The organism is Micromonospora sp. SH-82, from assembly GCF_051132485.1.
In the GTDB taxonomy this organism is placed as follows: Bacteria; Actinomycetota; Actinomycetes; order Mycobacteriales; family Micromonosporaceae; genus Micromonospora.
This window is the reverse complement of sequence record NZ_CP148049.1, coordinates 57,672-115,342: the sequence shown is the minus strand read 5'-3', so window position 1 is coordinate 115,342 and position 57,671 is coordinate 57,672. Positions and strand designations below refer to the sequence as shown.

The following is a 57,671-nucleotide window of genomic DNA, read 5'->3' as shown; positions in this document are numbered from 1 at the left end:
CGGGCCGACCCGGGATCGAGGGTGAGCGTCCGCACGCCGACGGCGTACGCCCTCCCGGGTGCCCGGATCGGCGCAGGGCCGTCCCCCGGTGTGACGGTGGCCGCGCCACAGCCGCTCACCAGTGCCGACAGCAGTACCACGGCGATCAGCCGCTTGGCCCCCATGGCTTCACGGTAGGGCCGGGAGACCCCGTGCGTTCCCACCTTCCGGTCCGGCTCCGATCATCCGCCCGGCCGGAATCGCCCACCGGTACGGACACCGCCCGACCTCACCCGTCGGCGACGACCGCCCGAGCCTGGAGGGCGATCTCCAACTCCTCGTCGGTGCCGACGACGCAGACCGCCACCTCGGCACCGGGCGGGCTGATCAGCCGGTCCCCGGTCCCGGCGTTGCGCTCCGGGTCGACCACGATGCCGAGGCGGCCCAACCCGGCCAGGGCGGCGGCGCGGACCGGCGCGGCGTGCTCGCCCACCCCGGCGGTGAAGGTGACCGCGTCGACCCTCCCCAGCAGGGCGTAGTACGCCCCCACGTAGCCGGTGATCCGCCGGCAGTACACGTCGAAGGCGCCGGTGGCGGCCGGGTCGCCCGCCGCGCGGCGGGCCAGGATCTCCCGCATGTCGTTCGCCCCGGCCAGCCCCGACAGCCCGCTACGGTGGTTGAGCAGGTCGTCGATCTCGTCGACCCCCATCCCGGCCTCGCGGCGCAGGTGGAACACGATCGCCGGATCGAGGTCACCGCTGCGGGTCCCCATCACCAGCCCCTCCAGCGGGGACATCCCCATCGAGGTGGCGACGCTGCGTCCCCCGGCGACAGCGCAGGCGCTCGCCCCGTTGCCCAGGTGCAGGGTGATCGTGTTCAGCTCCGCGTACGGGCGGTCGAGCAGTTCGGCGGTGCGCCGGGAGACGTACGCGTGCGAGGTGCCGTGGAAGCCGTACCGGCGGATGCCGTACCGCTCGGCGACCTCCCGGTCGATGGCGTACGTCGCGGCGGCGTCGGGCAGGGTGTGGTGGAACGCGGTGTCGAAGACCGCCACCTGTGCGACGTCGGGCAGCACCCGGCGGGCCTCGGCGATCCCGGCCAGGTTGGCCGGGTTGTGCAGCGGGGCGAGCGGCACCAGTTCCGCGATCCCGGCCAGCACCTCGTCGTCGACGAGGACGGGTTCGCTGAACCGCCGCCCGCCGTGCACCACCCGGTGTCCCACGGCGGTCAGACCGGTCAGGTCCAGCCCGGCGAGGATCTCCCGGACGGCTGTGGCGTGGTCGGCGGGCCCGCCACCGGTCTCGCCGACCCGTTCGACGGTGCCCCGGTCGACGACGGTGACCCCGTCGTACAGGCGGTACTTGACCGACGACGATCCGCAGTTGAGTACGAGCACCCGGCTCACGACGACGCCTCCCCGTTGGCGGCCTGGATGGCGGTGATCGCCACGGTGTTGACGATGTCGGGCACCGTCGCGCCCCGGGACAGGTCGTTGACCGGGCGGTTGAGGCCCTGCATGACGGGTCCGACGGCGACCGCCCGGGCGGAGCGCTGCACCGCCTTGTAGGTGTTGTTGCCGGTGTTGAGGTCCGGGAAGACGAAGACCGTGGCCCGGCCGGCGACAGTGCTGTCGGGCAGTTTCGTCCTCGCCACCTGCGGGTCGATCGCGGCGTCGTACTGGATCGGCCCCTCGACCAGCAGCTCCGGTCGGCGTTCGCGGACCAGGGCGGTGGCCTCCGCGACCTTCTCCACGTCGGCACCGGCCCCCGAGCTTCCGGTGGAGTACGACAGCATCGCCACCCGGGGTTCGATGCCGAACCGGGCGGCGGTGTCGGCGGAGGAGATGGCGATGTCGGCGAGCTGGGCGGCGTCCGGGTCGGGGTTGACCGCGCAGTCGCCGTAGACCAGGACCCGGTCGGCGAGGAGCATGAAGAAGACGCTGGAGGCGACGGACAACCCCGGCACCGTACGGATGATCTCGAACGCCGGGCGGATGGTGGCGGCTGTGGTGTGGGTGGCCCCGGAGACCATCCCGTCGGCGTACCCGGACTGCACCATCATCGTGCCGAAGTAGTTCGGTCGGGCGACCACGTCGAGGGCCAGGTCCACGGTGACCCCCCGGTGGGCCCGCAGCTGCGCGTACGCCTCGGCGAACTCGTCCCGTCGGGGGTCGGTCACCGGGTCGACGACGGCCGCCGCCCCGATGTCGACGCCCAGTTCCCTGGTCCGCCGGGCCACGTCGTCGGGGCGGCCGAGCAGGGTCAGGTCGGCCACGCCCCGGCGCAGCAGGATCTCGGCCGCCCGCAGGATCCGCTCGTCGGTCCCCTCCGGCAGGACCAGGTGGCGACGGCGGGCGCGGGCCCGGTCGATCAGGTCGTACTCGAACATCAGCGGGGTGACCCGGGCGGACCGGGTGACGGCGAGTCGCCGGGCCAGTTCGTCGGTGTCGACGTTGGCCTCGAACGCGCCGAGCGCCGCCTCCACCTTGCGGGGGTTGGCGGTGGTGGGGCGTCCCTCGATCCGGCTGGACGCGGCCACCGTGTCGTAGCTGTCGCTGGTCACCCCGAGCACCGCGAGACCGGTGTTCAGCCCCTGGAACAGCCGCATCGCCCGGGGGTCGGGCTGTTCGCCGAGGGTGAGCACCAGCCCGGCCACCGAGACCTGACCCGCCACGTGGGCCGCGCTCGCCGCCACCAGCAGGTCGTCCCGGTCGCCGGGGGTGATGACCAGGCAGCCGTCGGTGAGGTGTTGCAGGAGGGTCGGTACGTGGGCGGCCCCGACGACGTAGTCGAGGACGTCCCGGCCGAGGGCGGCGTCGTCCCCGGCGAGCAGGGTGGCGTCGAGCGCGGCGGCGACCTCGGCCACCGTCGGCGCGGACACGGCCGGGACCTCGGGGATCGCGTACGCGGGCACCGGCAGGTCGGGCATGGTCATCGGCTCGGGCACCCGGTTCGCCACGACCGCCAGGACCGTCGCGCCGAGGTCGACCAGGTCGTGGTACGCCCCTCGGGCCGCCGCCGCGATCGCCTCGGGGGACTGGCCGTACCCGTCGACGACGGGGACCACCACGCTGCCGAACTCGGTGGCGAGGCGGGCGTTGAAGGCCAGTTCGCGGGGAGCGCTGCCGTCACCGGCGTCGGCGAAGTCGCTACCCACCACCACGACGGCCGGCGACTGCCGCTCGACCGATCGGTAGCGCGCGACGATCCGGGAGATCAATTCTTCCCGCCGACCGTCCGCTACCAGGGCTGTCGCCTCGGCATAGGTGGTCCCGGTCGGGTCGGTGGCGGTAACGTCCACCCGGTAACGCTCGCTGAGCAGGGTCAGGATGGGGTCCGGGCGGGTGTCGGAGACCAGCGGTCTGAACACGCCGATCCGCTCGACCTGGCGGGAGAGCAGCTCGGCGAGACCGAGGGCGATAGTCGACTTGCCTCCGCCGGAACCGACGCTGGTGAGGTAGACGCTGCGGGCCACCCGGCCAAACCTACTAGGTCCTTTTGGTTGCTGCGTGACAACCAACTCTGGGTGGGTTACGACCGTTTTCCCATGTCAGACGGGACACAGTGGGGCAACGTGAATGTTGCTCACGTTTACACTCGCCCAGGTGGAGGGACCAACAGAGATCATTCCTGTCGCACCGGAGCCGCCCCCCGTCTTCGTCGATCCCAGTGGACGTCGACGTCGGTGGCTGCGCCGGACCGCCTACTTCCTGGGCCTGGCGGGGGTGGCCTACACCGCGATGGTCGGCGTCAGCTTCGCCGGTGGACCCGTCCGCCCCGAGACGATCATCCCGTTCGTCGAGCCCGCCGAGGAGGAGTGGAAGCCGCCGCCCGCCCCATCGGCCAGCCCCACCCCCTCGCCCTCCCCGTCACCCACCCGGGTCACGCCACCCCTGCAACCGGTCGCCCCCTCCTCCACCACCCCACCGGCCGCGCCCTCCACCAGCGCCACGTCGGCCGCCCCCTCCCCGACCCCCTCCCGCACCGTGCCGCCGACCAGCGGGCGACCGAGCGGTACGCCGTCGCGTACCCCTCCCCGCACCGGGTCCCCGTCGGCGACCCCGTCGCCGGCCTCCCCGACGGCCTCGCCGTCGCCCTCGCCGCCGCCGACCACACCGAGTGAGGCACCCGCCCCCTGATGAACCATCCCCACCCGCCCGGTCGCCCGGGACAGCAGCCCTCCATCCCGACCGACCGCGTACGCCAGCACGCCCGGCCCAGCGCGGCGGCCCGCGCCCGGCGGTACGTCCCCCGTCCCAGCTGGACGGTCTACGCGATGGTCTTCGTCCTCCTCGGCGGCATCCTCTTCGTCCAGGCGTACGCCAACGGATCGTTCATCCCCGACTACCGGGCGGAGAACACCTTCGGCAGCGGCCAGGACGAGGTCCCCGACGTGATCCTGGACGGGGGGCCGATCATCAACACCACCGCCGACCGCCCCCAGTCGTACCGGCTGCCGGCCCGGACGGTCGTGCTCACCTTCGACGACGGCCCCGACGAGCGGTGGACCCCCGAGGTGATGCGGGTGCTGGACAAGCACCAGGTGCCCGGGACCTTCTTCGTCCTCGGCAACCAGGTGGTCCGCAACCCCGGCATGGTCCGGGACCTGGCCGAGAACGGGCACGAACTCGGTGTGCACACCTTCACCCACCCCCACCTCACCCAGATCCCCGAGTGGCAGCGGCGGATGGAGTACACCCAGACCCAGCTCGCCATCGCCGGGGCCACCGGGGTCCGGACCAACCTGCTGCGCTTCCCCTACTCCTCCCGGCCCGACGCCGTGGTCAACCAGGACTGGCCGCTGCTGCAACAGGCCGGGGAGCTGGGGTACCTGACCGTCGTCAACGACCTGGACAGCCGGGACTGGGAGCGGCAGGGCCCCGAGGGCATGATCGAGCGGACCATCCCCCCGGGCTTCGCCGGGGCGGTCACCCTCTGGCACGACTCCGGGGGTGACCGGTCCCAGACCGTCGAGGCACTGGACCGGTACATCCCGCTGATGAAGGAACGGGGATACACCTTCACCACGGTCAGCGAGGGGCTGAACCGGGCACTGGCCGAGGCCGGGGTGAACGGTCCCACCGCCGGCCCGGTCGAGGCGACCGCCGGGGAGCGGTGGCGCGGCCAGATGCTGATCATGGCGGTGCGGGCCGCCGACTGGACCTTCGTCGTGTTCGGTGTGCTCTTCATCCTCGTCGGGGTGCTCACCATCGGCCGTACCGTCCTGCTGTTCGTCCTGGCGCTGCGGCACGCCCGCAGACGCCGTCGCAGCGACTTCGCCTGGGGGCCGCCGGTCACCGAGCCGGTGTCGGTGATCGTGCCCGCGTACAACGAGAAGGAGGGGATCGCGGCAGCGGTCCGCTCCCTGGCCCTCGGTGACCATCCGGGCGGCATCGAGGTGGTGGTGGTCGACGACGGGTCCAACGACGGCACCGCCGACATCGCCGCCGGACTCGGCCTGCCCAACGTCCGGGTGGTCCGCAAACCCAACGGCGGCAAACCGAGCGCGCTCAACACCGGGGTGGCACTGGCCCGGCACGACCTGATCGTCATGGTCGACGGGGACACCGTCTTCGAACCCGACGCGGTCCGCCGCCTGGTCCAGCCCTTCGGCGACCCCCAGGTGGGTGCGGTCGCCGGCAACGTCAAGGTCGGCAACCGGCGCAGCATGATCGCCAAGTGGCAGCACATCGAGTACGTCATCGGCTTCAACCTCGACCGCCGCCTCTACGAGACGCTGCGCTGCATGCCCACCATCCCGGGAGCGATCGGGGCCTTCCGCCGGGAGGCCCTGGAGTACGCCGGGGGGATGACGGACGAGACGCTGGCCGAGGACACCGACGTCACGATGGCCCTCGGCCGGGCCGGCTGGAAGGTGGTGTACGAGGAGGGCGCCCGCGCCTGGACCGAGGCCCCGACCAGCCTCGGACAGTTGTGGAAGCAGCGTTACCGGTGGAGCTACGGCACCATGCAGGCCATGTGGAAGCACCGGCGTTCGGTGCTCGACAAGGGCTCCTCCGGCCGGTTCAGCCGCCGCTGCCTGACCTTCCTGACGGTGTTCGGGGTCATGCTCCCGCTGGCCGCCCCGGTCATCGACCTGCTCGCCATCTACGGCCTGGTCTTCCTGGACCGGACCGCGACGGCACTGGCCTGGCTGGCCATGCTCGGGTTGCAGTTCCTCACCGCGATCGTGGCGTTCCGCCTCGACAAGGAGAAGCTCGGCGTCCTGTGGGTCCTGCCGTTGCAGCAGTTCGTCTACCGTCAGTTGATGTACCTGGTGCTGCTCCAGTCGGTGGTCACCGCGCTCACCGGCGGGCGGCTGGGCTGGCAGAAGCTCAAGCGCACCGGCCTACAGGGGAGCGGGATGTCCGGCGGCACCCCCGGCCCGCAACCCCAGGCACCCCGCTCGGCCATCCCGGCCGGCGGGTTCCCGGTCGGCCGGACCCCGCGCTGACCCGCCCCGTCCGGCTAGTCGGAGGCGCGCTCGGCGAGCCCGAGCGCGTACTCCGGCCACCACGCGCCGATCTCCGGCTCACCGGGGCGGCACGCACCGTCGGACTCACCCGGGTACTTGATCCAGAGCAGGGCGTCGACCCGGTCCAGTCCGGTGTCGGTGGTGGGCTCCGCGCCGAGCGCCCGCCCCGGCGGGTTGCACCAACTCGGTGCGTCTCGGACCGTCTTGCGCGGGTGCGGCCCCTTGCCGTTGCGGCTGGTGTCGATCACGAACGGGACGGATCCGCCCAACGCGTCGGAGATCCGGTGGCCGTAGGTCACGTTCTCCGGCGTACCGACGAAGTTGGCGACGTTGAGGGCGAACCCGTCGGCCTCGGCGATGCCGGCGCCGCGCAGGGCCGAGGCCAACTGGGCACCGTCCCTGACCCAGGCCGGGTGCCCGGCGTCCAGGTAGACGCGGGCGCTGCCGGTGCTCTTGAGCACCTCGACGGCGTCGCGCAGCAGGGCCAGCCGACCGTCGACGTCGTCGACGCACCTGTCGACGGCGTCCGGGATCGCCCCCGGCTCCAGGATCACCGTGACCGGCCGTCCCTTCACCCCACCGGCGAGTCTGCGGATCCAGTCCTGGTACGCCCCGGCCGACTCGGCACCCCCGTAGCCCTGCCGACCACAGTCGCGCTGCGGCAGGTTGTGGGTGACGAGCACCGGCGTCTGCCCGGCGCGACTCGCCCCGGCCAGGAAGCGCGACACCTCGTCGGTGACCGCGTCGGAGTTCCCGACCAGCCACCGGGCGGTCGGCCGGGTGCTGATCTTCCGCAACGCGGCCGCGTCGTCGCCGCGCCCGTCCCGCTCCCACTCGGTGACCTGCCAGGCCGCCGCGCCGCGCGGGTCGACGTAGTAGATCGGGGGCAGGGGGACCGTCGAGCGGGCGGTGACGGGGGTGTTCCCGGTGGTCTGCCCGGCCGCGTCGGCACCGCATCCGGCGAGGAGTACGGTCAGTGCGGTCCCGACCAACAGGGCGTTGCGGGCGGGCGGGGTGGAGCGGGAGGAGCGGCGGGGCAGAGGCACGGCGACACGCTACCTGCTGAACCTGCCCAGGTGAACGCCTCGTGCCGGAGGAATCCGCCCTGGTGGCCGCCGTCCGAGACGCCCAGGCGCCGCCGCCGGGCGGCACGACGCTGCCGACGGTCGTTCCCGACCGTAAGCCGTAGACTCCGTGGAGTCCGGGCCCCATCGGTGCCGGCAGGCCACGGTTGTCGTGGCTCCCACGGGCGTTCCGGGTGACGGCGGGCTTCGCAGTGGCGACGAGATGTGGTTCGGCGGGGAGGTGACGTGGTCGCGGGCGGCGATGTGGGTGAGGCCGGGCGGTTGGCGGCGCTCGGCGCGACGCGGCTGGACTCGTCGCCCGACTCGGCCTTCGACCGTTTCGCAGGTCTGGTGGCGCGGGTCCTCGCGGCACCGGTGGCGTTGGTGTCCCTGGTCGGCGTGGACAGGCAGTTCTTCCCCGGTGCGGTGGGGCTCGCCGAGCCGTGGCAGGAGCGTCGCCAGACGCCGCTGACGCATTCGTTCTGTCAACGGGTGGTCACCTCCGGCGAGCCGCTGGTCGTCACGGACGCCCGCGCCGACGAGCGGGTGTGCGACAACCCGGCGATCGAGGACCTGCGGGTGGTGGCGTACGCGGGGATGCCGTTGACCGACGAGGCCGGGCAGGTCCTGGGCTCGCTCTGTGTCATCGACGACAGTCCTCGGGAGTGGACCGCCGACGAGCTGTCGATGCTGGCGGACCTGGCCATGGTCTGCTCGGCCAGTCTGCAACTGCGGATCGCCGCGACCGTCGCCCAGAAGGCGCTGCTGGGCCAGCACCAGGCGCAGGCCGCCGCCCAGGAGTTGGCGGGTCGACTCGACCTGGCGCTGCGACGCAGCCAGCTGCTCCTCGCGGCGAGCCACGAGTTCACCGGCACGGTCACCATGACCGACGTCATCGCGGCGGCCCACCGGCTGATGTGCGGGGAGTTCCAGGCAGTCCACGTGAGCCTCGCCCTGCTGGAGCCCGGGGGCTGGATCCAGGTGTACGGCGTCGACGACGACCTGTCCGGGCCGGTGCTCGACAGGTTCCACGTCGACGACAAGACCCCCTCCGCCGACGTGCTCCGCACCGGCCGGCCGTTGTTCCTCCAGAACCCGGCGGAGCAGGTGGCGGCGTACCCGTACCTCGACGCGGTGGTGGAGGCCACCGGGTGGCAGGCGGTGGGGTTCGTTCCGCTGCGCGGACCGGGCAAGACGCTCGGAACCTTGAACATCGCGTGGGCCCAGCCCTATCCGGTCCCCGCCGAGGAACAGCCGGTCGTCGTGGGGGTCGCCGGCTACGTGGCCCAGGCGGTGCAGCGCGCCCGGCACCTCACCGATCGGGTCCAAGCCGCCGCGACCCTGCAACAGGCGATGCTCACGCCGTTGGCCACCGTCGAGCACCTGCACGTCACCGCCCGGTACCGACCCGCCCACAGCCTGGACCAGGTCGGTGGTGACTGGTACGACGCGGTGGCCACCGGAGACCGGTCGTTGAGCCTGGTCATCGGGGACGTCACCGGCCACGACCTGCACGCCGCCGCGCAGATGGGACAGCTGCGGTCGATGCTGCGCGGCTACCTGGTCGACCGGCACGAGCCCCCCTCGGCGCTGCTGCGCCGCCTCGACGCGGCCAACATGGCGCTGGACGTACGCAGCATCGCCACCGCCGTCGTCGCGCACGTCACCCGCACCCAGGGCGACGTCGTCGAGATGAGCTGGTCCAACGCCGGGCACCCGCCCCCGCTCGTCATCCAGCCCGACGGGGCCGTCGCGACCCTCCACGGCCGGGACGTCCTGCTCGGTGCCACCCTCCGCGCCCACCGGACCACCCGGCAGACCACCCTGCGACCCGGCGCCACGCTCCTGCTGCACACCGACGGACTCCTCGAACGTCGCGATCTGTGCCACGATGCAGTGAACGCCCAGCTGCACGCCGTGCTGTCCGCCCACGCCACCGCCCCCGTCGACGAACTGGTCGACACCGTGCTGGCCACGGTCCCCGCCCCCGACCACGAGGACGACATCGCTCTGCTGGCCCTCCGGGTGCCGGAGTGACGACGAACGGCACCACACCGATCAGGCGATCCCGCTGTCCCGGTGACACCGACACCGAGGGACTGCCATGACCGACGGCGACGACACGCTCTCCGACCAGACGGCCCTGCTCTCGTTGGCCTTCGACACCAGCACCGTCACCACGCTCCGACACGAGGTCACCCGGCTGGCGCTGGCCGCCGGACTCCACGACGACCGTCTCGACGACTTCGTCATCGCCGTCAACGAACTCGTCATCAACGCCGTCGCGCACGGCGGCGGGCGCGGCCACCTGCACCTCGACCGCGTCGGTGCGAACCTGATCTGCCGGGTCACCGACCAGGGCGGCCCCGCCCACCTCACCCCACCCGACCAGGTGCCCACGCCGACGGCGGTCGGCGGGCGGGGACTGTGGCTCGCCGACCACCTCGCCGACTCCGCCACCTTCGCCAGTCACCCCGGCGGGCTCACCGCCACCATCACCATGGCCACCGCCGGCCCCTGGCCGGCGGACCGTCCCTGATCCCTACTCGTCGTCGTCCTCGTCGGAGCGGGCGAGCCAGGTGGCGAAGCGTTCGATCGGGGTCTCGAACTCGGGGTTGAGGTCGACGAAGTCACGCAGCCGCTCGCCGATCCACTCCAGGGTGACCTCCTCGCCGCCCCGACGCTGGACCAGCTCCTCGATGCCACGGTCGGTGAAGTACATGGGATCTCTCCTCGAACAGGCCGCTGGGGCGGGCCACCGTCTCCGGCGACCCGCCCCAGCGTCGGTCAACGGCCGTCAGGGCCGGGGAAGGGCGGCGTCGAGCAGGGTGGCCTGCTCGACCTCGTGCATCTTCGCCGAACCGACCGCCGGGGCGGCGGCGGCAGGGCGGGAGATGCGGCGCAGCCGTACCTCGCTGAGGTGCTCCAGGAGGTTGAGCGCCACGAACGACCAGGCACCCTGGTTGGCCGGCTCCTCCTGGACCCAGGCGAAGTCCTCGGCGTTCGGGTACGCGCCCAGGGCGGCCCGGATCTCCTCGACCGGCAGCGGGTAGAGCTGCTCGATCCGGACGATCGCGGTGTCGGTGACGCCCCGCTCCTGACGGGCCTGGAACAGGTCGTAGTAGACCTTGCCCGAGCAGAGCAGCACCCGCTTGACCTGCTCGGCCGGGGGAGCGGCGGTGTCGGCCAGCACCGGGGCGAAGGTGCCGGTGGTGAAGTCCTGCACCGACGAGACGCAGAGCCGGTGCCGCAGCAACGACTTCGGCGTGAACACCACCAGCGGCTTGCGCTTCGGCGACAGGGCCTGGCGACGCAGCAGGTGGAAGTAGTTCGCCGGGGTGCTCGGAACGGCCACCCGCATGTTGTCCTCGGCGCACATCTGGAGGAACCGCTCCGGGCGGCCGGAGGTGTGGTCCGGCCCCTGGCCCTCGTGGCCGTGCGGCAGCAGGAGGGTGACGGCGGAGCGCTGGCCCCACTTCACCTCCCCGGAGGAGATGAACTCGTCGATGACCGACTGGGCGCCGTTGACGAAGTCGCCGAACTGCGCCTCCCAGCAGACCAGGGCGTTGATGTTCTCCACCGAGTAGCCGTACTCGAAGCCCATCGCCGCGTACTCGCTGAGCAGCGAGTCGTGCACGAAGAACCGGGACCGTTCCCCGTCGGCGGTCAGCGACTTCAACGGCAGGTAGTCGTCGCCGGTCTCGGCGTCCACCACCGACGCGTGCCGCTGGACGAAGGTGCCCCGGCGGGAGTCCTGCCCGGCGAGCCGGACGGTGACCCCGTCGTTGAGCAGCGCGCCGAAGGCGATGATCTCGCCGTAGCCCCAGTCGATGTTGCCGTCGAGGGACATCTTGGCCCGCCGGTCGAGCAGCTGCTGGATCCGCTTGTGCGGGGTGAAGCCCTCCGGCAGGTTGACGTGCGCCTCGCCGATGGCCTTGACCACCTCGCTGCTGGTGGCGGTCTCCACCTCCGGCTCCGGCTGTACCTCGGGGCGCTGACGGGCCGGCTGCTTGGGCACCGAGGCGGCGTCACGGGTGGCCTTGAAGACCCGCTCCAGCTGGGACTGGTAGTCCCGCAGCAGCTCCTCGGCGTCCTCCACGGTGATGTCGCCCCGACCGATCAGCTCCTCGGTGTAGAGCTTGCGGACGGACCGCTTCGAGTCGATGATCTTGTACATCTGCGGGTTGGACATCGAGGGGTCGTCACCCTCGTTGTGCCCGCGCCGCCGGTAGCAGACCAGGTCGATCACGACGTCCTTGTTGAACGCCTGGCGGTACTGGAAGGCGAGCCGGGCGACCCGGACCACTGCCTCGGGGTCGTCGCCGTTGACGTGGAAGATCGGCGCCTGGATCATCCGGGCCACGTCGGTGCTGTAGAGGCTGGACCGGCTGTACTCCGGGGCGGTGGTGAAGCCGACCTGGTTGTTGACCACCACGTGGACGGTGCCGCCGGTGCGGTAGCCGCGCAGCTGGGACAGGTTGAGGGTCTCGGCGACCACTCCCTGCCCGGCGAAGGCGGCGTCACCGTGCACCGCCAGCGGCAGCACGGTGTAGCCCTCCAGCTTGAGGTCGATCCGGTCCTGCTTGGCCCGGACGATGCCCTCCAGCACCGGGTCCACGGCCTCCAGGTGCGACGGGTTCGCCACCACCGAGACCTTGACCGAGTTGTCGCCGTCCGGAGTGGTGAACTTGCCGTTCTGCCCGAGGTGGTACTTCACGTCACCGGAACCCTGCGTGGAACGCGGGTCCAGGTGCCCCTCGAACTCGGAGAAGATCTTCTCGTACGGCTTGCCGACGATGTTGGCCAGCACGTTGAGCCGACCCCGGTGGGCCATGCCGATGACGACCTCGTCCAGCCCGCCCTCGGCGGAGGCCTCCAGGACCTCACCGAGCAGCGGGATCAGGGACTCGCCGCCCTCCAGCGAGAACCGCTTCTGGCCGACGTACTTGGTCTGGAGGAAGGTCTCGAAGGCCTCGGCGGCGTTGAGCCGGTTGAGCACGTGCTTCTGCTCGTCGGCCGGGGGCTTCTCGTACCCGTGCTCGATCCGCTCCTGGATCCAGCGGCGCTCCTCCGGGTCCTGGATGTGCATGTACTCCACGCCGACCCGGCGGCAGTACGAGTCGCGAAGGACCCCGAGGATCGACCGGAGCTTCATCCGCTTCTTGCCGGCGAAGCCGTTGACCGGGAAGCTGCGGTCCAGGTCCCACAGGGTCAGCCCGTGCTGGAGGACGTCCAGATCCGGGTGCTTGCGGATCTTGAACTCCAGCGGGTCGGTGTCGGCCATCAGGTGGCCGCGCACCCGGTACGCGTGGATCAGCTCGTGCACCCGGGCGGTCTTGTTGATCTGACCCTCGGAGTTGACGGCCACGTCCCGCATCCACCGCACCGGCTCGTACGGGATGCGCAGCGAGGTGAAGATCTGGTCGTAGAACCCGTGCTCGCCCAGGATCAGCTCGTGCATCACCTTGAGGAACTCGCCGGACTGCGCACCCTGGACGATCCGGTGGTCGTACGTGCTGGTCAGCGTGATGATCTTGCTGACCGCCAGCTCCGCCAGGGTCTCCTCGCTCATGCCCTGGTACGGCGCCGGGTACTCCATCGCACCGACGCCGATGATGGCGCTCTGCCCCTGCATCAGGCGGGGGATCGAGTGGACGGTGCCGATGCCGCCCGGGTTGGTCAGCGAGATCGTGGTGCCGGAGTAGTCGTCCATGGTCAGCTCGTTCTTGCGAGCCCGCCGGACCACGTCCTCGTACGCCTGCCAGAACTGGCGGAAGTCCATCTGCTCGCAGCCCTTGATGGACGGCACCACGAGGGTACGGCTGCCGTCCGGACGGGCCAGGTCGATGGCGATGCCCAGGTTGACGTGGGCCGGGCGGACCATCGTCGGCTTGCCGTCGGTCTGCGCGAAGGAGTTGTTCATCTCCGGGTGCTCGACGAGCGCCCGGATCATCGCGTACCCGATCAGGTGGGTGAAGCTGACCTTGCCACCCCGCCCCCGGGCGAGGTGGTTGTTGATCACGATCCGGTTGTCGACCAGGAGCTTGGCCGGGACGGCCCGGACGCTCGTCGCGGTCGGCACGCTCAGCGAGGCGTCCATGTTCTGGACGATCTTGGCAGCCACCCCGCGCAACGGGACGGTCTGCGGCTCCCGGGTCGTCGGCTTCGCCGGTGCGGCCGTGCCGTTCTGGGACTTCGCGACGTCAGCCTTCGGAGCGGCCTTCACCGGTGCGCTCTTCGCGGGTGCGGCCTTGGCCGGGGCGCTCTTCGCCGGGGCGGCCTTCTCGGCGGTGCCGGCGGCCGGGGTCGCCCCCGACGCGGCAGCGGTCGGCTCGGCCTTCTTCGCCGGGGCAGCGGGCTGCTGCCGGCTCTCGGACTGCGGTTGGCCCTCCGACTTCGGCGCTGCCGCCGACTTCTTCTGGCCGTCGGCACCCGGCCGATAGTCGGCGAAGAAGTCGTGCCAGGCCGGGTCGACGCTGTTGGGATCGGTGAGGTAGCGCTGGTACATCTCCTCGACGATCCACTCGTTCGGGCCGAAACCCGCCAGTGGGTTCTCCTGCGACGTTTGCTGGGTCGACACGGCCGGTAATCGCCTCTTTCACGCGGGTTTGTGTGTCACGCGGTGTCCTGTGCACCCGATTCGACGGGCACGGGACGTGTCCCAGGCTACGCCGTACAGGACCGCCCGGCATTTCCGCCTCCGAGCCGTGGCCGGTTTCACAGAAGATGCCAGAAGTTCACCAAACCCTGCGTGTTCGGTCGTTTGCTGATAAGCGACGTCGGCCGGGCCCGTGGGGGCCTGGCCGACGTCGGCGTCCTGCGTGGACCCGTTACGAGATGTCCCGCTTACGGGTGATCAGGATGCCGGCCGCTCCGGTGACCAGGGCGTAGCCGACCAGCACCAACGCACCCACCCACCAGGCGGGCAGCATCGGCGACTCGATGCTGTTGACCATCACGCTGGAGGCGACGGACGGCATGACGACCTGCCACTTCATCACCGCGTCGCTCTCCAGCCAGGTGGAGAGCAGGAAGAAGAACAGCCCCGCGACCTGGGTGCCGATCAGGTAGACCACCGCCGAGGTGACCACCGCGCCGATCTGGTTGGTGATCAGCGTCCCGACCCCGATGCCCAGGACCGTCCAGATGGCGTACGCGAGCAGGTTGAACAGGATCGCCCGCTGTACCTCCCACTGCCCGAGCTGGGTGCCGAAGTCGTTGATGCTCAGGAAGGCGGCCCCGGCGACCAGGACGATGATCGTGGTCACCAGCCAGAACCCGAACCCGATCAGGCTCGCGGCGGCCAGCTTGCTGAAGATCACACTGGTCCGCTTGGGCGTGGACAGGAACGTGGTGGTGGCGGTCTGGTGGAAGAACTCGTTGGTGACCATCAGCACACCGATCAGCATCACGAAGAGCAGACCGAAGTACTGACCCGAGGTGTAGATGTTGGCGGCCTGGCCGACCACGTCCTGCTGGGCCGCCGCCTCCTCCGGAGGCAACCCCGCCAGTTCGGTGCCGTCACCGGTGAGGGTGAGGTGCGCCAGCCAGGAGTTGACCACCAGGGCCAGCGCGGTCGCCACCAGGGCGCCCAACGCCAGCCACAACCAGGCGGCGGTCGTACGGATCTTGAGCAGCTCGGATCGGACGAGGTTCATCGGATGCCCGCCTTTCCGGCCGTCAGCTCCAGGAAGACCCGCTCCAGGTCGGGGCGTTCCGGGGTCATTTCGTGTAGTTCCGCCTGCACGGCGAGGGCGGCCTGGCCGACCGCCGGGGGCTCCAGGCCGGAGACCAGGAGGACACCCTGCTCGTCGACGTCGACGGTGGCCCCCTGCTCACGCAGGGTCTTGCCCAACTGCTCGGCCTGCGGGGTACGCACCCGGATCCGGGCACCCTGGGTCATCGCACCGAGGACCTGCTGGACCGGTCCCTGCCGGACCAGCTGGCCGGCGGCGATGATCACCACGTCGTCGGCGAGCAGCTGCATCTCGGAGAGCAGGTGACTGGAGACCAGGACGGTCCGTCCCTCGGTGGCGAGGGCCTTCAGGAACCCGCGCATCCACCGGATGCCCTCCGGGTCGAGGCCGTTGGCCGGCTCGTCGAGCACCAGGACCCGGGGGTCACCGAGCATCGCCGCGGCGATCCCCAGCCGCTGCTTCATGCCCAGGGAGTAACCCTTGAACTTGCGCTTCGCCGCCGGGGTCAGACCCACCAGCTCCAACACCTCGTCGGCCCGGTGCTTCGGCAGACCGGCGGCGGCGGCGATCACCCGAAGGTGGTTGACGCCGGTCCGCCCCTTGTGCGCGCTCGACGCCTCCAGCACCGCACCGACGTGGCGCAGGGGGTGGGTCAGGTCCGAGTACCGCTGACCGCCGATGGTCGCCGAACCGGAGGTCGGGGTGACCAGGTTCAACAGCATCCGCAGGGTCGTGGTCTTGCCGGCGCCGTTCGGGCCGAGGAAGCCGGTCACCCGCCCCGGTTCCACGGTGAACGACAGGTCGTTGACCGCCCTGACGTTCTTGTACTGCTTCGTCAGGCCGGACACCACGATCTGACCGCTACCGGTGGTGGGGCTTCGCTGCCCGTCAGGCATCTCTCTCCTCTCCTGCGGGACGCAACGGCTCGGTGCCGGTTCCGCCCGGGGTGGAACACAGGAATCTTTCAGCTCAGTGTGACCGCAGATCTCAACGTCGTACCAAGCCTGCCCTGATCGGGAGGGGAATCAATCAGACGCGGTCGGGAGATCCGACTCCACCTTCGGCAGGACGGCGCCGGGGGCGGTCCTCCCCAGGAAGGAGGACCACGAGAGGAAGATCACCCGGCGGGCAGGGCGATCCAGGTGGCCCGGGCGTGACCGAGAAGGGTGCCGTCCGGGGCGTACAGGGCCGAGCTGACCTGCGCCTTACGCCCGGAGGCCGCCTCGACCAGGCCGGTCACCACGCACTCGTCGCCGGGTGCGGGGAGCCCGGTCAGCACCGTGGCGATCCGGCCGAGCACGTACGGCCGACCGGGACCGATCACCGCCCAGCCGCCCGGACAGTCCAGCGCCGCCCAGACCGTGGCGTCGGTGACCCCCGTCGGCACGTGCCACGGCGCGGCGGTCCGCCCGTCCGGCAGCCGCCCCGGGAAGATCCGCAACCCCTCCGGGTGGGCCGGGCCGCAGACGTAACAGCCCGGAAAGGGGTGGTCCACCAGTCCCGGGTACGCCGAGGCGGCGGCCCGCGCCCGTACGCCGTCGACCGGACCGGCCGCCGCAGCGAACGCGGCCACCGGACGGACCTCGGCGACGACCAGCCCCTCCGGATCGTGGATCTCCGTCGCTCCGGCGGCCTCCGCCACGGCGGTCAACGGGGTCTCCAACGGTGGCGGTCTGCGCAGGGTCACCTCGACCGGCCCCTCCCCGGCCACCCGGGCGAAGACCCCGGCGCTCCATCCCCCGTTGCCCGAATCCGGGGGACCGACGTACCGCCGCTCTATGATCATCGTCACCTCCGCAGTCGCCCGGCCGGTCGCCGGTCCGCCCTGGCAGCCTGCCACGTCGGTGGTCCCGGCCCCGCCCACCGACGTTCACCGGGTCGACACCGGTCCCCGGGTCCGCCGTCCACCCGGGTTCCCTACACAGGTGTCATGACTGTTCTGCACTTTTCACGCCCCGCTCGGTACCGGCCCGGCACCGACGCCGCCACGGTGTCGGTCCCCCACCGGATCGGCCGGGGCGTCGCCGTACTGGTGCTGCTGGTGGCCGGGGTCGGGCTGGCCGCCGTCGTGCCGCTGCTGACCGCCCCCGCCGCCCGGGGTGCGGTACGGCGGTGGTCCCGGGGACTGCTCCGGGCCCTCGGGGTACGACTGACAGTGACCGGCCGGCTGCCCCGACGGCGGGCCCTGCTCGTCGCCAACCACGTCTCCTGGCTGGACGTGCTGGCGTTGCAGGCCACCGCCCCGGCCCGGCTGGTGGCCGAGCGGGAGGTCCGGAGTCGGTCGCTGCTCGGGCTGCTCGCCCGGGCCGCCCGGAGCGTGACGGTGGACCGCTCCCGCCCCCGGAACCTGCCGACCACCGTGGGTGAGGTGACCGCCGCGCTGCGGGCCGGTGACCCGGTGGGTGTCTTCCCGGAGGGCACCACCTGGTGCAGCCGGGGCGGTGGGGCCGACCGGGGCGCCTCCCGACCGGTCGACGGGTTCCGGCCGGCGATGTTCCAGGCGGCGATCGACACCGGTGCCCCGGTGGTGCCGCTGCACATCGGCTACCACCTGGCCGGCGGCGGCTCCGACGTGGCGGCCCTCCTCGGCGACCACACCCTGTGGCGGTCGGCGCGACGGGTGCTCGCGGCCCGGGGCCTGGTGGTCGCGGTGACTGTCACCGCACCCCTGCACCCGGCCGCCGACGCGGACCGGCGGGCGCTGGCCCGGATCGCCGAGACGGCCGTGCGGTCGGCTCCGTCGACCCACCCGGTGCCGGTCCGGAGCCACCGGGTCGGGTCTCAGGGTGTTTTCAGGAACCCCTCAGCATCGCCGCAGGCACGTCCCGCATGATGACGGCATGGCCGCAACCCAGACCGAGGCGCGACTTCTCGTCGTGGAGGACGACCCGAACATCCTCGAACTGCTCTCCGCGAGCCTGCGCTTCGCTGGCTTCGACGTCGCCACCGCGACAAGCGGCAGCGCCGCGCTGACAGCGGCGCAGGACCACCGGCCCGACCTGGTGGTGCTCGACGTCATGCTCCCGGACCTGGACGGCTTCGAGGTCATCCGGATGATGCGCGAGGGCGGCACCCGGACCCCTGTGGTGTTCCTGACCGCCCGGGACGCGACCGACGACAAGATCCGGGGGCTCACCCTCGGCGGCGACGACTACGTCACCAAACCGTTCAGCCTGGAGGAGTTGACCGCCCGGATCCGGGCGGTGCTGCGCCGGACCACCAGCGGCGAGCACGCCCCCTCCCGGCTCACCTTCGCCGACCTGGAGTTGGACGAGGAGACCCACGAGGTGCACCGGGCCGGCCAGCGGGTGCAGCTCTCCCCGACCGAGTTCAAGCTGCTGCGGTACCTGATGCTCAACGCCAACCGGGTGCTGTCCAAGGCGCAGATCCTCGACCACGTGTGGAACTACGACTTCCGGGGCGACGACAACATCGTCGAGTCGTACATCTCGTATCTGCGGCGCAAGGTGGACACCACCCAGCCCCGCCTGATCCACACGCTCCGGGGGGTCGGGTACGTGCTGCGCAAGCCGGCAGCGTGAACCCCTACCAGCAGAGCATGGTGCGGCTGCGGGGGGTCCCGCTCCGCGTCAAGCTGATCGCGGCGGTACTCCTCCTGGTGGCCGCCGCCCTGTTGGTGATCAGTTCGCTGACCACGTTCTTCCTCCGCACGTACCTCGTCGACCAGGTCGACGCCGAGCTGCACTCCTCGGCCCGCAACGTCGAGATCGCGGTCGCCGCCCAGCAGGTCAGCCGGTTCAAGTTCCCCACCGACTACCTCGTGGTGGTCACCGATCCGGCCACCGGCCTGACGGACAGTTGGGGCTACGACGACCAACGGTTCTCCGAGGCGGACCTGCCGCCCTGGCCGGGTGACACCGCCGGGTTCGAGCGACTGGCCGGAGAGCCGTTCACGGTCAAGGCGCAGGGCAGCGAGGTGTCCTGGCGGATGCTCTACACCGAGCTGCCCAACGGGCAGTGGGTGGCCATCGGCCAACACCTCACCGACGCCGACCGGGCCGTCACCCGGCTGATCTGGATCGACCTCCTGGTCGGCGGGGCGGTCCTGGTCATGCTCGCCTCGATCGGGGCGGCGATCGTCCGGACCAGCCTCAAACCCCTGATGGAGATCGAACAGACCGCCGCTGCCATCGCCGGGGGTGACCTCAGCCGCCGGGTGCCCGACCCGGAGGAGGGGCAGGTGTACGCCACCAGCGAGCTGGGGCGGCTCTCCCGGGCGCTGAACGTGATGCTCGCCCAGATCGAGGCGGCCTTCACCGCCCGGGCCGCCTCGGAGATCGCCGCCCGGTCGGCAGAGGTCGGTGCCCGGGACGCGGCCCTGGCCGCCCAGGCCTCGGAGGGCCGGGCCCGCCGGTCCGAGGAGCGGATGCGGCAGTTCGTCGCGGACGCCTCCCACGAGCTGCGTACCCCGCTGACCACGATCCGGGGCTTCGCCGAGCTGTACCGGCAGGGCGCGGCCCGCACCCCCGACGAGACCGCCGGCCTGTTGCGCCGGATCGAGGACGAGGCGGCCCGGATGGGGCTGCTCGTGGAGGACCTCCTGCTGTTGGCCCGGCTGGACCGGGAACGCCCGCTCTCCCTGGCCCCGGTGGAGCTTCCGGTCCTGGCCGGTGACGCGGTGCAGGCCGCCCGCGCGGTCGCCCCGGACCGACGGATCGACCTGGAGATCGCCCCCGGATCCGGGCCGCTGGTGGTCCTCGGTGACGACGCCCGGCTCCGCCAGGTGATCGGCAACCTGATGACCAACGCCCTCACCCACACCCCGACCGAGGCCCTGGTCACCCTGCGGCTGCGGGCCGAGCCGGGGGACCAGGCGGTCATCGAGGTGGCCGACACCGGCCCGGGGCTCTCCCCGGAGCAGTCCGACCGGGTCTTCGAGCGCTTCTACCGGGCCGACGCGGCCCGGACCCGACGGGCCGGTGGGGTCACCGGCACCGGTCTGGGGCTGGCCATCGTGGCTGCTCTGGTCGCCGTCCACCAGGGAACCGTCGAGGCGGGGGAGACTCCTGGAGGCGGCGCCACGTTCCGGGTCCGGCTGCCGCTGGCCCCGACCGGGGCCGACGAGGTGGACTGACTTTCAGGAAACATCCAGGACGATTCCAGGCGGATCGCAGTGCGGCGGGGAAAGGTGTAGTCATGACCGAGTACGAGTCCGACCCGCAGCGGCGGCCGGCAACCGACGCCGAGCCGTCGCACCACGATGCCGAGCTGCCCCGGGTCGCACCCGGGCACTCCGACCCGGCCCCCGCCGGGTCCGCCCCCGGCGCTCCGGCCGCCGGTGCCCCGTCTCCGTCCTACGGTCCCTCCGGTGACGCCGGAGCGGACACCACTCCCATCCGCACCGAGCCCGGCGACGGCCGGCCCGGCCCGTACACCGGTTCGGGCCACGCCGGCCCGTACGCGGGTCAGTCCGGCCCGTACGCGGGGTCGGGGCAGTCCGGTTCGGGCCAGTCCGGGCCGTACGCCGGTTCGGGCCAGTCCGGACCGTACACCGGGCCGGGTCAGTCCGGCCCGTACGCGGGGTCGGGACCCGTCGGCGGGGGCAGGCCGTCCGCCGACGACGCGTACCGGCCGGGTGGTCAGCAGACGTCGACTCCGCCGTACCCGACCTCCGGGGCGTACCCGGGGAGTCCGTGGCAGCCCGCCGGCCAGCACCCCCAGCCGGGCCACCCCGGCTACGGCCCGATGGGTCAGCCCGTCCCGCCCTGGGCCCAGAACCACGGCCCCGCGCAGCGGCCCAACCGGGCGGCCCGGTACGTCGTCGCCGGGATCGTGGTGATGGGTCTGATGTTCGGCTCCGGCGTGACCGGTGGCGCGCTCGCGCTCGGCCTCAGCGACGGCTCGGGCGGCAGCCGTACCTTCTCCGCCGCTCCCGTGATCAACAGTGCCGACCTGCCCAAGATCGCCGCTGCGGTCCAGGACAGCGTGGTCTCCATCGCCACCGACAGCGGTGAGGGTTCCGGGGTGATCCTGACCGGCGACGGGTACGTCCTGACCAACAACCACGTGGTCGCCTCCGCCCGGACCGTGACTGTCACCTTCGCCGACGGCAAGACGGCCCAGGCCAACGTGGTCGGCACCGACCCGAAGACGGACCTGGCGGTGGTCAAGGCCGACGGGGTCAGCGATCTCAAGGCGGCGACCTTCGGCGACAGCGACGCGATGCAGGTCGGCGACCAGGTGCTCGCCCTGGGCAGCCCGCTGGGTCTGCAGGGTTCGGTGACCTCCGGCATCGTCAGTGCCCGGGACCGCACCATCCGGGCCGGCAGCCAGCAGGACCCGCAGCAGGGCGCGTCCTCGATCGCCGGGTTGCTCCAGACCGACGCGCCGATCAACCCGGGCAACTCGGGCGGGGCACTGGTCAACACCAAGGGCGAGGTGATCGGCATCAACACCGCGATCGCCACCGCCGGACAGAGCACCGGCAACATCGGCGTCGGCTTCGCCATCCCCAGCAACAAGGCCAAGGACGTCGCGGAGAAGCTCCAGCGCGGCGAGAAGATCAGCCACCCCAGCCTCGGGGTGAGCGTGGCCGGGGCACAGAACGGTGGCGCGCTGGTCTCCTCGGTGCTGCCCGGCAGCGCCGCCGAGCAGGCCGGCCTGCGACAGGGTGACGTGATCACCCGCTTCGGTGACACGACGGTCAACGACTCCAGCGACCTGGTCGGCGCGGTCCAGGCGCGCAAGGTCGGTGACCGGGTCGAGGTGCGGTACCAGCGCGACGGCGCCGAGAACACGGTGACCGTCACGCTCACCGAGTCGTAGCCCGACGCGGACCGTCCCCTGACCGGGCGGCGGGTGACAGGCCGAGGGGGTCGGCCGTCACCCGCCGCCTTCTCGTCGGCACCCTGTGTCCCGCCGCCTTCTCGTCGGCACCCGGTCACCCGCCGTGCCGGTGGCGTTTACCGCCGCCGACCCCGGGAAAGCGGCCGGTCACGCGTTCAGGGGACCAACGGGGAGGACTCGTGACCGCACACCACCGTCAGTCCGGTGCGTCGCCGGGGCGACCGCTGCGGATCGCGATGGTGGTGCCGCCGTGGTTGTCGGTGCCACCGCCCGGGTACGGCGGCCTGGAGCAGGTGGTCGCCGCGCTGGTGAACACCCTGACCGGGCACGGGCACGCGGTGACCCTCTTCGGGGCGGGGGTGGAGCACGGCACCCCGGCGGCGTTCGTCTCCACCGAGGCGGAGCTCCAGTTCGACCGGCTCGGTGAGTCACTGCCCGAGCTGGCCCACCTGGCCCGGGTCAACCAGCTCGTCGACCCGGCCGACTTCGACGTGGTGCACGACCACACCACCATCGGGCCGCTGGTCGCCGGCCGCCGGTCGGTGCCCACGGTGGCCACGGTGCACGGCAACCCGGTCGGCGAGTACGGCACGGTGCTCAGCGACACCGACCACGGAGTCGGACTCGTCGCGATCTCGCACGCCCAACGCCGCTCCAACCCCGCACTCCCGTGGGTCGGTACGGTGCACAACGCCCTCGACATCGCTGAGATACCACGCAAGTCCCAGCCGAGTACCGGGGCGGTGCTGTGGCTGGCCCGGTTCAGCCCGGACAAGGGACCGGAGCTGGCGATCCGGGCCGCGCGGGCGGCCGGTCTGCCGCTGGTCCTCGCCGGCAAGTGCAACGAGCCGGTGGAGCGGCGGTACTACGAGCAGGTGATCGAGCCGATGCTCGACTCGGACGTGACGGTGGTGTTCAACGCCGACCGGGCGACGGCGCTGCGGCTGCTGGTCGAGGCGCGTTGCCTGATCATGCCGATCCAGTGGGCGGAGCCGTTCGGCATGGTCATGGTGGAGGCGATGGCCACCGGTACGCCGGTGGTGGCCCTCGACCGTGGTGCCGTGGCGGAGCTGATCCGGCCCGGGCTGACCGGGGTGGTCTGCGCCGACCCGGTCGAGTTGCCCACGGCGTTGCAGGAGGTGACCCGGATGGACCCGGCGGCCTGCGTGGCGCACGTGGCGGAGAACTTCTCCACCGAACGGATGGCGCTCGGCTACGAGGCCGTGTACCGGGAGTTCATCGGGGCTGGTGCGGTCTCGACCCGGGAGCCGTTTCCGCTGGCCCGTCCCTGACCGGGGCCGGGGCCGGTCAGCGGGGTGCGGTGGCCAGGTCGGCGAAGGCGGCGTCGAGTTGGCTGGCGTACCGCGAGGTGATGCTGCCCTCCCGCCGTCGTTCGGCGACCTTCCCCCGGGCCTCGGCTATCGACCCGGCCAACGACTCCTGGTCGCCGGCGCTCAGGTTCCGCAACAGGTTGCGCAGGTCGGTGCCGACGTCACCGCGAATCTGTCCGGCTGCCACGCCCTCGTCGATGAGCTGGTCGACCCGGGCCGCCGGGTCGACCGGCTGGGGCGCGGGGGACCGGCCCGGTGGCGACGAGGTGGGCTGGCGGGTGACCGGGGGCGGGGACGGGGGCGGTGACGCGGTCGGCGTCGGCGCCTCCGTCGGGCCGGGTTCGGAGGTGTCGGTAGGGCGGGGCGACGGTGCGGCTGTCGGATCCGACGTCGGCGAGGGGCCGACGTCCGGCGGCGGCTGGGGCACCGGTTGGGTGGTCGGCAGCGCCGTGGTCGGCGTCGGGTCCGGGTCGGAGTCCGAGGTGAGCATCGGGACGAGCAGCGCCGCCCCGACGACCAGGACCGCCCCCACCGCGAGCACGACGGACCGGCGGCGCGGCGACCGTCGCTCGGAGGCGACGTCCGGGTCCGCCCCGTCGGGGGTCTCGGACGACCGGTCGTCGTCCCGGGTGCCGGCCGTCGCGGCGGATCCGGCGACCGGTCCGGCGGGACCGGGACCAGGCGCGAAGGGCGGCGGCGGTGCGGGGGCGGATCCCGCTGCCGAAGGGAAGGCCGACAGGGGCGCGGACCCGGGGGCCGGGGCGAAGGGCGGCGGCGCGGGAGCCGAACCCCCGCCGGTCGCCGGGGGCGGACCGGCCGGGCGCGCCACCACGATCGAGGGCAGGGTCATGGTCGGTGCCAGCATCGTGGCGGCCTGCGGGTCGGAGGGCAGGAGCTGGTCGCGCAGGGTGGCCGCCACCTGTGCGGCGGTCGGCCGCCGCTGGGGGTCGCGGTCGAGGCAGCGCAGGCAGATCCGGGTCACCTCGACCGGCAGCCCCGGCACGTCGAGGGTCTGCGGGGGCGCGGTGTGCGCCAGGGCCGTGCTCAACTCCTCCCAGGTGTCCGCCGGGTACGGCACCTGGCCGGTGAGCGTCTCGTACAGCAGGACACCCAGGGAGTAGATGTCGGTGGCGGGTTGGGCCTGGGCCCCGTCGAGACGCTCCGGTGCCACGTACGCGGGGGTGCCGAAGGTCCCGCCGTCCTCGTCCTCGTCCGGGGCGCCGATCCGGGTGGCGATGCCGAAGTCCAGCACCTTCGCCCCGACCCGGGTCATCATCACGTTCGCCGGGGTGATGTCCCGGTGCACGATGTGCAGCCGGTGGGCGGCGGCCAACGCGTCGGCGATCTGCGCCCCGATCTCCACCGCCTCCGGCCAGGGCAGGGGACCCTCGATCAGCCGGTCCTCCAGCTCCTCCCCGGTCAGCAGCTCCATCACCACGAACGAGGTGATGGAGCCGTCCGGGGCCAGTGTCTCCCCGTAGTCGTGGACCGAGGTGACGTGCGGGTGGACCAGCCGGGCGGCGGCCCGGGCCTCGGCCCGGACCATGTCCCGGAACCGGGCGTCGGCGGCGAGGGAGGGCGCGAGCACCTTCAGCGCGACGACCCGGTCGAGGACCTCGTCCCGGGCGCGCCAGATCACCGACATGCCGCCGGACCCGATCTGGTCGACGAGTCGGTACCTGCGGGCCAGCAACCTGCCGGCTTGCAGCGTTGCCATCAGTGATCGCACCTGCCTGGGGGTGGGGGCGGTATCAGGTTGCGCGAATGCGTCTGGACTGTCAACGGGCGGATCGTCCCATGATCACCACCGACGGGTCGAACCGGCTGTCCGTCCCGGTCGCGACGGTGGTCGTGGCCGACGTCCGGTTCGCGGCGTCGGCGGCGACGGTGGGCGGGACGACGCCTTTCCCCGCCGTGCCAGGATGAACGTCATGGGTCAAGGTCCGGTGGCGTTCGTGCTCGGCGGCGGGGGAGTGCTCGGCGCGGTCGAGGTCGGCATGCTGCGTGCGCTGTTCCGCGCCGGGATCCGACCCGACCTGGTGGTCGGCACCTCCATCGGCGCGGTCAACGGCGCCCTGGTCGCCGCCGATCCGACCGAGGCGGTCACCGACCGGCTCGTCCGGCTCTGGGCCTCGCCAGAGGCGAGCGAGGTGTACGGCGACTCGGTGGCCCGGCAACTACGACGGTTCGCCGCGCGTACCCACCTGCACTCGCCCCGCCCCCTGCGCCGACTCCTGGAGTCCGAACTCGGCGAACAGGTCACCTTCGCCGACCTCCGGGTGCCGTTCATGTGCTGCGCGGCCAACATCGAACGCGCAGCCGAACACTGGTTCGACAGTGGACCGTTGGTGCCCGCCGTGCTCGCCAGCGCCTCGGTGCCGGGGCTCCTGCCGCCGACCGAGATCGACGGACAGCACTACGTCGACGGGGGGATCGTCAACTCCATCCCCATCGGCGCGGCTGTCACCGCCGGGGCCGAGAAGATCTTCGTACTCCAGGTGGGGCGGATCGAACGGGCGCTGACGCCGCCCCGACGGCCCTGGGAGGTGGCCCAGGTGGCGTTCGAGATCGCCCGTCGGCACCGGTTCGCCAGGGACCTGGCGGCCCTGCCCGACGGGGTCCAGGTGCACGTCCTGCCCACCGGTGGGCTGGAGCCCCGGGACGACACCCCGTGGGCGTACCGGGACATGGCGGCGGTCGGGCGTCGGATCAGCCGCGCGTACACCGCCTCCCGGCGCTACCTGGCGGACCTGGAGCGTTGATGCCGTTGCCTCCACGGTGGGTCCGCCGGTCGGTGTTGGCCCCGGGTGTGGTCCTGTTGGCCTTCCTGCTGGTGACCACCCTGCCGGCCTGGGCGTTCCTCGCCGCGGCGGCCTCCCCGCTGGTGCCCGGTCGGCTCCGCCCGCTGCGGCTGCTCTGGATGGGCACCGTCTACCTGATCTGGGACGCCGCCGCGCTGCTGGCGCTCTTCGTGCTCTGGGTCGGCTCCGGGTTCGGGTGGCGTACCCGGTCACCGGCCTTCCAACGGGCGCACTACGTCCTCGCCGGTGCGTTCCTGCGGATGCTGTTCTGGCAGGTCCGGTGGACGCTGCGGCTGAGGATCGACGTCGTGGGCACCGACCCGGACACCGCCCTGCCCGGTCGGCCCGAGCTGGTGCTGTGCCGCCACGCCGGACCGGGCGACTCGTTCATCCTGATCCACGCCCTGGTCAACTGGTTCTCCCGGGAGCCCCGGATCGTCCTCAAGGCGGCCCTGCAGTGGGACCCGGCGATCGACGTGCTGCTCAACCGGCTGCCGACCCGGTTCATCGCACCCACCCCCGACACCGGTGGATCGGTGATCGAGCAGATCGGGAACCTCGCTGTCGGGCTCGACGACGACGACGCCTTCGTGATCTTCCCCGAGGGCGGGAACTTCACCCCCCGCCGTCGGCTCAAGGCGATCGCCCGGCTGCGCTCCCGGGGCCTGGAACGGATGGCGCTACGGGCCGAGCGGATGCAGCACGTCCTCGCCCCGCAGCCGGGCGGCCTGCTCGCCGCGCTGGACGCCGCCCCCGACGCCGGGGTGATCTTCGTGGCCCACACCGGGCTCGACCAGATGCTCACGGTGGCCGACGTCTGGCGGGAACTGCCGATGGACAAGCGGATCGTGATGCGCTTCTGGTCGGTGCCACCGGAGGAGATCCCGACCGGCCGCCAGGAGCGCATCGACTGGTTGTACGACTGGTGGAAGCAGATCGACGACTGGATCGCGGCCAACCGCGACGACGCCGCGTAGGGTCGTCCCGTGGAGCAGATCTGCGTGGTGACGACGGTGGTGGACGTGCGGTCGGTGGCCGACGTACTGGCCGCAGCGGCGGTCGCCGGTCGACTGGCGGCCTGTGCCCAGGTCGGCGGTCAGATCGACAGCACCTACTGGTGGCAGTCCGCAGTGGAGACCACCACCGAGTGGTCGGTGCAGTTCAAGACCGCCCCTGACCGGGTGGAGGCGCTGCTCACCCAGATCCGGGCGAACCATCCGTACGAGGTGCCCGAGATCCTGGTCACCACCGTGCAGAGCGGCAACCCGGCGTACACGGCCTGGGTGGTCGAGCACACCCGCCCCTGAGTACGGGCACTCTTCCCAGGCCGGGGGCCGGGCCGTGAGGATGACCCGGTGGAGCCCAGCACCTACCCCTGTCCCGCCTGCGGCGCGCCGGCCGACCTGCGCGTCGGCTGCTCCGGCTGTCGGCGGCCCCCGTACCCGCCCGCCGCCGAGGTGATCCGGCTGGACCGGGAGATCGTGACGCTCGGCCGCGAGGTGGAGCGGGTGCACCGGACGTACCAGGATCTCGCCGGTCGACTCGCCGCCACCCGGGACAGTAGGGCGAGGTGGGCGGCCCGGGTCCGGGCCGAGGTCCCCGCCCCCGCCGGACCGCACCCGGTGCCCGCACCGCACCACCCGGTACCTGCACCGCGTCATCCGGTGCCGGGGTCGGCCGTACCACCCCTGCCGACCGGCCGGCCCGTCCCCGCCGTCACGGCCGGTCCACCGGGGGCGGTGGCGCACCCCGTACCGGCGGGTCAGCCCGTCCGACCGGGTGTCCCGCCGACCGGTTGGCGGCCGCCCGCCGTGGCACCACCGACCCGACCGGCCGGGGAGGAGACCTCCGACCGGGCGGTACGGGCCCTGCTGTTCGCCCTCGGCGGTCTGCTGCTGGGCACCGCCGCTGTGGTCTTCACCGCCGTGGCCTGGGCCACCGTCGGGGTCGCCGGACGGGCCCTGATCCTCGCCGCGGTCACCGTCGTCGTGCTGGCGCTGCCGCTGGTGGCGGCCCGGCGGGGCCTGCGGGGTACGGCCGAGACCCTGGCCGCCGTGGGTCTGCTGCTGGTGCTCCTCGACGGGTACGCGATCTGGATGGTGGACCTGTTCGGCGTCTCGGCGTGGCCCGGGACGCGCTACGCCGCCCTCGTCGGCGGGGCCTGCGCGGCGCTCGCCGCCGGGTACGGGCGACTCAGCCGACTCACCGGACCGTGGCTCTGGGCGTGGCTGACAGTGCAGCCCGTACTGCCGCTGCTGGCCGTCGAGGCGGACCTCTCGGCCACCGGCTGGACCCTGGTCCTCATCGGGGTCGCCCTGATCAACCTGGCCGTCCTCGGGGTCCTGCACCACCGTCGGGCGACCGCCCCGGCGGGCGGTGTCCGGCTGGTCGGACAGATCTGCGCCTGGATCGGGCACGCGATGGCGGTACTCGTCGCGGCCGGGTTCGCCCTGGTCCCCTTCGCCAAGGGGGAGGCCTTCGGGGTGCCGGTCCTGGCCGGCCTTCCGCTGCTGCTGGCGGTGACCGTGCTCTTCGGTACGGCCCGGACCCTCGGCAGCCGGGGGCTCGCCGTGACCGCCGCCGCGATGGCGGTCCCGGTGTCCGTCGCCGCGATCGTCCGGGCCTTCGGGCAGCAGTGGCCGACGCTGACGCTGCTGGCCGTCGGGGTCCTCGCGGTCGCCACCGCCGGGGTGGTCCGACTCCTGCCGCAACGGTGGCGGACCGGGCCCTGGATCGGGGCGCTCGTGGTGGCCGTCGGTACCGCCCTGCCGGCCGTCGTCCTCACCATGGTCTTCGCCTCCATGACGGTGAGCCGCTCCCTGCCGGCCTGGCGGGGAGCCGACCCCGGTCCCCTGCTGACCTGGGGGTGGCAGCTCCCGGTGCTGGTCCTGCTCGCCGCTGCGGCGGTGACCCTGGTCGTCCCCCGTACCGGCTGGTGGGTGAGCGTGGTCCCGGCGGTGACCCTGGGGATCCTCGCCGCGCCGGCGGCCTGGCGGGCGTCCTGGCCCGCAGTGGTGGCGCTCGGCCTCCTCGGCGCGGTCGCCCTGCTCGTCGCCGCCGTGGTCCGACCCGGTACGCGGCACCGGATGGTCCTCCCCCCGGCGGTGGGCGGGACCATCCTGATCGGACACGCGCTGCTCGTCTCGTTCGCCCGGCCACTGGGCATGATCGTGGCGTTGACCGTGACCGCGTCGGCAGCCCTGGTGGTGGCGGTCCTCGGTCGCCGGGGGTCCACCGTCCAGCGGATCGTCGGCGGGGTGGGCCTGGGCGTGGCACTTGCCACCGCTGCGCTGACCGCGCCGCTGCTCGCCCTCGTCGCCGGGGCGCCCTCCTGGTGGCAGGCCCGCGCCCTGCTCGCCGCCGCGGCGCTGACGGTCCTGCTTCCGTACGCCGTCCGCCGCTGGTGGCCGGAGTCCACCCGGTACGCCGAAGCCGGGTACGCGGTGGTGGTCGGGTCGGCCGGTCTCGCGGCGGTCATGACGACGAGCGACGAACCGGTGCCGCTCTACGCCGCGCTCGGTGTCCTGCTGGTGCTGGTGGCCGCCCCGGACCGGCGACCCGGGGTCGCGCTCTGGATCCCGGGTGGGCTGCTCCTGACGGTGGGGGTCCTCGCCGCCCTGCCCGCGACCCTGGTCGCGTTGCTCGCTCCGTACCGGCCGATCCCCGGGATCTGGTCCGGGGTCCCGACGCAGACGGTCTCCGGGTCGCCGGGGACGGGGGCCGCCTTGCTGGTGTTGGCGCTCGCCGCCGCCCTGGTCACCCGGGGTGCCCGGACCCGGGCGGCGACCGCCGCTCCGTTCCTGGTGGCAGCCGTCCCGGTGCTGCTGGTCGCGGTCGGCGCGCCCTGGCCGGTGGTGCCGGCGGTTCTGCTGCTCGTCGGTACGGCGGCGCTGCTGGTGTCGACAGTCGGTAGGCCGTACCCGGTGGTGGTGGGTGTCGCGTTGCCGACCGGGGTGGTGACCCTGGGGGCCGGGGTGGCAGGGCTGCTCGCCACCCGACTCGGGACCCTCGGTGCGACCGGGACGCTCCTGCTGGCGGCCCTGGCGATCGGGGTGGCCGCCCGGCACCCGGCGGTCCGGCTGACCGGCTGGCCGGTGGCGGTCGCCTCGGCGCTCGGGTTCGCCCTGACCGCCTCGTCGGCCGGCGGGTTGCTCCCCCGGACGGCAGCCTTCGCAGTGCTCGCCGTGGCGGTGTCGACCCTTGTCGCCGCCGCGGTGCTGGTCCGACGGCAGCCGACGTCGAGCCGGGTGTTGGAGATCCTCGCCCAGGTCGTCGCCGGGGTCGCCGTGTTGTTCGCCTTCGGGGCGATCCGGCACGCCGCAGTGGTCTGCGTCCTGTGGGGCACCGCTGTCGCGGTACGTCTGCTGCTGGGCGAGTCCACCGGACGCCGACGGGTGCTGGCAGGTATCGCCTGGACCTCCCAGGTGGTCGGCGCCTGGCTGATGCTGCTCGCCGGTGAGGTGGCGCTGCTGGAGGCGTACACGGTTCCGGCGGCGGTGCTGGCGTTGGTCGCCGGGGCGACGGTCCTGCGGAGACGCCCCGAGTTGACCAGTTGGCTGGCTCTCGGGCCGGGGCTCGCCGCGCTGCTGCTGCCCAGCCTGGTGTCGGTGCTGGCGGCGGCGGACCCGCAGCCCTGGCGGCGGCTGCTGGTCGGGGTGGTCGCCCTCACCGCAGTCCTGGTCGGGGCCGCCCGGCGGTGGCAGGCCCCGGTGGTGCTGGGGACGGTGGGGCTCACCCTGTCGGCCCTGCACGAGACGCTGCGTGGCTGGGATCTGCTGCCCCGCTGGATCTACCTCGGGCTGGGCGGGATCGTGCTGATCTCGGTCGCGGCCACCTACGAGCGGCGGCGCCGGGACCTGGCCCGCCTCCGCTCGGCGGTCGGCCGGATGACCTGAGGAGGGAACGGGGGGTGCCGGGGTGCCGGTGGTGTCCCTGGGACACCACCGGCACCCCGGCACGAGGGTCAGGTGGTGGTGGCGCCGAACGACTCCAGCAGGGCCGGCGGGGCCTCCTGGGTCTCGGCGGCCGGCGGCTTCTGCACGTCGACCTCGGTGCCGAAGTCCGAGTAGGTGGTGGTCATCTTGCCCAGCGACTGGTCCAGGACGCTGGTGTCGACCACCAACTCGACGAGTCGGCCCTGGTCGTCGGTCTTGGCGGTGAAGGGCACCGCCTTGCCCTTCTCGCCCATCTGCTCGACGGCCTTGTCACCGGGCTTGGCCTTGGTGTAGTCGATGGTGCCGGAGAAGGAGCGGTCGCCGTCCTTCTCGATGTCGACCACGCCGTTGACGAGCTGTCGGGCACCGCCCGGGTCGCCGTCGGGCATCAGGTTCATCTGGCCGCTCGCGCCGAGCTTGCTGATGTCGAGCCGGAGCCACTTGTCGGACATGCCGGGTACGCCGGTGTACTTCAGGTAGCCGTCGTTGTCGATCGTGATCATGCGGAACGAGCCCTGCCCGCCCAGGTCCATGGTCATGTCGAGCTTCTTGGCAGTGGGGTCCATCACCCCGCCGCCACTGAGGACCGAGGACTTGATCTCGACCCGGACGCTGTCCTCGTTGAGCTTCATGGCCGCCGCGCTCAGCTCCGCACGAGGGTCGGCCGGTGCGGCGCTGGACTCCGCCGCCGCGCCGTCACCGTTGCCGGCCGGGGTGTCCGACGTCCCGTCGGTGCCGCAACCGGTCAGGGCGAGACCGAATGCGGCGACGAGCGCGGCCCCCGTGGTCGCCAGCCGTCGAGTCTTCATGCTGGAGGTACTCCATCTTCTCGGGTTGGCCGGGGTCGCCGAGGCGGCCCGGCCGGGTCTCGCACAGGCTAGCGACGGGGTGGGACATCCGCCGGGTGGCGAGGGTCCCGTACGGCCCGCATGTGGTCTTGCTCCGATCCGCCCGGCATGGTCACCACGACCGCGACCTGCACCGGTAGGGTCACCCCATGGCAGACGCGCTGACCGCCGAGGCGGTGCGGAACGAGCTGGAACGGCTGACCGGCTGGACAGGAACTCCGGCCGGGATCACCCGAACCGTCGAGCTGAGGAACTTCCCGGCCGCCATCGCGGTGGTGGACCGGGTCGCCGTCGTGGCCGAGGAGCTCGACCACCACCCGGACATCGACATCCGGTGGCGGACCGTGACCTTCCGCTGCGTGACCCACACCGTCGATCGAGTCACTCCCCGCGACCTGGAGTTGGCCCGACGGATCGACGAGATCGTCGGAGGTGCCCGGTGAGATTCGAGATCAGCAAGGTGCTGGACGCGATCGAGGGGCGGGTGTGCGTCGACCCCTCGCTGGCCCGGGCCGTCCTCGACCTGGCAGAGGTGATCAGGTACCAGGACCTCGACGGCGGCCGACCGGCCAACCTGCTCCGGCTCGGCATGATCATCGACGCGCTCTCCCGGCAGTTGGAGGAGGACAGCGTCCCGGTCTACGCGGTGGTGCACCGGGCCGTCCTCTCCGACGCCGACCTCACCTCCAACGAGCGGATGGTGGTCCGCCGGTGGGCCGACGACGGGCTGGTCGAGGTGCTCGACAACCCCGGCGACCGGATGCTGGAGGTGGCCGACCTCCTCGGCCTCCCGGTGCTCACCCGCAACCGCCTCGACGGGCTGCGCGGACGGTTCCCCTGGGTCACCGAGGAGCCCGGCCGCGTCCTGGCCCCGGTTCCCGGCCAGGGTGGCCCGGCCTTCGTCGCCCACGTCGGCAACGCCACCGTCCCGGTGGAGGGACGCCCCTCCCCGGTCGGTGAGCAGCTGCTCGCCCGGCAGTGGCGGTGCCCCGAGCCGGGGTGCGCCCTCTTCGGCGGTGGCGGGGGCGGCGGGGCCTTCGCCGACCTGGCCCGGGTCGACCGGCCTGCGGGCGGCCAGCCGCCACCGGCGCTGCGTAACGGCGTACCGACCTGCCCCCGGCACGGCACCCGACTCAACGACGGCGGGCCCCGTCCGCGTACCCAGGTCCTCGCGGTGAGCGTCGGGGGGCTGATCCGTCGGCGGTTCGTGCTCACCGCCGACGAGCCCGTGCTGATCGGAAGGTCCCCGGACCAGCCCGGTGGGATCACCCTCGGTCAGTGGCTCAACGACGAGGCCCGCCGCTGGATCAGCCGCAGCCACCTCCAGTTCGAGCTGCGGGCCGGCGAGGTGGTGGTGACCGACGTGAGCACGAACGGCTCCGGCGTCCGCCCGGGCGGGTCGATGAAGGAGTCCGACCGGCAGCAGCTCCAGCCCGGACAGTCCCGGATCCTCGACGGTGGGGACATGGTCGAGCTCTACCCCGGGGTCCAGGTGGGGCGACCGGGTGAGCTGGCCAGCGGCGCGCCCATCACCCCCGCCTCGGTGATGGCCGAAGCGCCCACCATGGCGATGCGGCTGCCCAACGCCTGACCGTCGTCGGCAGCCGGCGTACCCGTCCGGGGCGCGCCGGCTGCCCTGACCTCGTCGTGTCGCCTGGTTCGCCCGGCCTCGTCGTGTCGCCTGGTTCGCCCGGCCTCGTCCCGCTCGGGTCGGGGCGGGGACGGCGTGCCGGTCAGGCGGGGGAGAGGACGGCGGCGAGCTGGGCCACCGCCTGGTCGATCTCCGCCTCGGTGACCACCAGTGGCGGAGCCAGCCGGATCGTCGCACCGTGGGTGTCCTTGGCGAGGACCCCCCGCTCGGCGAGCCGCTCGCACGCCTGTCGGCCGGTCATCAGCCCGGGGTCGAGGTCCAGCCCCGCCCAGAGTCCCCGGCCCCGGACCGCCACCAGGCCCCTGCCGACGAGGTCGCCCAGGCCCGCGTGCAGTCGGGCACCCAGCTCCGCCGAGCGGCGCTGGAACTCACCGGTGGCGAGCAGCCGCACCACCTCGGTGGCGACCGCGCAGGCCAGCGGGTTCCCGCCGAAGGTGGACCCGTGCTGGCCGGGCTGGAGCACCCCGAGGACGTCGGTGTCCGCCACGACCGCGGAGACCGGGACGATCCCCCCGCCGAGCGCCTTGCCCAGCAGGTACATGTCCGGGACGACCCCCTCGTGGTCGCAGGCGAAGGTCTCACCGGTCCGGCCCAACCCGGACTGGATCTCGTCGGCCAGCAGGAGCACGTCGCGTTCGGTGCAGACCTGCCGTACGCCGGGGAGGTACCCGACCGGGGGCACCACCACCCCCTGCTCGCCCTGGATCGGCTCGATCAGGACCGCCACCGTGTTCTCGTTCACGGCGGCTGTCAACGCGTCCAGATCCCCGTACGGGACGACTGTGAAGCCCGGGGTGTACGGCCCGAAGTCGTCCCGGGCGTCGGAGTCGGTGGAGAAGCTGACGATGGTGGTGGTCCGGCCGTGGAAGTTGCCGGCGGCGACCACGATCTCGGCCTGCCCGGCGGGCACCCCCTTGACCCGGTAACCCCACTTGCGGGCCACCTTGACGGCGGTCTCCACCGCCTCGGCACCGGTGTTCATCGGCAGGACGAGATCCTTGCCGCACAGCTCGGCCAGCTCCCGGCAGAAGTCGGCGAACCGGTCGTGGACGAACGCCCGACTGGTCAGGGTCAGCCTGTCGAGTTGGGCGTGTGCGGCGGCGATCAGCCGGGGATGGCGGTGGCCGAAGTTGAGCGCCGAGTACCCGGCCAGGAAGTCCAGGTAGCGGCGGCCGTCCACGTCGGTCAGCCAGGCGCCCTCGGCCTCGGAGATCACCACCGGCAGCGGGTGGTAGTTGTGCGCGGTCCAGCGTTGCGCGTCCCGGACCGCGTCCGGCGTCCGCAGCGTGTCGTCGAGGATCACCTGTCTGCCCTTCCCTGGCGGAGTCGCAACGTGCAGCACTTCGGGCCGCCGCCGGCCTTACGCAGCTCGGACAGGTCGACACCGATGGTCAGGTAGCCCCGGTCGCGCAGCTGTCCGGCCAGCCCGGTGGCCTGCTCGGGCAGGACCACGTGTCGACCGTCGCTCACCGCGTTGAGACCCAGGACCTCGGCGTCGGCGGTCGTGGCGTGGACGGCGTCCGGGAAGAGCCGACGCAGTACGGCGCGGCTGCCGGGGGAGAAGGCCTCCGGCAGGTACGCCACGGTCTGCTCGTCGAGGACGGTCAGCGCGGTGTCCAGGTGGTAGAAGCGGGGGTCGACCAGGTGCAGGGTCACCACCGGATATCCGAAGGTCTCCTGTAGTCGGGCGTGTGCGGCGTGCGCGGTCCGGAACCCGGTACCGGCGAGCAGGTGGTCGCCGACCAGCAGGACGTCCCCCTCGCCCTCGTTGACGTGCTTCGGGTCGGACACCTCGAAGCCGGCCCGTTCGAGCCAGGACCGGTACGCCGGGGCCTCGTCGGCGCGCTGCGGGTCCCGGAACTGCACGGCCATGGCGTGACCGTCGATCACCGTCGCCCCGTTGGCGGCGAAGACCATGTCGGGCAGGCCGGGCAGCGGCTCGATCAACTCCACCTGGTGTCCCAGGTCGAGGTAGGTCCGGCGCAGCAGTTCCCACTGCCGGACGGCCAGGGCGGTGTCGACCGGGGCGGTCGGGTCCATCCACGGGTTGATCGCGTAGTCCACGGCGAAGTACGTCGGCCGACACATCAGGAAACGTTGGCGGAGCCCGTCCATCGTCATGCGTCCTGCTCCCAGCGGGTCGAGCGCGCCCCGGCCTTCGGTGGCCATCGGAGCTGGCGCCTTTCCACGCTATGACGCACCCGACGACGGGATCCACCGCTGAGAGTTGCGTACGGCGGCCGAACGTTGCGTCTGACCCGGACGCGGCGACGAATCGTTGCAACCGCCGACTTCGGGACCCCGGACACGACTCGGGGGCGGCGTGGACGCCGCCCCCGAAGGAGTTTGCCCTGCTGGTGAACCACCGGCTGGCTGGGCCTGCCGCCGGTGAACCACCGGCACGGAGGTATGTGCCCGTCAGAACCGGTTCAGAAACTGTGAGTCAAGCCACTCCCGCACCTGTTGCACCCAGTCGCCGTCGGTGTTGGGCCAGACGTACAGGCCGGTCATCGCCAGCACCCCGACCACCACCGCGCCGAGCCCGAAGGCGATGCCCAGCAGCGCGTCCGGCTTGCCGACCACGTGGCGGCGGCGGGTCGCGATCAGCCCGAGCACGGAGAGGACCGCGCCGACCGCCCCGACCGCGATGCCGTACCCGGCGAGGGTTCCGGTGAGGACGACGAGCGCCCCTGCCACCCCGAACACCAGACCGGTGGTGGCGAGGAGGCTGGCCCGGGGCTTCGGTCCGGCGGTGACCGGCGGCCGGTCGGTGACCGGGGTGGCGTCGGTGAGGGTGGGGTCGTCGTCGGCGACGGGAGGTGGGGCGGACGACCGGTCACCGCCGGCGACGCCCGGCGGTGGCGGTGGCAGTGGGCGGCGGGCGGCGGCCCGGTCGCTCCCCGCGTCGGCGGTCCGGGTCGGACCGGGGACACCGGCGGGCGGGGTGTCGGCAGCCGGGGGCGTGGTGGTGCGGGGTGGCGGGACGGGGTCGGCGACGGCAGTCGTCGTGCCGCCCCCGGTGGGTGCGCCCTCGTCGGCCGGCTCCGCTGTGTCCCGGCGCGACAACGAAGGGAATCTCATCTGTCCACCTCCTGACGGATGCGGGCGGGGCTCGGAACTCCGCAGACCCTGCCACGCGATGACGGCATAGACGTACCCAACGGCCGTCACGGCGACACCCGCAGGTCACCGCCGGTGTTCAGCGGCTTCCGAGGGGGTGGGCACCCGGTGGGTCAGCGGCCGACCAGGAGGCGGAGCCGGGCGAGGGTGCTCAGCGCCGAGGTGACCACTGCCAGCCGCCGGGGCCGAGAGACCACCACCGGGCGGGTCCGTACGCAGTCCATCAGGATCTCCACCGCCCGGTCGACCGGGAGCATCAGCGGCCGGACCGGCCCCTTTGCCATCTTGGTGTCGACGAACCCGAACCGCACCGTGGTCACGTGCACGCCGCGGGGGCGCAGCGCCGCCGCCATCCCCAGCAGGTACGACGACAGCCCCGCCTTCGAGGCGGCGTACCCGGGGGCGTCGGCGGAGACCAGCCGGTCGGCGAGGCTCGACAGTCCGACGAGGTGCCCGGCCCCGGCCGCCACCATCAGGGGCGCCACCACCTCGACGGTCCGGACCGCCCCGGTCAGGTTCACCTCGAAGGTGCGGTGCTCGGCGGCCAGGTCGTCCAGGTCGAGCGGGTCCCCGACCCCGGCGAAGTAGACACAGAGGTCGACCCCGCCCAGGTCGTCGATCGCCCGGCCGAGCACCTGCGGGTAGTCCGGTGCCGTCACGTCCACCACGTGGTGGCGGTACGCGGGTCCGGGCGGCTCGACCCCCCGGCGGGACAGGCCCGCCACCTGCCAACCGTCGGCGAGGAGTCGGCCGGTGAAGGCCAGTCCGATCCCGTCACTGGTGCCGACGAGGACCGCTCGACGTACCGGCTCGACCATGGGTGCCCGCTCCTGCCAACCGCGTCGCCCGAGGGTGCCGCCGTCTCGCCGCAGCACCGGAGGGCGTCATTGAACCAGACCCGGCCCGCCCGGAGGCACCGGCGGGACGGTCCCGGTGGATCGTTCCTGGTCGAAGCGGGCGCGGGCGGCCAGGACCTCGCCGAGGTGGTGGCGACTCCATCGGCAGAAGCCGGCGACGGTGTCGTACAGCTCCCGCCCGGCGGGGGTGAGCCGGTACTCGGTGTGGGGGGCGACGGTGGGGTGCCGGGTCCGGTCCACCACCCCGTCACGTTCCAGCCGGCGCAGGGTCACTGTGAGCAGGCGGTGGCTGATCCCGGTCACCAGCCGGTGCAGCTCACCGAAGCGGCGGGTGTCCGGACCGATCGCCTCGATCACCTGCAGCGCCCACTTGGTGCCGACGGTCCCGAACACCTCCCGGGCCACATCGTGCACCCGGGCCACGTCCGCCGGGCTCGGCCGGTCATCGTCCACGCCACCCACCCACTTACCGAGAAGTGCGTACTTACGCCGGTCACCGCAGTGTCCTAGTTTCCAGGTCGAGAAGATCGACACGAGGAGCGGACATGACGATTCTGAAGACGTACGCCCGACTGTGGGTGGACGACCTGGACGCCTCGCTGCCGTTGCTGCGCAGCCTCGTCGGCACCGAACCGGATCTGCGGTTCGGGTTCGACGCCGTGGAGTTGGCAGCGATCGGCGACTTCCTGGTGATCGCCGGACCACCCGCCGAACGGGCCCGGTACGCCAACGCGTCGGCCACCGTCGTCGTCGACGACCTGGACCGGGTCGTCGCCGAGGTCACCGCCCGGGGTGGCGAGATCACCACGCCGGAGGCGGCCAGCCCGACCGGCCGTTTCCTCTACGCCCGGCATCCCGGCGGGGCGGAGGTGGAGTACGTCCAGTGGACCCCGGAACTCGTCGACCGGATCGTCCGCCGGAGCTGAACCCGGATCGTCCGCCGGAGCTGAACCCGGCCCGTCCGGCGACGCTGGAACCGGCCCGCCGGGCGGAGCCGAACCCGGCCGCCGGGGGGTGGCTATGCTTGGGCGTCGTGCCAGAGGGACATACCATCCACCGCCTGGCGGCCCGGCACGCCGAGTTGTTCGCCGGGGACAAGGTGCACGCCGCCAGTCCGCAGGGTCGGTTCGCCGAAGGGGCCGAACGCCTGAGCGGGACCGTCCTCGACCACACCGAGGCGTACGGCAAGCACCTGCTGCACCACTACGACGGTGAGTCGACCCTCCACGTCCACCTCGGCCTCTACGGCAAGGTGACCGACGGGGACGGGGAGCCCCCCGCGCCGGTGGGGCAGATCCGGCTCCGGCTGACCAGCGACCGGCACTGGCTCGACCTGCGGGGCCCGACCGCCTGCGAACTGCTCGGTCCCCCCGACGTGCGGGCGCTGCGGGAACGGCTCGGCCCGGACCCGCTGCGCCCCGACGCCGACCCGGCCCGGGCGTACGCCCGGATCTCCCGCCGCTCGACGGCGCTGGCGGCGCTCCTGCTCGACCAGTCGGTGGTGGCCGGCACCGGGCTGATCTTCGTCACCGAGGCGTTGTTCCGGGCCGGACTGCCGCCCACCCTGCCCGGCCGGGAGCTGACCCCGGCCCGGTGGCGGGAGCTCTGGGCCGACCTGACCGAGCTGATGAGCGTCGCCGTCGACCGGGGTCGGATCGACACCGTCCGCCCCGACGACCTGCCCGAGGCGACCGGCCGCGCCCCGAGGGTCGACCGGCACGGCGGCGAGGTGTACGTCTACCGCCGTCCCGGCCTGCCCTGCCACGTCTGCGGCACCGGGATCAGCCGGGGCACCCTCGCCGGTCGCAACCTCTACTGGTGCCCCACCTGCCAACGCTGACCCCGGCCCGTCGGGTCACCGCAGGCGGCGGATGTCGCCGTGGGCGCGGTAGAAGCCACCCCGGCCGGCCTCCCGGACCTCGGTGACCAGGTAGCGGGCTCCCGGCTCGCGGATGCCCTTGGGGAACTGCACCGACCAGTCCCGGTGGAACCCGTCGGAGAGGACGTGCACCCGCAGCCGACCGTTCTCGTCGGTGCACTCCACGACCACCCCACCACGGGCGTCGCTGGTCACCTCCAGGGCGGTCGGGGCCGCCGGCACCGGAGCCCGGGACGGGGCCTTGACGTCCACCGGGGTCGGGACGGTACCGGCCTCGGCGGCCCGGATCGCCGACTCCCCGGCGTCGATGCAGGCGAGCTGGCCACTGGTGGTGACGACGTACAGCCGCTCCTGCTCGTACTGCATCGAGTAGGCCGACCCGCAGCCGGTGCCGAGCTTCCACAACCGGGTGCCGTCGGCGTCGAAGCAGTAGATCGAGGACTGGTTGTCCCCGGCGAAGACGTACCGGCCGTCGGCGGCGGTGGCACAGGAGAAGACCGGGGCGTCACACCGGAAGACCTGCTCCTGCCGGCCGTCCTTGCCCAACCGCACCACCTGGCGGGTGGCGGTGCCGGCGAACACCGCCCCGCGCTCCTGCCAGCCGAACAGGACCGGACCGGTGGGGGTGTGCCAGATCTCCTGCCCGGTCCGCCAGTCGTAGCCGGTGACCCCGGACGAGTGTCCGTGGTAGAGCGCGGCCGGGTCGCAGCGCACCATCCACGCCGAGTCGCCCCGCCCCCGGCGTCGCCACAGGAACTCGTCCTCGTGGTCGACGGCGGCGATGCCACCGTCGGCGTCGGAGACCCCGAGCACCCCGTCGTGGATGTCCAGCCAGTAGATGTCGATGTCGGGGGCGATCGTGTACGCCACCCGGGGCGTCTTCCCGGACAGGTCGTAGACGTTGCCGTCGTCGCACCCGGCGTAGAGCCAGTCGTCGTCGGCGACGATGCACTTCACTCCGTCGGGGAGCTGCACCTGACCGACGACCCGGGCGGCGTGGTCCAGGGTGGTGATCACCCCTCGTTCGTTGCCGACCATGCACCGGTCCCCGTCGACGAAGATGCCGAACGCGGGGGCGCCGGAGGCGTACCGCCACAGGACCGGGGCGGTACGGGCGGTCGAGCGGGTGCTGACGATCTGCCGACGGGAGACGGCCCGCTTCTGGCGGACCCCGACCACCGCCGGGGCGTACCCCTTGCGGACCTTCTCCCCGAGCTTCTTCGCCGCCGCCGCGCGGGCCTTGGCGTTGTCCGGGTAGGCGGTGCTCTTCACCTGTCCCTGGTCACCGATGCGGCCGTACCGGACGGTGAGGGTGGTGCCGTCGACGACCACCTCGTAGAACTTGTGCGCCCCGCCGCCGGTCTCGGACAGTTCGAGGTACGTCGTCTCCTGGGCCATCGCCGGAACCTTCCACCGAGGGGTTGATCAGTCGAGACGACCCTAGCCACCCCCACCGACATCCCCGGCGGGGTGCACCGACGACGGGCGCACCACCGGCCAGAGCGCCCCCGGCGTCAGCGGAGCAGGGCGTCGACGGTCTTGCGGGCGGCGATGAGGACCGGGTCCCAGACCGGGGCGTACGGCGGGGCGTAGCCGAGGTCCAGGGAGGTCATGTCCTCGACCGTCATCCCGTTCCACAGCGCCACGGCCAGGGCGTCGATCCGTTTCGCCGCTTCCGACCGGCCGACGATCTGCGCGCCGAGCAGCCGCCCGGTGGGCCGCTCGGCGATCAGCTTCACAGTCATCGGGCGTGCCCCCGGGAAGTACCCGGCCCGACTCGTCGACTCGGTCAGCACCGAGACGAACTCGAAACCGGCCTCCCGGGCCTCCCGTTCCCGCAGGCCGGTCCGGGCCACCTCCAGCTCGCAGACCTTCGTCACGGCGGTGCCGATGACGCCGGGGAAGGTGGCGTACCCGCCGCCGATGTTGATCCCGGCGACCCGTCCCTGCTTGTTGGCGTGGGTGCCGAGGGGGATGTGCACCGCCGCCCCGCTGACCCGGTGCAGGCTCTCCACACAGTCGCCGGCCGCCCAGACCCCGGGGACCCCGACCACCCGCATCCGGCGGTCCACCCGCAGCGCCCCACTGGGACCCAACGGCATCCCGGCGGCCTCGGCGAGCCCGGTGTTGGGGCGTACGCCCAGGCCGAGGACGACCACGTCGGCGGGGATCGGGCCGTCGGCGGTGACCACCGCGGCGACCCGGCCGTCGCGCTCCGTCAGCCCGGTCACCTCGACCCCGGTGCGGATCTCGATACCTGTCGCTCGCATCGCGTCGGCGACCAGGGCGGCCATGTCCTCGTCCACCGTGCTCATCGGCTGGGCCGCCTGCTCGACCAGGGTCACCGCGAGCCCCCGCTGGATCAGGGCCTCGGCCATCTCCACGCCGATGTACCCCCCGCCGACCACCACCGCCGAACGGGGGGCGGGGTCGGCGTCCAGCCAGGCCCGCAGCGCCGCGCCGTCGTCGAGGGTCTGCACCCCGAACACGCCCTGGACCTCGTCGCGGGCCCACTCCGGGAGGCGGGGGGAGGCGCCGACGGCGTACATCAGGGTGTCGAAGCCCTCGCGGAGTTCCCGCCCGGCGGTGAGGTCCCGGACGACCACCTCACGGCGGTCCAGATCGATGGCGGTGACCTCGTGTCGCAGCCGGACGTCGATGTCGAACTCGTCCCGGAAGACCTCGGGTTCGCGGGCGACGAGCTGATCGCGCTCCTCGACCAGCCCGCTGATCCAGTACGGGATGCCGCAGGCCGAGTACGACGTGAACCGCCCCCGCTCGAAGGCGACGATCTCCAGGTCGTCGCGGTCCCGTCGACGCCGGGCCTGGGAGGCCGCTGCCATTCCGGCGGCGTCCCCGCCGATCACGATCATCCGCTCCGCCACCGGCTCAGTCTGACACGCCCGCCCCGCCCCGGCCGGGTGCCGGCCGGGGTGAGGCGTGAGGTCAGGCCCCCCGGGTCTGCCGGGCGACGTCGTCCACCACGTCGGTGAGTCGGCCGGACCGGGCGTACACCGCCCGCTGTCGGGCCGCTGGGCTGCCGTGCCGCCGCAGCGCGCCGAGCAGTTCGGTGACCTCGGCCAGGTCGCCGTGCCGCTCCAGCGCCGGACCCAACCTGTCGACCAGTTCGTCGAGCAGCTCCCACATGGGGCGGACCTCGCCGGTGGTGAGGTCGACGCCGTCGCCCTCCAGGCCGTCGTGCGCGGCCCGCCAGTGCGCGGCGACCAGCATGTGGTGGTCGGTCGCGATGGCCGGGCGACCGTCGGCGATGTCGGTCATCGCGGTGGCGACCATTCCCCGGACCAGGGCCGCCACCAGGACGGCGTCGTCGACCGAGGGGCACACGTCACCGAGGCGGATCTCCACGGTGGGGTACTTCGCGGAGAGCCTGGCGTACCAGTAGAGCATCCCCTCGTCGAGCATCACCCCACTGGAGATCAGCTGCCGGATCATCCGCTCGTAGTGTTCGTGGGAGAGCAGGTACGGGGTGGGGGCCACCGACGGCCAGCGTTCCCACTCGATCGACCGCCAGCTGGCGTACCCGGTGTCCTCACCGGCGCTGAACGGGGAGTTGGCGGTGACCGCCTGCAACACCGGCAGCCAGGGGCGGACGTGGTTGAGCACCTGGACACCGGTCTCCGAGTCCGGCACCCCGACGTGCACGTGCATGCCGTTGTTGCCGGGGCCCGGCACCAGGAGCCGGAACCGCTCGATCATCTTGTCGAACCGGGGCTTGTCGACCACCGGGGGGATCGGGCCGTCGACCGGCCCGGTCCCGATGGCCAGGAGGCGTACGCCGGCCCGGTCGGCGGCCTCGGCCAGCGCGGACCGCAGCACCCCGAGGGAGTGCCGGATGGAGGACAGCTCCAACCCGGGCGGGCTGCCGATCTCGATCTGACTGGTCTGGAACTCCCGTTCCACCTGCCCGTGCAGCTCCGCCGGGACCTGCTCCATGACCAGGTCGACGGCGGGGACCGCGACCCCGGTGTGCGGGTCGACGAGGAGGAACTCCTCCTCCACGCCCACGGTGAGCAGGTCGTCTCGGGCTGTGCCCGCCGCCTGCGCAGGATCCGTCGCCTCTGCCGGAGCCTGCACGACCTGCCCGGTCATCTCCACCACCGTCCATTCCGCAGCCGTCGGCCCGCCGCCGACGTGTGGCTCCTGGTTACCCGGAGTGGTCGCTGCGGAAAACCAGCCCTCGGCGTGTCCGGCGACTTACTCCCGCCCGTCGCGTGACTTCCGCCCACCCGTCGCGCAGACGACCCGGGGGAGACACCCTCCGCCACGACGTGCCGATTGACATTGACAAATTAGTTAAGACTCCGTACAACTCCTGGGAGAGCGCTCTCTCGACCCCCGTCCCGCCAGAGAGGCATCCCATGACACCTGCCCCAACGGCACCTGCCGCCCCCACCTCGCGTCGTCGGCTGCGGATGGCCCTGGCCGTGGTCGCCACCGTCACCACCGGGCTGGCCGGCGTCGCCGTCAGCGCCAACGCCGCAGTCCCCACCCTCGCCCCCGGGTGGAGCCTGGTCTGGGCCGACGACTTCACCGGCGCGGCCAACACCCTGCCCTCGGCGGCCAACTGGATCATCGACACCGGCACCGGGTACCCGGGCGGTCCGCCCAACTGGGGCACCGGCGAGATCCAGACGTACACCAACAGCACCTCCAACCTCAGCCACGACGGCGCCGGCAACCTGCGGATCACCCCGCTGCGGTCGGCGAACGGCACCTGGACCTCGGCCCGGATCGAGTCGGTGCGCAGCAACTTCAAGGCCCCCGCCGGCGGCGTCCTGGCCATCGAGGGGCGCATCCAGATGCCCAACGTCACCGGCGACGCCGCCCTCGGCTACTGGCCGGCGTTCTGGGCGCTCGGCTCGCCGTACCGGGGCAACTACCAGAACTGGCCGAGCATCGGCGAGTTCGACGTGATGGAGAACGTCAACGGGATCAACCGGGTCTGGGGGGTCCTGCACTGCGGGGTCGCACCCGGCGGACCCTGCAACGAGTGGGACGGCATCAGCAACTTCCGCACCTGCCCGGGGAGCAGCTGCCAGTCTGCGTTCCACACCTACCGCTTCGAGTGGGACACCTCGGTCAGCCCCCAGCAGCTGCGCTGGTACGTCGACGGTCAGCAGTACCACACGGTCACCCAGGGGCAGATCGGTGAGCCGTACTGGAGCCAGATGACCAACCACGCCGGATACTTCCTGCTGCTGAACGTGGCGATGGGTGGCGGCTTCCCCAACGGCGTAGCCGGGTTCACCACCCCCACCTCGGCGACGGTGCCCGGTCGGCCGATGCTCGTCGACTACGTGGCGGTCTACCAGCGCGGTGGGGGGAGCACCCCGCCGCCCACCACGCCGCCGCCGACCACCCCGCCGCCCACCGGGGTACGCGACGCGTACTCGACGATCCAGTCCGAGTCGTTCAACAGCCAGAGCGGCGTGTTCGTCGAGGCCTGCTCCGAGGGCGGGCAGAACATCGCCGGCGTCGGCAACGGCAACTGGGTCCGGTACGACAACGTCGACTTCGGGTCCACCCCGCCCCGGGACTTCGTCGCCCGGGTGGCCTCCGGCGCAGCCGCCGGGGTCAGCGGCCTGGTCGAGGTCCGGGTGGGCAGTCCGACGAGCACCCCGATCGGGTCGTTCTCCGTTGCCAACACCGGCGGATGGCAGAGCTGGCGATCGGTTCCGGGGAACGTGACGACCCCGGTGACCGGCCGACAGACGGTCTACCTGACCTTCACCAGCGGGCAGCCCGCCGACTTCGTCAACGTCAACTGGTTCACCTTCCGTCGCTGAGTGCAGGCAGGGGCCCCGCGTCGACGCACAGCGTCGGCGCGGGGCCCCTGCTCACGCGGAGCCGGCGGGTTCGCGGGTACGGCGGCGACGGCGGACCTTCTTCACCGCCCAGTTGGCGATCATCAGCAGGATCAGGCCGATGATGGCGTAGTCGAACCAGCTGCTGTACCGGTCGATCTGCTCCCAACGGGAGCCCAGGGCGTACCCGAGCCCGATGAACAGGGCGTTCCAGATGCCGCTGCCGATCGTGGTGAGCAGGGTGAAGGTGGGCAGGGGCATCCGGTTGGCCCCGGCCGGGACCGAGACCAGGCTCCGGACCACCGGCATCATCCGTCCGAAGAGCACCGCCCACGTGTCGTACCGCTCGAACCAGCGGTCCGCCTTCTCCAGGTCCGCCAGGTCCACCAGGGGGAGCCGGTCCAGCCACCGCTTGAGCCGGTCCTCCCCGAGGGCCGCCCCCAGCCAGTACAGGACCAGGGCCCCGAGCAGGGAACCGGCGGTGGCGGCCACCCAGACCACCACCAGGTTGAACCGGCCCTCCCCGGCCAGGTACCCGGCCAGGGCCAGGACGATCTCGCTGGGGATCGGGGGGATGATGCTCTCCAGGGCCACCAGCAGGGCCACCCCGACCGCCCCGGCGGACTCGATCACCCCGGCGACCCAGCCGGTCAGGCCACCCAGTTCACCCGGGTCGACGTTCTCGGCGAGGGCCATGGCGCGGTGTCCTTCCCGGCGCGTCCGGTGGGCGCACCACCGGACGGGACCACCCGGGGAGGTACCCGGCGGGCATCAGCCGGATGTACCCCACCCGGACCCGGCCACACCTGTTCCCCGTCGACCCGGGCCGTCCCCCTCCCCGGCACCGGCGGAGGGGACAGCCCCGGCCGGGCTCACTCCTCGGGGTGCACCCCGAGGTCGGCGGGGCCCTGCCGCCAGGCGGTGAAGTGCACCTGGAGCCCGTCCCGGCTGGGGGCACAGCAGAAGGGGCCTGCCAGGGCGGTGGCCGTCGGGTCCAGGGGGGCCAGCCGGACCAGGTGCCAGGGCTCCCCCTCGGCCCGGGCCCGGATGGTCAGGGCGTCCCCGGTCCGGCTGACCCGGACGCTGACCACCCGCCCCGTCCACCCCGGGACCGGGGCCGTCGACCAGTCCGAGAACTCCCTGGTGACCACCGCACCGACCTGGGGCAGCCCGTCGCAGAACTCCACCCCCGTCTTGACCCAGTTCGCCTCGTCCACCCGGACCAGCACCCCGGCCTGGTCGAACTGCCCGGAGAAGTCCATCAGGAAGTCGACCTCCACGGCCTGCCCGACGGGCAGGGGGGCGAGCAGGGCCTCCCCGTCGTCGTGGACGAACCCGTAGCTGGTCCGCCGCCAGAAGTCCCCACCCTCGGCCGGCCGGACCCGCAGGCCCCCCTCGGGGGTCGGCTCGGCGCTGACCGGCGGGTTCAGCCAGGCCCCCTGGGACCAGTCGACGGGGTGGGCGGGGGGTACCAGGTCGGCGCTCATGCCGCGACCGTACCGGAGCCCACCCCGCCCCGTCCGACCCCGCACTCACCATCGACGGGTGTCAGCGGGCCGGGTCGAGGAGAACTCGCGTTTGCCGCAGCCGGCGTACGGAAAAGGGAAGTCCCCATGGGTGACAGGTGGTACCAGGAGGCGGTCGTCTACTGCCTCGACATCGACACGTTCGCCGACTCGAACGCCGACGGGGTGGGTGACATCCCGGGGCTCATCAGCCGCCTCGACTATCTGGCCAGGTTGGGTGTGACCTGCCTCTGGCTGCATCCGATCCACCCGTCGCCGAACAAGGACGACGGCTACGACGTCACCGACTTCTACAACGTGGACCCCCGCTTCGGCACCCTCGGTGACTTCGCCGAGCTGCTGCACCAGGCGAGCAACAGGGGCATCCGGGTCATCATCGACCTGGTCGTCAACCACACCTCCGACCAGCACCCCTGGTTCGTCTCCGCCCGTTCCTCGCCGGACTCGCCCTACCGGGACTGGTACGTCTGGGCCGACCACGAGCCGACCGACAGGCACCAGGGCATGGTCTTCCCGGGCGAGCAGCACGAGACGTGGACCTACGACCGGACCGCCAAGGCCTGGTTCTACCACCGGTTCTACAAGTACCAACCGGATCTGAACTTCCACAATCCGGAGGTACGCGCCGAGATCAAGAAGATCATCTCGTTCTGGCTCCAGCTCGGCGTCGCCGGTTTCCGGATGGACGCGGTGCCGTTCATCATCGAGCTGACCGAACCCGGCCACCCCGAGTCGCCGAAGGACTTCGACTACCTCACCGAGCTGCGCCAGCACGTCCAGTGGCGTCGGGGCGACGCAGTCCTGCTCGCCGAGGCGAACGTGGAACCGGACGAACTGCCCCAGTTCTTCGGCGACAACGCCGGGTCGGGCAACCGGCTGCACATGCTCTTCGACTTCATGCTCAACGGACGACTGATGTTGGCCCTGGCCCGACAGGACCCGGAGCCGGTGATCGAGGCGCTGCGGGACACCCCGAAGCTCCCCGAGGGCGGGCAGTGGGCCACCTTCCTGCGCAACCACGACGAGATCGACCTGTCCCGGCTCACCGCCGAACAGCGTGAGCAGGTGTACGCGCAGTTCGGCCCCGAGGAGCACATGCGGATCTACGAGCGCGGGATCCGCCGCCGGTTCGCCCCGATGCTCGACAACGACAGGCGGCGCATCGAGTTGGCGTACTCGTTGCAGTTCTCCCTCCGGGGCACCCCCGTGCTGCGGTACGGGGAGGAGATCGGGATGGGGGAGAACCTCGACCTGCACGGTCGGGAGGCGATCCGTACCCCGATGCAGTGGTCGTACCAGCCCAACGCGGGGTTCTCCGCAGCGGAGGCGGAGAAGCTGGTCCGCCCGGTGATCGAGTCCGGGGAGTACGGCTACCCGACTGTCAACGTCACCGCCCAACGCAAGGACCGCAACTCGTTGCTGTCCTGGTTCGAGCGCATGATCCGGACCCTGCGGGAGGCCCCCGAGATCGGCTCCGGCTCGACCACCCACATCGACGTTCCGATGCCCGCCGGGGTGCTCGCCCACCGCGCCGACGGGGCGACCGGGACGATGGTCTTCCTGCACAACCTGGGCACCGAGGACGCCGTGGTCGACCTGGGTCTGCTCGCCGACGAGGCGGAACTGCCGATCGACGTGCTGACCGACCGCTCCTACCGGGAACTGGGCAAGATGGACGCGGTCCAGATCAACGGGTACGGCTACCGGTGGATCCGGCTGCGCCGGGGGCCGCTGGGGTGAACCTCCCCGGGGGCCACGGTCAGGTCGGGGTGGGTCGGGTGTGCCAGAGCCAGGCCAGGCCCAGCACCGGCAGGACCAACGGGATGTAGCCGTACCCGCTGCCGAACTCCGACCAGACGGTGGCCTCCGGGAACAGGTGCGGCTCGACCAGGCTGAGCGTGCCCACCCCCAGGACACCGAAGAACTCCACCAGGCAACAGGCCAACGCCGTACGCCGTCCACCGGTGCCAGCCCGGGCCAGCCCCACGGCGGCCACGATGTAGATCACCGCAGCGACCCCGGAGAGCAGGTACGCCACCGGGGCCTCGGCGAGCTTCGTCGCGATCTGCACCCCGGCCCGGGCGCTGGCGGCGATCGCGAACAGCAGGTAGACCGCGATCAGCAGCCGCCCCGGCCCCCTGTTGGTCGCCGTCTCAGCCACCGACGAACTCCCAGGTCTGCTGGAGTCGGACCACGACGACCGGGGTGGTCAGGCAGACCGCGCAGACGATCGCCGAACCCCACCTGGTGGGCTCCATCCTGGCCAGCACCGCCGCCAGCGGCGGCAGGCACACCAACGTCACCAGGTATCCGGCGAAGGTGGCCGGTTCACCGGGCCGTTCCCCACCGGCGAGCGCGACCAGCGCCAGCACCGTCAGGGCGAGCAGCCCGACCTCCACCACTGCCAGTCCGACGAACTGCACCCGGTCCGGCGGCCGGTGACGCAGCGCCGCCACCAGCGCCCAGACCGCGAGGAGCAGGGACGCCACGATCGTCGCCACGGCGAGGAAGCCGTCGATCGGCGAACCGGTCGGCACGGGGCTGCTCATCGGGGCCGCCCGGATTCTGTCTCGGTCACCGCCACAGCCTACTAAGCGTCGTAGTACATCCCGTCGGGTGGCGACCCGGTCGGCAGTGACCGGTCGCCCCCCGCCTCCGCGGGCTGCGGCGGTCCCCGTCGCCGACTAGCGTGGATCATTACGACGACGGAGGGGGTACGCGTGTTGAGGTTCGGCCTGTTCGGCACCGGTCACTGGGCGACGGAGACCCACGGTGCCGCCCTCGATGCCCATCCCCGGGTCGAACTGGCCGGAGTCTGGGGGCGGGACCCGGTGAAGGCCGCCGTCCTCGCCGACCGGTACGGGGTCCCCGCGTACGACGACGCCGACGCGCTGATCGACGCGGTCGACGCGGTCTCGGTGGCGCTCCCGCCGGACGTCCAGGCCGACATCGCCCTCCGGGCGGCCATCGCCGGACGACACCTCCTTCTCGACAAGCCGCTCGCGTTGACAGTCGCCGACGCCGACCTGGTGGTGTCGGCCGCCGGGCGGTCCGGCGTCGCGTCGGTGGTCTTCTTCACCGCCCGGTTCCAGCCCGCCGTCGACGCGTTCCTCACCGCCACGGCCGCCGCCGGGGGGTGGTACGCCGCACACGTGCTGCGGTCCGCGTCGGCCTTCCGACCGGAGAGCCCGTACCGGGACTCGCTCTGGCGTCGGCAGCACGGTGGGCTCTGGGACCTGGGTCCCCACGCCCTGTCGGTCCTCCTCCCGGTCCTGGGCCGGGTCACCCGGGTGGCCGCCGTGGACGGCCCGCACGGGCTGGTGAACCTGGTCCTCACCCACGAGGACGGGGGCAGCAGCACCGTGTCGCTGACCCTCGACGCCCCACCCGAGGTGGTCCGCCACGAGACGGTCTTCTACGGCGAGAACGGGATCCGGTCGGTGCCGCTCGGCGAGGGCGGTCCGCTGCCCGCCTTCGCTGTGGCGATCGACCAACTGGTGACCCAGATCGACTCCGGCACCCGGGACCACCGGTGCGACGTACGGTTCGGCCGGGAGGTGGTGGCGGTCCTCGCCGCCGCCGAGACCGCCCGCGCCACCGCCCGGACCGTCGACGTCTGAGCAGTCGCCGTCGCGGTACCCGGTGCCTCGCGGGCCATGCCGGTTTGTCCCCCTGGTGCTCGGGTAGCCGCGACCATGCTGGTACGGCGGCTCGGCGCACCGAGCGACTTCGATCCGCTGCTGGAACGGGTCCGCGACGCCCGGGTGGTGATGGTCGGGGAGGCCTCCCACGGCAGCCACGACTACTACCGGATCCGGGAACAGCTCACCCGGCGACTGATCGCCGAGGGCGGGTTCTCCTTCGTGGCGGTGGAGGGGGACTGGCCGGACTGCGACCGGGTGAACCGGTCGGTGCTCGGGATGCCCGGAGGCGCGGCGGACCCGCACGCCGCGTTGCGGCGGTTCGAGCGGTGGCCGACCTGGATGTGGGCGAACGCGGAGGTGTCCCGGTTCGCCCGGTGGCTGCGGGCCTGGAACCTGGACCGCCCCGAGACGGTACGGGTCGGGTTCCACGGGCTCGACGTGTACAGCCTCTGGGAGTCGATGCAGGCGATCCTCGACTACGTGGGCGAGGAGGACCCGGACTCGTTCGAGGCGGTGCAGGAGGCGTACGCCTGTTTCGAGCCGTACGGCCGACGGTTGGACGAGTACGGCGTGGCGAGCCGGTTCGTCTCGGCCCGCTGCGAGGAGGAGGTGATCCGGCTGTTGGCCCGTACCCGGGAACACGCCGCCTCGGACGGCCCGGACCGCTTCTCGGCCTGGCAGAACGCGGCGGTGGTGGCCGGTGCGGAACGGTACTACCGGGCGATGGTCGGCGGCGGGGCGCAGTCGTGGAACGTCCGGGACGTCCACATGGCCGACACCCTCGACCGGCTGCTCGACAGGTACGGCGCGCAGTCCAGAGGGATCGTCTGGGCACACAACACGCACGTCGGCGACGGTCGGGCGACCGACATGTCAGACGACGGGATGGTCACCATCGGGCAACTGGCCCGGGAACGGTACGGCCCGGACGACGTGGTCCTGATCGGGTTCGGGTCGTACCGGGGCACCGTGACCGCCGCGCCGAGGTGGGGGTCGACGGTCGAGACGATGGTCGTGCCGCCGGCCCGACCGGGCTCGGTCGAGCAGCGGATGCACGAGCTGCTGCCGGAGCGGGCGGTGCTGGTCTTCGACGGCCCGGACCAGCCGGGCTGGGTGACCGAGACCGTCGACCACCGGGCGATCGGGGTGGTCTACGACCCGGCCTTCGAGTCCTGGGGCAACTACGTGCCGACCCGGCTGGCGCAGCGGTACGACGGGTTCGTCTGGTGTGACGAGACCACCGCCCTGCGACCGCTGGCCGCAGTGCCCACCCCCGGCGAACGCGAGACCTGGCCCGCCGGGGTGTGAGGAGGGACCCCTCGTCATCGCTGCTCCGATGGACGAGGGGTCCCCTCCCGCAGCGGGGTCAGGCGCGGACGGTCGGCTGCTCGTCGAGCCTGGCGCGCAGCTTCTCACCCTCGATGTCGACGTTCGGCAGGGCCCGGTCCAGCCACCGCGGCAGCCACCAGGCCTTCTTGCCCAGCAGCGACATCACTGCCGGAACGATGGTCATCCGGACCACGAAGGCGTCGATCGCCACCCCGATGGCGAGGGCGAACCCGATCGACTTGATCACCGGGTCGTCGAGGAAGAAGACGAAGCCCCCGAAGACCGACATCATGATCAGTGCGGCGGCGGAGACCACCCGGGCACCGTGCCCCATCCCGTTGATGGTGGCCTGGTGGGCGGTGTCGCCGTGGACGAAGTCCTCCCGCATCCGGGAGACCAGGAAGACCTCGTAGTCCATGGCCAGGCCGAACAGGATCCCGATGAGCAGGATCGGCAGGAAGCTGATCAGCGGGCCGGGGGTGTCCAGCCCGACCAGTCCGGCCAGGGTCCCCTCCTGGAACACCGCCACCGTGATCCCGAAGGTCGCGGCCACAGTGAGCAGGAAGCCCAGCGCCGCCTTGACCGGCACCAGGATCGACCGGAACACCAGCATCAACAGCAGGATCGACAGTCCGACCACGATCACCAGGTAGACCGGCATGGCGTCGGCGAGCTTCTCGGAGACGTCGATGCCGACGGCGGTGGCCCCGGTCAGCAGGACGTCCACCGGACCGATGTCGGGCACCGAGGTACGGATGTCGTGGACCAGTTCCTCGGTGGCCACGTCGGTGGGGCCGGACTGCGGGATGACCGCCACCAGGGCGGTGTCGCCGTCCGGGCTGAACTGCGGCGGGGCCACTGCCAGCACCCCCTGGGTGCCCTGGATGACCTGGCTGACCTGCGGCACCGCCGCCTGGACGGCCTGCGGCTGGTCCCCGGTGACCACCACCACGAGTCGACCGGTGAAGCCCGAACCGAAGCCCTCCTGGATCAGGTCGTTGTTGTCGCGGGCCGGGGAGCCCACCGGGGCGGTCCCGGCGTCCGGCAGGGCCAGCCGCATGTCCAACGCCGGTACGGCGAGCAGGCCGAGGCCGACCAGCCCGGCCAGGATCACCGGGATGCGGAACCGGGTGATCCAACCGGCCCACCGGAAGCCGAAGGTGGAACGGTCCTCGGCCGGGGTCTGCCGCTCGTCGTCCTGCTCACCGGTGCCGGCGATCGCGGCCCGCTGCTTGCGGGAGAGGACCCGGAGACCGGCGAACCCGAGCAGGGCCGGCTGGAGGGTGATGGCGACCAGGACGGCGACGGTGACGGTGCCGGCCGCGGCCAGACCCATCGCGCTGAGGAAGGGGATGCCGACGACGGAGAGCCCGGCCAGGGCGATGACCACTGTAGCCCCGGCGAAGACCACCGCGGAGCCCGCGGTGCCGACGGCCCGTCCGACCGCCTCCTCCGGATCCAGCCCCTCCATCAGGTTCTGTCGGTGCCGGGAGGTGATGAACAGTGAGTAGTCGATGCCGACCGCCAGGCCCAGCATCAGGGCCAGGACCGGGGTGACGTCGGTCATCTCGAAGACGTTGCTGAGCGCGTACAGGCCGGCCATGCCGACGCCGACACCGATCAGCGCGTTGAGCATGGTCATCCCGGCGGCGACCAGGGACCCGAAGGTGATCACCAGCACGACGGCGGCCACCACGACACCGAGCGCCTCGCTCGATCCGATCTCCGGTACGGCGGCCAGCACCTCACCGCCGGGCGCCACCTCCCAGCCCTGCTGTTCGGCTGCCGCCCCGACCTCGCCGTACGCCTCCCGTTGTTCCTCGGTGATGCTGTCCGCCCGGTCGGCGAACTGCACCTGGACGAGCGCGTACCGGCCGTCGGGGGAGACCGCGCCGGCCTGGAGGGGGTTCACCGCCCCGACGACCCCGGGCACCCGGGTCGCCTCCTCGACCAGGCTCTGCACCACCGCCTGCCCCTCGGGGGAGGCCAACGCCCCCTCGGCGGGAGCCTTGACCGCGATGGTGCCGGTGGCTCCGCTGGCGGCCGGGAACTTCTCGGCGAGCAGGTCGAGTGCTTGCTGCGACTCGGTGCCGGGCATCGTGAGGTTGCTCGACATGGGGCCGCGCAGCGTCGCCGCGGCGAGGCCGAGGCCGACGAGCACGACGAGCCATACGGCGACGACGAGTCGCCTGCGGCGCAACGATGCCCGGCCGAGCCGGTACAACAGGGTCGCCATGGAGATCCTTGTCCTCGGGGTTGGTGGGATCGGTCGGATGGGTGGTACGGCGTGGCCGCCCGTCTCGGACGACCACCGGTGCCTGTCAGTCCGGCGCTTCGACGGCCCGACGGAGGACCGCCAGCAGAGCGGGGCGTAGTTCGTCGTCGGAGAGGTCGCCGAACTCCGGGCAGGCGTGGGCGATGCCGGAGAGGACGACGAGCGCGGCCACCCGGGCGGACGGCCGGTCCGACCCGGCGAGCGCCTCGATCAGCCGTTCGCTGGCGTGCTGCACGGGAGCGAACTCGGGTAGGCAGAGCAGCTCGGGCAGGTCTCCCCGGAGCAACGTGATCTCCCGGCGGAACCGCACCGCGAGATCGACGAAGCCTTCGGCGGCGGCCTGCTGGGCGGCGGCACCGGTCAGCCCGTCGAAGCTGTCGACCATGGCGTGCAGTGCCGCGATCGCCGGTGCCATGAGCTCCCCGAGCAGGGCCTCCTTGCTGGCGAAGTGGTAGAGCACCGCCGCCTTGGAGCACCCCACCTCGCGGGCGATGTCCTGCAACGAGGTGCCCTTGTACCCTGAGACGGCGAAACGTCGCGCCGCCGCCGCGAGGATCTCGTCGTGCGTCTCCGGTACCGCTCTGGCCATCGGTCCACCCCCTGCCGACCAGGATGCCTGACCGATCGGTCAGAGTCTGACCGATCGGTCAGAATCGTGGCGTGCGCCACACTCCGCCGCGTCAGCGGTCCCGGCCGGTTCGCCGCGTCAGGGCAGGCGGAGGCTGGGGCGGGAGACGGCGTACAGGAGGACGGCGGCGGCGACGAAGAAGACGGCAGTCGCCGCGGCCATCGGCAGCAGCGTGTCGTAGCCGAGGAGACCGGTCACCGGCGTCACCAGGGCGCCGGTGAGGAAGCTCAGCCCGCCCTGGAGGGCGGCGGCGGTACCGGCGGAGCGCCGGCCGGCCTCCTGGGCGAGCGCCGTCGTGGCGGGCATGGTGAACCCCATCCCGCCCACCACCAGGCAGAGCAGTGACCACGGGAGGGCCAGCGGCACCACCGCCGGGTCGAGCAGGGCGGTGGCCAGCAGGGCCAACGCGCCCACGGTGGAGACGGCGACCCCGACGGCCCGGAGCCGTTCCGCCCCGACCCGCAGCACCAGCACCCGGAAGAGCAGCCCGGCCCCGGCCATCGCGGCGGCGTTCGTGGCGAAGACGATCGTGTAGGTCGACGGGGTGACGTCGAAGGCGGTCTGGAGCACGAACGAGGAGCCGCCGATGTAGATGAAGAAGCCGCCGGTGGCCAGGCAGACCAGCACCACGTGCCGCATGAACCCCCAGTCCCGGGCCAGGTCGGCCATGCGCAGGCCGGTCTGGCGCAGGCCCGCCGGTTGCCGCCGGTGCGGCGGGAGGGTCTCCCGGATGCCGACCAGCACCGCGACGAACATCGCCACCCCGAGCCCGGCCAGGGCGAAGAAGACCGTACGCCAGGTGCCGTTGGCCAGGATCACCCCGCCGACGGCCGGGGCGATCACCGGGCTGAGGAAGGTGATCGACGAGATCAGGCCGAAGGTGGCGGCGGCCCGGTCGCCCCGGTGGGTGTCGGTGACGGTGGCCCGGGCCAGCGCCACCCCGCCGCCGGCGACGACGCCCTGCAACAGCCGGGCGGTGACCAGGACGGTGCCGTTCGGGGCGAGGGCGCAGACCACGGAGAGGACGACGAACAGGGCGCACCCGGCCAACAGCAGTCGCCGTCGGCCCCACGCGTCGCTCAGCGGCCCGAGCAGGAGCTGCCCGGTGGCCAGCCCGACGACGAACGTGGTGAGGGTGAGCTGGGCGACAGTGGCGCTGGTGGCCAGCGAATCCTGTAGCTGGGGCAGCGCGGCGATGTAGGTGTCGGTGGCGAACGGCCCGACCCCCAGCAGGAGGACCAGGGCGACCAGGGACGGGGTCCGGACCTTCGGATCCGTGACCGTCTCGGCCGGTGCGTCGGACTTCTGCGCTGCTGTCACAGGGACCTCGACTCGGCTTCGCAGGGACGGGGGTCGCGGGCGGCGGTGGACCGGGGCACCGTCGCCCGCGACGCCGGTGGTGGGTCAGTCGCCGGTGCCGGAGTACGTCGACGTGTCGCCCCGGAGGACGACGGCGGGTCGGCCGTCCACGCCGACCGGAACGTCTCCGGCGACGGTGACCCGCTCGCAGCGGCGGTGTTCGGTGCCGTAGTCGTAGATCGCGTAGTGCTGGGTGGCCCGATTGTCCCAGATCGCGAGGTCCCCGACGCGCCACTGCCACCGTACGGTGTGCTCCGGGACGGTGACGTACTCCTGGAGGGCGCGCAGGACGTCACGGGAGGCCGACGGGCTCAGCCCGCTGATCCGCTTGGCGAAACCGCCGAGCACCAGGGCCCGTTCCCCGGTCTCCGGGTGCACCCGGACCGCCGGGTGCTCGGTCTCGTACACCGTGGACACGTAGTCGAGCCTGCCGTTGACCACTGTCGCGTCGGTGTAGTCGGAGTCGTTGCTGTGCACCACCCGCAGCCGGTCGGCCAGCTCCCGCAGCTCCGCCGGGAGCGCCTGGTACGCGGCGACGGCGTTGGCCCACATGGTGTCCCCGCCCACCGGTGGGATGACCACCGCGTGCAGGAGGGCGATCGCCGGTGGCCGGTCCACGAAGGTCAGGTCGGTGTGCCAGTGGTTGGCCCGGGTGCCCTGGGCGGAGTCGATCTCCCGCAGGAACGGCTTCTGCTGTGGCGGGGCGAAGATCGGGTGGCCCTGGGTCAGCTCGCCGAACCGCTCGGCGAAGGCGACCTGCTGGGCGTAGTCGAGCTGCTGGTCGCGGAGGAACACCACCTTGTGCTCCAGCAGGGCGGCCCGGATCACTGTGACGACGTCCTGGTCGAGCGGTCCACCGGCGTCCACGCCGGTGATCTCGGCACCGATCGCACCGGCCAGACGGCGTACGCCGATCCGAGGGGTCGACGGGGCGTGTGTGTCGAGCATGTTGGTCTCCTCTCTGGGCGCGGGTCGCCGCGCAGGTGTCCCTCCGGTGCCGGTGGGTGGGGCCTCACCAGGGGACGGACCCCCGGTCGTCGAAGAAGCCACCTGTCGGTCCGTCGGCCGGCAGGGTGGCGAGGTCGACGATGATCCGGGCGCCGTCGGACACCGGGCGGGTGCCCCGGAAGGCGTTCATGTCGGTGGCGGTGTAGCCCGGTGTCGCCGAGTTGATCTTCACGTGGGCGTGTTCCGGGTCCTGTCGGAACGCCCGCGCGTACTGGATGGTCAGCATGTTCAGGGCGGCCTTGGCGCAGGTGTACGCCATCCGGACGTCGGCGTCACCGGGCAGGTCGGCGCCGTCGGCGGTCAGGGTGAGCGAGGCCGTCGTGCTGGACACGTTGACGATTCGCGGTGCCGTGGACCGGGCCAGCAGGGGCAACATCGCCTGGGTCACGGTGACCACCCCGAAGAGGTTCACCTCGAACAGTTCCCGCAGGACCGGTGCGGTGGTGGCCAGGGCGGTCGCGGGCTGGAACGCGCCGGCGTTGTTGACCAGGATGTCGAGTCGGCCCAACCCGTCGTCGAGTCGCCGGGCGACCGCCGACACGCTCTCCGGGTCCGTGACGTCGAGCGGCACCGCCACGACGTGGGCACCCTCGGCGGCCAGTTCGGCGGCGACCGCCGCACCGCGTCCGGGGTCC

The 57,671-nt window shown here is 72.4% G+C and carries 50 protein-coding genes (2 of these 50 cut by a window edge); 21 read left to right on the top strand and 29 right to left on the bottom strand.

All coding sequences use genetic code 11. The features are described from left to right. The 4 genes from WHN02_RS00465 to WHN02_RS00450 form a co-directional block, all read right to left on the bottom strand. Positions 1-164 carry the 5' portion of an alpha/beta hydrolase family protein gene (locus tag WHN02_RS00465; RefSeq protein WP_434741572.1) on the bottom strand. The gene continues 766 nt to the left of window position 1, outside the view, so only the first 164 of its 930 coding nucleotides appear in the window; it begins with the start codon at positions 162-164; its stop codon lies beyond the left edge, outside the window. 104 nt (positions 165-268) lie between these two features. Next, complete coding sequence (locus tag WHN02_RS00460; RefSeq protein ID WP_434741571.1) at positions 269-1,384, bottom strand: acetate/propionate family kinase; 1,116 nt, start codon at positions 1,382-1,384, stop codon at positions 269-271. Continuing rightward, a complete protein-coding gene (gene pta / locus WHN02_RS00455; protein ID WP_434741570.1) occupies positions 1,381-3,453 on the bottom strand; it encodes a phosphate acetyltransferase in 2,073 nt (690 codons plus the stop codon). Before pta ends, WHN02_RS00460 begins: the two co-directional genes overlap by 4 nt. A gap of 255 nt (positions 3,454-3,708) precedes the next feature. Then, a complete protein-coding gene (locus WHN02_RS00450) occupies positions 3,709-4,125 on the bottom strand; it encodes a GTPase (RefSeq protein ID WP_434741569.1) in 417 nt (138 codons plus the stop codon). Here WHN02_RS00450 and WHN02_RS00445 point away from each other — a divergent pair. Next, the gene (locus WHN02_RS00445; RefSeq protein WP_434741568.1) at positions 4,117-6,432 is read left to right on the top strand and encodes a bifunctional polysaccharide deacetylase/glycosyltransferase family 2 protein; all 2,316 of its coding nucleotides are present in this window, start codon (positions 4,117-4,119) and stop codon (positions 6,430-6,432) included. The two genes, WHN02_RS00450 and WHN02_RS00445, sit on opposite strands and share 9 nt — an antisense overlap. Before the next feature lie 14 nt (positions 6,433-6,446). Here WHN02_RS00445 and WHN02_RS00440 read toward each other — a convergent pair whose 3' ends face one another. Then, positions 6,447-7,499 (bottom strand): glycoside hydrolase family 6 protein, encoded by a 1,053-nt coding sequence (locus WHN02_RS00440; protein WP_434741567.1) that lies wholly within the window; start codon positions 7,497-7,499, stop codon positions 6,447-6,449. A gap of 264 nt (positions 7,500-7,763) precedes the next feature. Between WHN02_RS00440 and WHN02_RS00435 the strand changes: the two genes are divergently transcribed. Then, entirely contained in the window at positions 7,764-9,554 is a 1,791-nt protein-coding gene (locus WHN02_RS00435; RefSeq protein WP_434741566.1) for a SpoIIE family protein phosphatase, read from the top strand. A 67-nt stretch (positions 9,555-9,621) separates the two neighbouring features. Then, the gene (locus WHN02_RS00430) at positions 9,622-10,056 is read left to right on the top strand and encodes an ATP-binding protein (protein WP_434741565.1); all 435 of its coding nucleotides are present in this window, start codon (positions 9,622-9,624) and stop codon (positions 10,054-10,056) included. Positions 10,057-10,059: 3 nt separating this feature from the next. On the opposite strand, the gene WHN02_RS00425 is transcribed toward WHN02_RS00430, so the two are convergent. The 5 genes from WHN02_RS00425 to WHN02_RS00405 all read right to left on the bottom strand — a co-directional run bounded on the left by WHN02_RS00425 (position 10,060) and on the right by WHN02_RS00405 (position 17,000). Then, positions 10,060-10,239 (bottom strand): DUF6104 family protein, encoded by a 180-nt coding sequence (locus tag WHN02_RS00425; protein WP_350896367.1) that lies wholly within the window; start codon positions 10,237-10,239, stop codon positions 10,060-10,062. A gap of 75 nt (positions 10,240-10,314) precedes the next feature. After that, a complete protein-coding gene (locus WHN02_RS00420) occupies positions 10,315-14,097 on the bottom strand; it encodes a multifunctional oxoglutarate decarboxylase/oxoglutarate dehydrogenase thiamine pyrophosphate-binding subunit/dihydrolipoyllysine-residue succinyltransferase subunit (RefSeq protein ID WP_434741564.1) in 3,783 nt (1,260 codons plus the stop codon). Positions 14,098-14,347: 250 nt separating this feature from the next. Continuing rightward, positions 14,348-15,175 (bottom strand): ABC transporter permease, encoded by an 828-nt coding sequence (locus WHN02_RS00415; RefSeq protein WP_434741563.1) that lies wholly within the window; start codon positions 15,173-15,175, stop codon positions 14,348-14,350. Continuing rightward, positions 15,172-16,110: an ABC transporter ATP-binding protein gene (locus WHN02_RS00410; RefSeq protein WP_434741562.1), complete on the bottom strand. Its 939-nt coding sequence runs from the start codon at positions 16,108-16,110 to the stop codon at positions 15,172-15,174. Before WHN02_RS00410 ends, WHN02_RS00415 begins: the two co-directional genes overlap by 4 nt. A gap of 221 nt (positions 16,111-16,331) precedes the next feature. Next, on the bottom strand, positions 16,332-17,000 hold the full coding sequence (locus tag WHN02_RS00405; RefSeq protein ID WP_434741561.1) for a hypothetical protein: 669 nt from the start codon (positions 16,998-17,000) through the stop codon (positions 16,332-16,334). Between the two features lie 144 nt (positions 17,001-17,144). Here WHN02_RS00405 and WHN02_RS00400 point away from each other — a divergent pair, with 144 nt between their 5' ends. From WHN02_RS00400 to WHN02_RS00380, 5 genes are all read left to right on the top strand, one after another. Then, positions 17,145-18,047, top strand: coding sequence for a lysophospholipid acyltransferase family protein (locus tag WHN02_RS00400; RefSeq protein ID WP_434741560.1), 903 nt, complete (start codon positions 17,145-17,147; stop codon positions 18,045-18,047). Between the two features lie 7 nt (positions 18,048-18,054). After that, positions 18,055-18,756: a response regulator transcription factor gene (locus tag WHN02_RS00395; RefSeq protein ID WP_434741559.1), complete on the top strand. Its 702-nt coding sequence runs from the start codon at positions 18,055-18,057 to the stop codon at positions 18,754-18,756. A gap of 17 nt (positions 18,757-18,773) precedes the next feature. Then, a complete protein-coding gene (locus WHN02_RS00390) occupies positions 18,774-20,309 on the top strand; it encodes a sensor histidine kinase (RefSeq protein WP_434744109.1) in 1,536 nt (511 codons plus the stop codon). A 62-nt stretch (positions 20,310-20,371) separates the two neighbouring features. Continuing rightward, the gene (locus WHN02_RS00385; RefSeq protein ID WP_434741558.1) at positions 20,372-22,000 is read left to right on the top strand and encodes a trypsin-like peptidase domain-containing protein; all 1,629 of its coding nucleotides are present in this window, start codon (positions 20,372-20,374) and stop codon (positions 21,998-22,000) included. Between the two features lie 257 nt (positions 22,001-22,257). Further along, complete coding sequence (locus WHN02_RS00380) at positions 22,258-23,313, top strand: glycosyltransferase family 4 protein (protein WP_434744108.1); 1,056 nt, start codon at positions 22,258-22,260, stop codon at positions 23,311-23,313. 16 nt (positions 23,314-23,329) lie between these two features. On the opposite strand, the gene WHN02_RS00375 is transcribed toward WHN02_RS00380, so the two are convergent. Next, positions 23,330-25,069 carry a serine/threonine-protein kinase gene (locus tag WHN02_RS00375; RefSeq protein WP_434741557.1) on the bottom strand — a complete coding sequence of 580 codons (1,740 nt, stop codon included), beginning with the start codon at positions 25,067-25,069 and terminating at the stop codon, positions 23,330-23,332. 80 nt (positions 25,070-25,149) lie between these two features. Here WHN02_RS00375 and WHN02_RS00370 point away from each other — a divergent pair, with 80 nt between their 5' ends. Genes WHN02_RS00370 through WHN02_RS00350 form a run of 5 tightly spaced genes read left to right on the top strand, consistent with a single transcriptional unit; the run spans position 25,150 to position 31,048 of the window. After that, complete coding sequence (locus WHN02_RS00370) at positions 25,150-25,278, top strand: hypothetical protein (RefSeq protein ID WP_434741556.1); 129 nt, start codon at positions 25,150-25,152, stop codon at positions 25,276-25,278. A 5-nt stretch (positions 25,279-25,283) separates the two neighbouring features. Beyond that, complete coding sequence (locus tag WHN02_RS00365; protein WP_434741555.1) at positions 25,284-26,114, top strand: patatin-like phospholipase family protein; 831 nt, start codon at positions 25,284-25,286, stop codon at positions 26,112-26,114. Next, on the top strand, positions 26,114-27,130 hold the full coding sequence (locus WHN02_RS00360; RefSeq protein WP_434741554.1) for a 1-acyl-sn-glycerol-3-phosphate acyltransferase: 1,017 nt from the start codon (positions 26,114-26,116) through the stop codon (positions 27,128-27,130). Before WHN02_RS00365 ends, WHN02_RS00360 begins: the two co-directional genes overlap by 1 nt. Before the next feature lie 9 nt (positions 27,131-27,139). Further along, positions 27,140-27,460, top strand: a complete 321-nt coding sequence (cutA, locus tag WHN02_RS00355) for a divalent-cation tolerance protein CutA (protein ID WP_434741553.1) — start codon at positions 27,140-27,142, stop codon at positions 27,458-27,460. A 48-nt stretch (positions 27,461-27,508) separates the two neighbouring features. After that, a complete protein-coding gene (locus WHN02_RS00350) occupies positions 27,509-31,048 on the top strand; it encodes an SCO7613 C-terminal domain-containing membrane protein (protein WP_434741552.1) in 3,540 nt (1,179 codons plus the stop codon). 68 nt (positions 31,049-31,116) lie between these two features. Here WHN02_RS00350 and WHN02_RS00345 read toward each other — a convergent pair whose 3' ends face one another. After that, complete coding sequence (locus WHN02_RS00345) at positions 31,117-31,896, bottom strand: hypothetical protein (protein ID WP_434741551.1); 780 nt, start codon at positions 31,894-31,896, stop codon at positions 31,117-31,119. 188 nt (positions 31,897-32,084) lie between these two features. Between WHN02_RS00345 and WHN02_RS00340 the strand changes: the two genes are divergently transcribed. After that, entirely contained in the window at positions 32,085-32,378 is a 294-nt protein-coding gene (locus WHN02_RS00340) for a 4a-hydroxytetrahydrobiopterin dehydratase (RefSeq protein WP_434741550.1), read from the top strand. Next, positions 32,375-33,526, top strand: coding sequence for an FHA domain-containing protein (locus WHN02_RS00335; protein WP_434741549.1), 1,152 nt, complete (start codon positions 32,375-32,377; stop codon positions 33,524-33,526). The genes WHN02_RS00340 and WHN02_RS00335 overlap by 4 nt, the downstream gene beginning before the upstream one ends. A gap of 142 nt (positions 33,527-33,668) precedes the next feature. Here the strand turns inward: WHN02_RS00335 and rocD are convergent, their stop codons facing one another. From rocD to WHN02_RS00310, 5 genes are all read right to left on the bottom strand, one after another. After that, positions 33,669-34,886 (bottom strand): ornithine--oxo-acid transaminase, encoded by a 1,218-nt coding sequence (gene rocD, locus WHN02_RS00330; RefSeq protein ID WP_434744107.1) that lies wholly within the window; start codon positions 34,884-34,886, stop codon positions 33,669-33,671. Beyond that, a complete protein-coding gene (ddaH, locus tag WHN02_RS00325) occupies positions 34,886-35,701 on the bottom strand; it encodes a dimethylargininase (RefSeq protein ID WP_434744106.1) in 816 nt (271 codons plus the stop codon). The genes rocD and ddaH overlap by 1 nt, the downstream gene beginning before the upstream one ends. A 303-nt stretch (positions 35,702-36,004) precedes the next feature. Then, entirely contained in the window at positions 36,005-36,667 is a 663-nt protein-coding gene (locus WHN02_RS00320; RefSeq protein WP_434741548.1) for a hypothetical protein, read from the bottom strand. A 152-nt stretch (positions 36,668-36,819) separates the two neighbouring features. Further along, complete coding sequence (locus WHN02_RS00315) at positions 36,820-37,581, bottom strand: SDR family NAD(P)-dependent oxidoreductase (protein WP_434741547.1); 762 nt, start codon at positions 37,579-37,581, stop codon at positions 36,820-36,822. Between the two features lie 9 nt (positions 37,582-37,590). Then, positions 37,591-38,016, bottom strand: a complete 426-nt coding sequence (locus tag WHN02_RS00310) for a winged helix-turn-helix transcriptional regulator (protein WP_434741546.1) — start codon at positions 38,014-38,016, stop codon at positions 37,591-37,593. 92 nt (positions 38,017-38,108) lie between these two features. Between WHN02_RS00310 and WHN02_RS00305 the strand changes: the two genes are divergently transcribed. Together WHN02_RS00305 and WHN02_RS00300 are read left to right on the top strand one after the other, a co-directional pair. Next, on the top strand, positions 38,109-38,489 hold the full coding sequence (locus tag WHN02_RS00305) for a hypothetical protein (RefSeq protein WP_434741545.1): 381 nt from the start codon (positions 38,109-38,111) through the stop codon (positions 38,487-38,489). Between the two features lie 107 nt (positions 38,490-38,596). Beyond that, the gene (locus WHN02_RS00300; protein WP_434741544.1) at positions 38,597-39,403 is read left to right on the top strand and encodes an Fpg/Nei family DNA glycosylase; all 807 of its coding nucleotides are present in this window, start codon (positions 38,597-38,599) and stop codon (positions 39,401-39,403) included. Between the two features lie 15 nt (positions 39,404-39,418). Here WHN02_RS00300 and WHN02_RS00295 read toward each other — a convergent pair whose 3' ends face one another. From WHN02_RS00295 to WHN02_RS00285, 3 genes are all read right to left on the bottom strand, one after another. After that, positions 39,419-40,840, bottom strand: a complete 1,422-nt coding sequence (locus tag WHN02_RS00295; protein ID WP_434741543.1) for a PQQ-binding-like beta-propeller repeat protein — start codon at positions 40,838-40,840, stop codon at positions 39,419-39,421. A gap of 116 nt (positions 40,841-40,956) precedes the next feature. Continuing rightward, on the bottom strand, positions 40,957-42,327 hold the full coding sequence (locus WHN02_RS00290) for an FAD-dependent oxidoreductase (RefSeq protein WP_434741542.1): 1,371 nt from the start codon (positions 42,325-42,327) through the stop codon (positions 40,957-40,959). Positions 42,328-42,388: 61 nt separating this feature from the next. Beyond that, positions 42,389-43,561 (bottom strand): carboxylate-amine ligase, encoded by a 1,173-nt coding sequence (locus WHN02_RS00285; protein ID WP_434741541.1) that lies wholly within the window; start codon positions 43,559-43,561, stop codon positions 42,389-42,391. Positions 43,562-43,821: 260 nt separating this feature from the next. On the opposite strand from WHN02_RS00285, the gene WHN02_RS00280 reads away from it, so the two are divergent. Continuing rightward, entirely contained in the window at positions 43,822-45,249 is a 1,428-nt protein-coding gene (locus WHN02_RS00280) for a glycoside hydrolase family 16 protein (protein WP_434741540.1), read from the top strand. 51 nt (positions 45,250-45,300) lie between these two features. Here WHN02_RS00280 and WHN02_RS00275 read toward each other — a convergent pair whose 3' ends face one another. Together WHN02_RS00275 and WHN02_RS00270 are read right to left on the bottom strand one after the other, a co-directional pair. Further along, the gene (locus WHN02_RS00275) at positions 45,301-45,963 is read right to left on the bottom strand and encodes a DedA family protein (protein WP_434741539.1); all 663 of its coding nucleotides are present in this window, start codon (positions 45,961-45,963) and stop codon (positions 45,301-45,303) included. A gap of 176 nt (positions 45,964-46,139) precedes the next feature. Next, positions 46,140-46,754: a DUF1349 domain-containing protein gene (locus WHN02_RS00270; protein ID WP_434741538.1), complete on the bottom strand. Its 615-nt coding sequence runs from the start codon at positions 46,752-46,754 to the stop codon at positions 46,140-46,142. 126 nt (positions 46,755-46,880) lie between these two features. On the opposite strand from WHN02_RS00270, the gene WHN02_RS00265 reads away from it, so the two are divergent. After that, positions 46,881-48,533, top strand: a complete 1,653-nt coding sequence (locus WHN02_RS00265; RefSeq protein WP_434741537.1) for an alpha-amylase family protein — start codon at positions 46,881-46,883, stop codon at positions 48,531-48,533. Between the two features lie 19 nt (positions 48,534-48,552). Here WHN02_RS00265 and WHN02_RS00260 read toward each other — a convergent pair whose 3' ends face one another. Beyond that, positions 48,553-48,954, bottom strand: coding sequence for a hypothetical protein (locus WHN02_RS00260; RefSeq protein WP_434741536.1), 402 nt, complete (start codon positions 48,952-48,954; stop codon positions 48,553-48,555). Beyond that, positions 48,947-49,342: a hypothetical protein gene (locus WHN02_RS00255; RefSeq protein WP_350895181.1), complete on the bottom strand. Its 396-nt coding sequence runs from the start codon at positions 49,340-49,342 to the stop codon at positions 48,947-48,949. Before WHN02_RS00255 ends, WHN02_RS00260 begins: the two co-directional genes overlap by 8 nt. A gap of 171 nt (positions 49,343-49,513) precedes the next feature. Between WHN02_RS00255 and WHN02_RS00250 the strand changes: the two genes are divergently transcribed. Both WHN02_RS00250 and WHN02_RS00245 read left to right on the top strand, forming a co-directional pair. After that, positions 49,514-50,413, top strand: coding sequence for a Gfo/Idh/MocA family protein (locus WHN02_RS00250; protein ID WP_434741535.1), 900 nt, complete (start codon positions 49,514-49,516; stop codon positions 50,411-50,413). Between the two features lie 75 nt (positions 50,414-50,488). Next, positions 50,489-51,745: an erythromycin esterase family protein gene (locus tag WHN02_RS00245; protein ID WP_434741534.1), complete on the top strand. Its 1,257-nt coding sequence runs from the start codon at positions 50,489-50,491 to the stop codon at positions 51,743-51,745. A gap of 58 nt (positions 51,746-51,803) precedes the next feature. On the opposite strand, the gene WHN02_RS00240 is transcribed toward WHN02_RS00245, so the two are convergent. The 5 genes from WHN02_RS00240 to WHN02_RS00220 all read right to left on the bottom strand — a co-directional run. Continuing rightward, positions 51,804-54,002: an MMPL family transporter gene (locus WHN02_RS00240; protein WP_434741533.1), complete on the bottom strand. Its 2,199-nt coding sequence runs from the start codon at positions 54,000-54,002 to the stop codon at positions 51,804-51,806. 85 nt (positions 54,003-54,087) lie between these two features. Continuing rightward, positions 54,088-54,630 carry a TetR/AcrR family transcriptional regulator gene (locus WHN02_RS00235; RefSeq protein ID WP_434741532.1) on the bottom strand — a complete coding sequence of 181 codons (543 nt, stop codon included), beginning with the start codon at positions 54,628-54,630 and terminating at the stop codon, positions 54,088-54,090. Between the two features lie 117 nt (positions 54,631-54,747). Next, entirely contained in the window at positions 54,748-55,989 is a 1,242-nt protein-coding gene (locus tag WHN02_RS00230; protein ID WP_434741531.1) for a multidrug effflux MFS transporter, read from the bottom strand. 84 nt (positions 55,990-56,073) lie between these two features. Then, entirely contained in the window at positions 56,074-56,976 is a 903-nt protein-coding gene (locus tag WHN02_RS00225; protein WP_434741530.1) for a TauD/TfdA dioxygenase family protein, read from the bottom strand. Positions 56,977-57,040: 64 nt separating this feature from the next. Further along, on the bottom strand, positions 57,041-57,671 hold the 3' portion of the coding sequence (locus tag WHN02_RS00220; protein ID WP_434741529.1) for an SDR family NAD(P)-dependent oxidoreductase. It continues 110 nt past the right edge of the window; the window shows 631 of its 741 coding nt (coding positions 111-741); the start codon falls outside the window, past its right edge; its stop codon occupies positions 57,041-57,043.

What these genes read in the sequence shown, in the direction of transcription:
- WHN02_RS00445 (WP_434741568.1), top strand. Translation starts at nt 4,117, where the DNA reads ATGAACCATCCCCACCCGCCCGGTCGCCCGGGACAGCAGCCCTCCATC.
- WHN02_RS00450 (WP_434741569.1), bottom strand. Translation starts at nt 4,125, where the DNA reads ATGGTTCATCAGGGGGCGGGTGCCTCACTCGGTGTGGTCGGCGGCGGC.
- WHN02_RS00430 (WP_434741565.1), top strand. Translation starts at nt 9,622, where the DNA reads ATGACCGACGGCGACGACACGCTCTCCGACCAGACGGCCCTGCTCTCG.
- WHN02_RS00425 (WP_350896367.1), bottom strand. Translation starts at nt 10,239, where the DNA reads ATGTACTTCACCGACCGTGGCATCGAGGAGCTGGTCCAGCGTCGGGGC.
- WHN02_RS00415 (WP_434741563.1), bottom strand. Translation starts at nt 15,175, where the DNA reads ATGAACCTCGTCCGATCCGAGCTGCTCAAGATCCGTACGACCGCCGCC.
- WHN02_RS00410 (WP_434741562.1), bottom strand. Translation starts at nt 16,110, where the DNA reads ATGCCTGACGGGCAGCGAAGCCCCACCACCGGTAGCGGTCAGATCGTG.
- WHN02_RS00405 (WP_434741561.1), bottom strand. Translation starts at nt 17,000, where the DNA reads ATGATCATAGAGCGGCGGTACGTCGGTCCCCCGGATTCGGGCAACGGG.
- WHN02_RS00400 (WP_434741560.1), top strand. Translation starts at nt 17,145, where the DNA reads ATGACTGTTCTGCACTTTTCACGCCCCGCTCGGTACCGGCCCGGCACC.
- WHN02_RS00395 (WP_434741559.1), top strand. Translation starts at nt 18,055, where the DNA reads ATGGCCGCAACCCAGACCGAGGCGCGACTTCTCGTCGTGGAGGACGAC.
- WHN02_RS00390 (WP_434744109.1), top strand. Translation starts at nt 18,774, where the DNA reads ATGGTGCGGCTGCGGGGGGTCCCGCTCCGCGTCAAGCTGATCGCGGCG.
- WHN02_RS00385 (WP_434741558.1), top strand. Translation starts at nt 20,372, where the DNA reads ATGACCGAGTACGAGTCCGACCCGCAGCGGCGGCCGGCAACCGACGCC.
- WHN02_RS00380 (WP_434744108.1), top strand. Translation starts at nt 22,258, where the DNA reads ATGGTGGTGCCGCCGTGGTTGTCGGTGCCACCGCCCGGGTACGGCGGC.
- WHN02_RS00375 (WP_434741557.1), bottom strand. Translation starts at nt 25,069, where the DNA reads ATGGCAACGCTGCAAGCCGGCAGGTTGCTGGCCCGCAGGTACCGACTC.
- WHN02_RS00370 (WP_434741556.1), top strand. Translation starts at nt 25,150, where the DNA reads ATGATCACCACCGACGGGTCGAACCGGCTGTCCGTCCCGGTCGCGACG.
- WHN02_RS00365 (WP_434741555.1), top strand. Translation starts at nt 25,284, where the DNA reads ATGGGTCAAGGTCCGGTGGCGTTCGTGCTCGGCGGCGGGGGAGTGCTC.
- WHN02_RS00360 (WP_434741554.1), top strand. Translation starts at nt 26,114, where the DNA reads ATGCCGTTGCCTCCACGGTGGGTCCGCCGGTCGGTGTTGGCCCCGGGT.
- WHN02_RS00345 (WP_434741551.1), bottom strand. Translation starts at nt 31,896, where the DNA reads ATGAAGACTCGACGGCTGGCGACCACGGGGGCCGCGCTCGTCGCCGCA.
- WHN02_RS00340 (WP_434741550.1), top strand. Translation starts at nt 32,085, where the DNA reads ATGGCAGACGCGCTGACCGCCGAGGCGGTGCGGAACGAGCTGGAACGG.
- ddaH (WP_434744106.1), bottom strand. Translation starts at nt 35,701, where the DNA reads ATGGACGGGCTCCGCCAACGTTTCCTGATGTGTCGGCCGACGTACTTC.
- WHN02_RS00320 (WP_434741548.1), bottom strand. Translation starts at nt 36,667, where the DNA reads ATGAGATTCCCTTCGTTGTCGCGCCGGGACACAGCGGAGCCGGCCGAC.
- WHN02_RS00305 (WP_434741545.1), top strand. Translation starts at nt 38,109, where the DNA reads ATGACGATTCTGAAGACGTACGCCCGACTGTGGGTGGACGACCTGGAC.
- WHN02_RS00295 (WP_434741543.1), bottom strand. Translation starts at nt 40,840, where the DNA reads ATGGCCCAGGAGACGACGTACCTCGAACTGTCCGAGACCGGCGGCGGG.
- WHN02_RS00280 (WP_434741540.1), top strand. Translation starts at nt 43,822, where the DNA reads ATGACACCTGCCCCAACGGCACCTGCCGCCCCCACCTCGCGTCGTCGG.
- WHN02_RS00275 (WP_434741539.1), bottom strand. Translation starts at nt 45,963, where the DNA reads ATGGCCCTCGCCGAGAACGTCGACCCGGGTGAACTGGGTGGCCTGACC.
- WHN02_RS00270 (WP_434741538.1), bottom strand. Translation starts at nt 46,754, where the DNA reads ATGAGCGCCGACCTGGTACCCCCCGCCCACCCCGTCGACTGGTCCCAG.
- WHN02_RS00265 (WP_434741537.1), top strand. Translation starts at nt 46,881, where the DNA reads ATGGGTGACAGGTGGTACCAGGAGGCGGTCGTCTACTGCCTCGACATC.
- WHN02_RS00255 (WP_350895181.1), bottom strand. Translation starts at nt 49,342, where the DNA reads ATGAGCAGCCCCGTGCCGACCGGTTCGCCGATCGACGGCTTCCTCGCC.
- WHN02_RS00245 (WP_434741534.1), top strand. Translation starts at nt 50,489, where the DNA reads ATGCTGGTACGGCGGCTCGGCGCACCGAGCGACTTCGATCCGCTGCTG.
- WHN02_RS00240 (WP_434741533.1), bottom strand. Translation starts at nt 54,002, where the DNA reads ATGGCGACCCTGTTGTACCGGCTCGGCCGGGCATCGTTGCGCCGCAGG.
- WHN02_RS00235 (WP_434741532.1), bottom strand. Translation starts at nt 54,630, where the DNA reads ATGGCCAGAGCGGTACCGGAGACGCACGACGAGATCCTCGCGGCGGCG.
- WHN02_RS00225 (WP_434741530.1), bottom strand. Translation starts at nt 56,976, where the DNA reads ATGCTCGACACACACGCCCCGTCGACCCCTCGGATCGGCGTACGCCGT.